Source organism: Acinetobacter sp. LT1, assembly GCF_059800965.1.
In genome coordinates this window covers 1-57671 of the sequence record NZ_JBBAXE010000012.1, presented here as the reverse complement: position 1 = coordinate 57671, position 57671 = coordinate 1, and the positions used below count along the sequence as shown (strand labels likewise).

Annotated in this window: 57 protein-coding genes and 1 pseudogene (1 of these 58 running past the window's edge); 19 read left to right on the top strand and 39 right to left on the bottom strand. The window is 36.8% G+C overall.

The features are described 5' to 3' along the window. On the bottom strand, positions 1-1287 hold the 5' portion of the coding sequence (locus tag WBW42_RS12930) for a non-contractile tail sheath protein (RefSeq protein ID WP_032057600.1). 585 nt of this gene lie to the left of the window's left edge; only the first 1287 of its 1872 coding nucleotides appear in the window; the start codon lies at positions 1285-1287; its stop codon lies beyond the left edge, outside the window. A gap of 183 nt (positions 1288-1470) precedes the next feature. Between WBW42_RS12930 and WBW42_RS12925 the strand changes: the two genes are divergently transcribed. Continuing rightward, complete coding sequence (locus WBW42_RS12925; protein WP_032057599.1) at positions 1471-2628, top strand: catalase family protein; 1158 nt, start codon at positions 1471-1473, stop codon at positions 2626-2628. Positions 2629-2698: 70 nt separating this feature from the next. On the opposite strand, the gene WBW42_RS12920 is transcribed toward WBW42_RS12925, so the two are convergent. The 3 genes from WBW42_RS12920 to WBW42_RS12910 form a co-directional block, all read right to left on the bottom strand. Further along, positions 2699-3004: a hypothetical protein gene (locus WBW42_RS12920; RefSeq protein ID WP_032057598.1), complete on the bottom strand. Its 306-nt coding sequence runs from the start codon at positions 3002-3004 to the stop codon at positions 2699-2701. An 832-nt stretch (positions 3005-3836) separates the two neighbouring features. Continuing rightward, positions 3837-4292 carry a hypothetical protein gene (locus WBW42_RS12915; protein WP_002113876.1) on the bottom strand — a complete coding sequence of 152 codons (456 nt, stop codon included), beginning with the start codon at positions 4290-4292 and terminating at the stop codon, positions 3837-3839. A gap of 187 nt (positions 4293-4479) precedes the next feature. After that, positions 4480-4914: a GFA family protein gene (locus tag WBW42_RS12910; RefSeq protein WP_078220818.1), complete on the bottom strand. Its 435-nt coding sequence runs from the start codon at positions 4912-4914 to the stop codon at positions 4480-4482. 188 nt (positions 4915-5102) lie between these two features. Between WBW42_RS12910 and WBW42_RS12905 the strand changes: the two genes are divergently transcribed. Then, positions 5103-6692, top strand: coding sequence for a phospholipase D family protein (locus WBW42_RS12905; protein ID WP_080777028.1), 1590 nt, complete (start codon positions 5103-5105; stop codon positions 6690-6692). A gap of 17 nt (positions 6693-6709) precedes the next feature. Here WBW42_RS12905 and WBW42_RS12900 read toward each other — a convergent pair whose 3' ends face one another. The 3 genes from WBW42_RS12900 to adeR form a co-directional block, all read right to left on the bottom strand. Beyond that, positions 6710-7297: a DNA glycosylase gene (locus WBW42_RS12900; RefSeq protein WP_032057594.1), complete on the bottom strand. Its 588-nt coding sequence runs from the start codon at positions 7295-7297 to the stop codon at positions 6710-6712. 119 nt (positions 7298-7416) lie between these two features. Next, positions 7417-8481, bottom strand: a complete 1065-nt coding sequence (gene adeS, locus WBW42_RS12895) for a two-component sensor histidine kinase AdeS (RefSeq protein WP_032057593.1) — start codon at positions 8479-8481, stop codon at positions 7417-7419. After that, positions 8471-9202: an efflux system response regulator transcription factor AdeR gene (adeR, locus tag WBW42_RS12890; protein WP_002113657.1), complete on the bottom strand. Its 732-nt coding sequence runs from the start codon at positions 9200-9202 to the stop codon at positions 8471-8473. The genes adeS and adeR overlap by 11 nt, the downstream gene beginning before the upstream one ends. A 143-nt stretch (positions 9203-9345) precedes the next feature. Between adeR and WBW42_RS12885 the strand changes: the two genes are divergently transcribed. After that, the gene (locus WBW42_RS12885; RefSeq protein ID WP_032057592.1) at positions 9346-10512 is read left to right on the top strand and encodes an efflux RND transporter periplasmic adaptor subunit; all 1167 of its coding nucleotides are present in this window, start codon (positions 9346-9348) and stop codon (positions 10510-10512) included. After that, positions 10509-13616 carry an AdeB/AdeJ family multidrug efflux RND transporter permease subunit gene (locus WBW42_RS12880; protein WP_032057591.1) on the top strand — a complete coding sequence of 1036 codons (3108 nt, stop codon included), beginning with the start codon at positions 10509-10511 and terminating at the stop codon, positions 13614-13616. Before WBW42_RS12885 ends, WBW42_RS12880 begins: the two co-directional genes overlap by 4 nt. Before the next feature lie 80 nt (positions 13617-13696). Here the strand turns inward: WBW42_RS12880 and WBW42_RS12875 are convergent, their stop codons facing one another. From WBW42_RS12875 to pqqA, 8 genes are all read right to left on the bottom strand, one after another. After that, entirely contained in the window at positions 13697-13933 is a 237-nt protein-coding gene (locus WBW42_RS12875; RefSeq protein WP_016806236.1) for a hypothetical protein, read from the bottom strand. A 252-nt stretch (positions 13934-14185) separates the two neighbouring features. After that, positions 14186-14362, bottom strand: a complete 177-nt coding sequence (locus WBW42_RS12870; protein WP_002113575.1) for a hypothetical protein — start codon at positions 14360-14362, stop codon at positions 14186-14188. Positions 14363-14938: 576 nt separating this feature from the next. Beyond that, positions 14939-15991: a dipeptidase gene (locus WBW42_RS12865; protein ID WP_032057589.1), complete on the bottom strand. Its 1053-nt coding sequence runs from the start codon at positions 15989-15991 to the stop codon at positions 14939-14941. A 15-nt stretch (positions 15992-16006) separates the two neighbouring features. Beyond that, positions 16007-17161, bottom strand: coding sequence for a pyrroloquinoline quinone biosynthesis protein PqqE (gene pqqE / locus WBW42_RS12860; protein WP_284105425.1), 1155 nt, complete (start codon positions 17159-17161; stop codon positions 16007-16009). Then, positions 17158-17442, bottom strand: coding sequence for a pyrroloquinoline quinone biosynthesis peptide chaperone PqqD (gene pqqD / locus WBW42_RS12855; protein WP_005069244.1), 285 nt, complete (start codon positions 17440-17442; stop codon positions 17158-17160). The genes pqqE and pqqD overlap by 4 nt, the downstream gene beginning before the upstream one ends. Further along, positions 17439-18197 carry a pyrroloquinoline-quinone synthase PqqC gene (pqqC, locus tag WBW42_RS12850; RefSeq protein WP_032057587.1) on the bottom strand — a complete coding sequence of 253 codons (759 nt, stop codon included), beginning with the start codon at positions 18195-18197 and terminating at the stop codon, positions 17439-17441. The genes pqqD and pqqC overlap by 4 nt, the downstream gene beginning before the upstream one ends. Before the next feature lie 8 nt (positions 18198-18205). After that, the gene (pqqB, locus tag WBW42_RS12845; RefSeq protein WP_032057585.1) at positions 18206-19117 is read right to left on the bottom strand and encodes a pyrroloquinoline quinone biosynthesis protein PqqB; all 912 of its coding nucleotides are present in this window, start codon (positions 19115-19117) and stop codon (positions 18206-18208) included. A 74-nt stretch (positions 19118-19191) separates the two neighbouring features. Continuing rightward, positions 19192-19266, bottom strand: coding sequence for a pyrroloquinoline quinone precursor peptide PqqA (gene pqqA, locus WBW42_RS12840; protein WP_001982218.1), 75 nt, complete (start codon positions 19264-19266; stop codon positions 19192-19194). Between the two features lie 249 nt (positions 19267-19515). Here pqqA and WBW42_RS12835 point away from each other — a divergent pair, with 249 nt between their 5' ends. Next, positions 19516-21306, top strand: coding sequence for a bifunctional metallophosphatase/5'-nucleotidase (locus WBW42_RS12835; protein WP_032057584.1), 1791 nt, complete (start codon positions 19516-19518; stop codon positions 21304-21306). A 68-nt stretch (positions 21307-21374) separates the two neighbouring features. On the opposite strand, the gene WBW42_RS12830 is transcribed toward WBW42_RS12835, so the two are convergent. The 7 genes from WBW42_RS12830 to WBW42_RS12800 form a co-directional block, all read right to left on the bottom strand. Then, a complete protein-coding gene (locus WBW42_RS12830) occupies positions 21375-21776 on the bottom strand; it encodes a transcriptional repressor (RefSeq protein ID WP_032057583.1) in 402 nt (133 codons plus the stop codon). A 471-nt stretch (positions 21777-22247) separates the two neighbouring features. Then, positions 22248-22910, bottom strand: coding sequence for an isochorismatase family protein (locus WBW42_RS12825; RefSeq protein ID WP_032003629.1), 663 nt, complete (start codon positions 22908-22910; stop codon positions 22248-22250). Positions 22911-22978: 68 nt separating this feature from the next. Continuing rightward, positions 22979-23749 (bottom strand): SDR family oxidoreductase, encoded by a 771-nt coding sequence (locus WBW42_RS12820; RefSeq protein ID WP_002113769.1) that lies wholly within the window; start codon positions 23747-23749, stop codon positions 22979-22981. A 359-nt stretch (positions 23750-24108) separates the two neighbouring features. Continuing rightward, positions 24109-24729 carry an ATP-binding cassette domain-containing protein gene (locus WBW42_RS12815; protein ID WP_032057581.1) on the bottom strand — a complete coding sequence of 207 codons (621 nt, stop codon included), beginning with the start codon at positions 24727-24729 and terminating at the stop codon, positions 24109-24111. A gap of 4 nt (positions 24730-24733) precedes the next feature. Beyond that, positions 24734-25426 carry a molybdate ABC transporter permease subunit gene (gene modB / locus WBW42_RS12810; RefSeq protein WP_032057579.1) on the bottom strand — a complete coding sequence of 231 codons (693 nt, stop codon included), beginning with the start codon at positions 25424-25426 and terminating at the stop codon, positions 24734-24736. After that, positions 25423-26208 carry a molybdate ABC transporter substrate-binding protein gene (modA, locus tag WBW42_RS12805; protein ID WP_032057578.1) on the bottom strand — a complete coding sequence of 262 codons (786 nt, stop codon included), beginning with the start codon at positions 26206-26208 and terminating at the stop codon, positions 25423-25425. The genes modB and modA overlap by 4 nt, the downstream gene beginning before the upstream one ends. Positions 26209-26395: 187 nt before the next feature. Continuing rightward, positions 26396-26746, bottom strand: a complete 351-nt coding sequence (locus tag WBW42_RS12800; protein ID WP_032057577.1) for a winged helix-turn-helix domain-containing protein — start codon at positions 26744-26746, stop codon at positions 26396-26398. Positions 26747-26964: 218 nt separating this feature from the next. Between WBW42_RS12800 and antA the strand changes: the two genes are divergently transcribed. The 4 genes from antA to WBW42_RS12780 all read left to right on the top strand — a co-directional run bounded on the left by antA (position 26965) and on the right by WBW42_RS12780 (position 31415). Next, the gene (gene antA / locus WBW42_RS12795) at positions 26965-28380 is read left to right on the top strand and encodes an anthranilate 1,2-dioxygenase large subunit (RefSeq protein WP_019459119.1); all 1416 of its coding nucleotides are present in this window, start codon (positions 26965-26967) and stop codon (positions 28378-28380) included. Positions 28381-28382: 2 nt separating this feature from the next. Then, complete coding sequence (gene antB, locus WBW42_RS12790) at positions 28383-28874, top strand: anthranilate 1,2-dioxygenase small subunit (protein WP_032057575.1); 492 nt, start codon at positions 28383-28385, stop codon at positions 28872-28874. 12 nt (positions 28875-28886) lie between these two features. After that, on the top strand, positions 28887-29915 hold the full coding sequence (gene antC, locus WBW42_RS12785) for an anthranilate 1,2-dioxygenase electron transfer component AntC (protein WP_032057574.1): 1029 nt from the start codon (positions 28887-28889) through the stop codon (positions 29913-29915). A gap of 447 nt (positions 29916-30362) precedes the next feature. Next, complete coding sequence (locus tag WBW42_RS12780) at positions 30363-31415, top strand: AraC family transcriptional regulator (protein ID WP_032057573.1); 1053 nt, start codon at positions 30363-30365, stop codon at positions 31413-31415. Between the two features lie 55 nt (positions 31416-31470). Here WBW42_RS12780 and WBW42_RS12775 read toward each other — a convergent pair whose 3' ends face one another. From WBW42_RS12775 to WBW42_RS12755, 5 genes are read right to left on the bottom strand one after another with little or no spacing between them, the layout of a single operon-like run. Then, positions 31471-32418 carry a SphA family protein gene (locus WBW42_RS12775; RefSeq protein ID WP_032057571.1) on the bottom strand — a complete coding sequence of 316 codons (948 nt, stop codon included), beginning with the start codon at positions 32416-32418 and terminating at the stop codon, positions 31471-31473. Between the two features lie 52 nt (positions 32419-32470). Further along, the gene (locus WBW42_RS12770) at positions 32471-33001 is read right to left on the bottom strand and encodes a flavin reductase family protein (RefSeq protein WP_032003622.1); all 531 of its coding nucleotides are present in this window, start codon (positions 32999-33001) and stop codon (positions 32471-32473) included. A gap of 28 nt (positions 33002-33029) precedes the next feature. Then, positions 33030-34268 (bottom strand): styrene monooxygenase/indole monooxygenase family protein, encoded by a 1239-nt coding sequence (locus WBW42_RS12765; RefSeq protein ID WP_032057570.1) that lies wholly within the window; start codon positions 34266-34268, stop codon positions 33030-33032. A 43-nt stretch (positions 34269-34311) separates the two neighbouring features. Continuing rightward, the gene (locus tag WBW42_RS12760) at positions 34312-35097 is read right to left on the bottom strand and encodes an SDR family oxidoreductase (RefSeq protein ID WP_284105442.1); all 786 of its coding nucleotides are present in this window, start codon (positions 35095-35097) and stop codon (positions 34312-34314) included. Positions 35098-35108: 11 nt separating this feature from the next. Next, on the bottom strand, positions 35109-36359 hold the full coding sequence (locus WBW42_RS12755; protein WP_032057566.1) for a dienelactone hydrolase family protein: 1251 nt from the start codon (positions 36357-36359) through the stop codon (positions 35109-35111). Between the two features lie 369 nt (positions 36360-36728). On the opposite strand from WBW42_RS12755, the gene WBW42_RS12750 reads away from it, so the two are divergent. Then, positions 36729-37940 (top strand): OprD family outer membrane porin, encoded by a 1212-nt coding sequence (locus WBW42_RS12750; protein WP_370510456.1) that lies wholly within the window; start codon positions 36729-36731, stop codon positions 37938-37940. Between the two features lie 16 nt (positions 37941-37956). Then, the gene (locus tag WBW42_RS12745; protein ID WP_032057563.1) at positions 37957-39300 is read left to right on the top strand and encodes an MFS transporter; all 1344 of its coding nucleotides are present in this window, start codon (positions 37957-37959) and stop codon (positions 39298-39300) included. Between the two features lie 69 nt (positions 39301-39369). On the opposite strand, the gene WBW42_RS12740 is transcribed toward WBW42_RS12745, so the two are convergent. The 4 genes from WBW42_RS12740 to WBW42_RS12725 all read right to left on the bottom strand — a co-directional run bounded on the left by WBW42_RS12740 (position 39370) and on the right by WBW42_RS12725 (position 43453). Then, entirely contained in the window at positions 39370-40356 is a 987-nt protein-coding gene (locus WBW42_RS12740) for an AraC family transcriptional regulator (RefSeq protein ID WP_005069281.1), read from the bottom strand. Positions 40357-40683: 327 nt separating this feature from the next. Continuing rightward, the gene (locus WBW42_RS12735; RefSeq protein WP_032057560.1) at positions 40684-41469 is read right to left on the bottom strand and encodes a 3-hydroxybutyrate dehydrogenase; all 786 of its coding nucleotides are present in this window, start codon (positions 41467-41469) and stop codon (positions 40684-40686) included. Positions 41470-41502: 33 nt separating this feature from the next. Beyond that, on the bottom strand, positions 41503-42924 hold the full coding sequence (locus WBW42_RS12730; protein ID WP_032057558.1) for a GntP family permease: 1422 nt from the start codon (positions 42922-42924) through the stop codon (positions 41503-41505). A 397-nt stretch (positions 42925-43321) separates the two neighbouring features. After that, complete coding sequence (locus WBW42_RS12725) at positions 43322-43453, bottom strand: hypothetical protein (protein WP_002113882.1); 132 nt, start codon at positions 43451-43453, stop codon at positions 43322-43324. Between the two features lie 81 nt (positions 43454-43534). Here WBW42_RS12725 and WBW42_RS12720 point away from each other — a divergent pair, with 81 nt between their 5' ends. Then, a complete protein-coding gene (locus tag WBW42_RS12720; RefSeq protein ID WP_032057455.1) occupies positions 43535-43963 on the top strand; it encodes a hypothetical protein in 429 nt (142 codons plus the stop codon). A gap of 268 nt (positions 43964-44231) precedes the next feature. Here WBW42_RS12720 and WBW42_RS12715 read toward each other — a convergent pair whose 3' ends face one another. From WBW42_RS12715 to WBW42_RS12705, 3 genes are all read right to left on the bottom strand, one after another. Continuing rightward, a complete protein-coding gene (locus WBW42_RS12715) occupies positions 44232-44633 on the bottom strand; it encodes a J517_1871 family lipoprotein (protein WP_032057456.1) in 402 nt (133 codons plus the stop codon). Positions 44634-44689: 56 nt separating this feature from the next. After that, on the bottom strand, positions 44690-44803 hold the full coding sequence (locus WBW42_RS12710) for a hypothetical protein (protein WP_128839948.1): 114 nt from the start codon (positions 44801-44803) through the stop codon (positions 44690-44692). 97 nt (positions 44804-44900) lie between these two features. Beyond that, the gene (locus WBW42_RS12705) at positions 44901-45254 is read right to left on the bottom strand and encodes a hypothetical protein (protein ID WP_078225433.1); all 354 of its coding nucleotides are present in this window, start codon (positions 45252-45254) and stop codon (positions 44901-44903) included. A 489-nt stretch (positions 45255-45743) separates the two neighbouring features. Here WBW42_RS12705 and WBW42_RS12700 point away from each other — a divergent pair, with 489 nt between their 5' ends. The 6 genes from WBW42_RS12700 (at position 45744) to WBW42_RS12675 (ending at position 51486) form a co-directional block, all read left to right on the top strand. Next, complete coding sequence (locus WBW42_RS12700) at positions 45744-46133, top strand: hypothetical protein (protein ID WP_025465552.1); 390 nt, start codon at positions 45744-45746, stop codon at positions 46131-46133. Positions 46134-46247: 114 nt separating this feature from the next. After that, on the top strand, positions 46248-47129 hold the full coding sequence (locus tag WBW42_RS12695; RefSeq protein ID WP_002113536.1) for a LysR family transcriptional regulator: 882 nt from the start codon (positions 46248-46250) through the stop codon (positions 47127-47129). 245 nt (positions 47130-47374) lie between these two features. Further along, positions 47375-48079 (top strand): CoA transferase subunit A, encoded by a 705-nt coding sequence (locus WBW42_RS12690; protein WP_032057457.1) that lies wholly within the window; start codon positions 47375-47377, stop codon positions 48077-48079. Position 48080: 1 nt separating this feature from the next. Further along, entirely contained in the window at positions 48081-48722 is a 642-nt protein-coding gene (locus tag WBW42_RS12685; RefSeq protein WP_014206696.1) for a 3-oxoacid CoA-transferase subunit B, read from the top strand. A gap of 116 nt (positions 48723-48838) precedes the next feature. Then, positions 48839-50248 carry a short-chain fatty acid transporter gene (locus tag WBW42_RS12680; RefSeq protein ID WP_032057458.1) on the top strand — a complete coding sequence of 470 codons (1410 nt, stop codon included), beginning with the start codon at positions 48839-48841 and terminating at the stop codon, positions 50246-50248. 65 nt (positions 50249-50313) lie between these two features. Then, positions 50314-51486 carry a thiolase family protein gene (locus tag WBW42_RS12675; RefSeq protein WP_284105459.1) on the top strand — a complete coding sequence of 391 codons (1173 nt, stop codon included), beginning with the start codon at positions 50314-50316 and terminating at the stop codon, positions 51484-51486. Positions 51487-51535: 49 nt separating this feature from the next. On the opposite strand, the gene WBW42_RS12670 is transcribed toward WBW42_RS12675, so the two are convergent. From WBW42_RS12670 to WBW42_RS12655, 4 genes are all read right to left on the bottom strand, one after another. Continuing rightward, complete coding sequence (locus WBW42_RS12670) at positions 51536-52429, bottom strand: LysR family transcriptional regulator (protein WP_003651675.1); 894 nt, start codon at positions 52427-52429, stop codon at positions 51536-51538. A gap of 233 nt (positions 52430-52662) precedes the next feature. Beyond that, positions 52663-53556: a LysR substrate-binding domain-containing protein gene (locus tag WBW42_RS12665; protein WP_032057462.1), complete on the bottom strand. Its 894-nt coding sequence runs from the start codon at positions 53554-53556 to the stop codon at positions 52663-52665. A 547-nt stretch (positions 53557-54103) separates the two neighbouring features. Further along, the gene (locus WBW42_RS12660) at positions 54104-54325 is read right to left on the bottom strand and encodes a hypothetical protein (RefSeq protein WP_014206692.1); all 222 of its coding nucleotides are present in this window, start codon (positions 54323-54325) and stop codon (positions 54104-54106) included. Between the two features lie 109 nt (positions 54326-54434). Further along, a complete protein-coding gene (locus WBW42_RS12655) occupies positions 54435-54617 on the bottom strand; it encodes a hypothetical protein (RefSeq protein ID WP_002113649.1) in 183 nt (60 codons plus the stop codon). A 415-nt stretch (positions 54618-55032) separates the two neighbouring features. Here WBW42_RS12655 and WBW42_RS12650 point away from each other — a divergent pair, with 415 nt between their 5' ends. Then, positions 55033-56451, top strand: a complete 1419-nt coding sequence (locus WBW42_RS12650) for an aspartate ammonia-lyase (protein ID WP_032062280.1) — start codon at positions 55033-55035, stop codon at positions 56449-56451. A gap of 54 nt (positions 56452-56505) precedes the next feature. Here WBW42_RS12650 and WBW42_RS12645 read toward each other — a convergent pair. Continuing rightward, positions 56506-57561, bottom strand: a pseudogene (locus tag WBW42_RS12645) (TonB-dependent receptor); the annotation flags it as partial. Positions 57562-57671 lie beyond the last annotated feature (110 nt).

Genomic DNA, 57671 nt, shown 5'->3' with positions numbered 1-57671 from the left:
ATATGGCGTTCCTGTTTTATTCATTGCCTCATAAATAGTACCCAAATCTGGTGCATATAATCCTGTATCCGCATTAAAAGCCAATTTTGTTGGGTAGTCATACACACAAGGTAGATTGGTGTCAGTGTTATACCACCACCAAGGTTCACCAATCTGCATATTTACATCGCATCCACCCCCTACCATTGTATCTGCAAACTCAATAAAGACTTTATGTAGATATGCCAAAGCATTCTGATGACTTAAACTAAAAAAATAGCTCGGTGGTTGGTAACCTGTTTTACCTAAATTACTGTTCCAGTCACGCTGTGCCCAATATTCATTTGCGCCCAAGGAATACATTTCAAAGCTTACCCCAAAAATGGGTTGCAAACTGGCGTTATGCAAAGCCTGAGCATATTTCTCATGCCATTTACGAGTGCATGAGTTAACGACCGCCTCGCCTGTCACCAACGTATCAGGTATCTGCCATTTATTAATATCACTTTTCCATGTCATTTCTGGATAATGCGACATCCCACAATAGTGGTTAACAAAACCCTGGTATCCCAAAGCGACCATATTGTTGACTAAGCGCTGAGGATTTAAGTCATAGTGGTCATCATAGCTGGTGCAGATGCCATAGTTGTGCTGTGGCACAACTACACGGCTCAAATTTAACTTTGCATTTGTTCCAGTTACAACGGAGTTAATGAGGCGAATGTAGCCATCTTTTGGTTGACTTAAAGGTATAGCGGTTTGACCATTATAGTCACTGGTAAAGCCAGAAAATGAGATTCGCTGAATATTGGTTACTGGAAAGCTATCTGTAGCAGAGAAGCCTGCTTTTACTGTATCCCAATTAATACGAATATGCGCCGTTCGCGAGGAAGGATTATTTGCGTAATTAAATAGAACAATATATGCAATTTTATTTACGCCATTTTCATTATAGTACACCGTTAAAGTGGGCGTTAAACTTGGATTGTTAAGCATTGGCATCGTGGCAGATAACTCAATATCGAAGTCCCAAACCACCCCTGCATAGCTATATTTGGTTTGATACGCTAAAAATTTATGATCTTTAGTGTCATAAGAATCCCAAGTAATTCCTACCAAATCATTTGTCATACGTGATCTAAAAGATGCTTCAAAACCATTTCCATAGTTCGTAATGGCGAAAGACATCGTTTGCGGGCCGTCTATTCTCCAATAAATAGGGCTAAACCGATCAATAAGTGTATTCTGAGTGATTGGGCGAGGTGATGTATTAGTATTATTTTGTACATTCTGTGAGTTATTTATCATGTCTACATTCTCTTAATGTATTAAGAGATTTTATATTAAATAATAATTCCTATGTTATTGTTCAGATAAGTAACAATGACGTTTAAATTATTTACAGTTTATATTTTTCATAAAGTTCAAAATAAAATTAAACATGAAATCTTAATATTATCCTAAAATATTTTTACACTGAGGAGTTAATAAATGGAAAATTTTATACAGCCTATAAATTTTAAAGGTTTGTTTTTATTTACTCCTCTTGTATTTGCATTATCAGGTTGTACTGAAACTTTATATTCCAACACAACGTCACCCGCAAAGACCTTTTCGGAAAGTAACTCTTATCCAGAGATCGACACAGCATTAGGAGAAAAGATACAGCCTAACGAAGAGTTGCTCGCTCAAAACATAGCTCAAGTCATTGAAAAGTCAATTCGGGAACAGTATACGGCTGGAAATGCTTTACGTGATGCACATCCTAAGGCGCATGGTTGTGTTCGTGCCGATTTTCATGTCTCAAAAAATCTACCTACCCAGTTTGCTAAAGGAATGTTTATTCCAGATCGAAGTTATCAAGCATGGATTCGATTTTCTAATGCTTCAAATGATGCCTCTAATGCCGACATTAAAAAAGATGCACGTGGCATCGCAATAAAAATTTTAGGTGTGTCTGGACAGAAAATTTTAGAAAGTGAAAAGCAAGCAACCACTCAAGATTTTATTATGATTAATCATCCAGTCTTTTTTGCGAATGATGCTAAACGATATCTTTCTTTTATGAATGACGTGAATAGCCATAATATGGTCAGAAAACTTCACATTCCATTTGCGTTAGGTTTTAAGGGAACAATGAATGCTCTTGGAGCACGTAATTCGCAAATCGCAAACCCATTATATGCACGGTACTGGTCTATGGTTCCCTATCAGTTAGGGCTGGATAATGATCGAAGAGCAGTTAAATATTCAGTTCGTGCCTGTTCAATGCCACCAAACAATTTACCTAAAAATCCTAGTCATAATTATTTAAGGGAAGCTTTAAAGAACACTTTACAAAGTACAGATGCTTGCATGGAATTTCTTATTCAGCCACGAACCTCAAGCAAAATGTCAGTGGAAGATTCAATGACAGAATGGGATGAAAAAGCAGCTCCTTTCTATCAAGTCGCAACTATTCATATTCCCAAGCAGAACTTTGACACACCAGAACAAAATAAGTTTTGTGAGAATCTGTCTTTTACACCGTGGCATGCCCTACCTGAGCATAAACCATTAGGTGCAGTAAACCGAATGCGTAAAGTCATTTATGAAAACATCAGCAGAGTTCGACATGATATGAATTCAGCTCCTAGACAAGAACCTTAAATACTTTATCCATTAAAGTTATAGATAATTGATTTCAAATACTCTTCTCTTGCCAGAGAGATAACGATCTTTAATGAATACCCTTGCTTGTATCTATAGTGATTCGATCAATGAAATCTGCCAACCATAAAATAAAGTCATCTTCGCTTTTATGCTTTGGAATCAAACTCATATCTAGCTTAATAGGAAGCTCATTTTTTACACTAATAACAACACCTTCGAAGTTCACAAAGTTATATAAAAACTTTAGTTCAGTGCCTGCAATAGCTTTTTTTATTTCTATAATAAGATTGTTTAAATTTCTAAAATGATTGTTTGAATAAGAACTTTTAATATTTTTATTAATTTTTTCTGCTAATAGTAAATATTTTGGCATTTCTATCTCCTTATTAATTATTTGTAAAATATAAGTATAAGTTGAAAGCTATAAAAATAAGTTTTTAATTTTTATTAAATTGTTTCCGTATTTTTAATTTTAATTGATAAGTTATGTGCAATATAACTGTTTTATTGATTTAAAATGTGATTTATTTGTGATTTTATTCTGATTAAATTGGTAGGTATTCTTTAATCTTATTTAAGGATAATTAATTAAGTTTTATATTAAATAGGCTCAATATTTAAAATGTTGAGCCTATTTAATTTTTAATATTCACTTAAGACTAAAAGTAAAAATTTACATCTTAAGTCAATTTTGGGAAACTCTTGATTTTATGAATTTTCCCACATTTTCTGCATTCTTTAACTTCGTCATGAGTAATATCAAAGTCATATTCCCAGACATGAATACAGAAAAGCTGTCTAAGGTTGTGGAGCATAGACACCTCCTTATAAAAAACCAACTCATTAGTAAGTTCTTTATGAATGTAGTTCGCTTATTTTGATGAGTTCTCCTCTTTAGCTTTATCCTCCTTGTGTTTACAGCAGTAACCGAAAACAGCCCCAGCACCAAAGAAAAACATAGCTTTGAACATACTTATCTCCAAACGATAGTTAAGTAAACTTAAAATTAACATTGAAGGTTGTATCTGTTTTTAGGCCAATGAGACTGATTCTGTGCGTTATGCAAACTTTTGTGAAAAGTTATAACAATATATTTTTTATGAATAAGGTGGGTAAAATTAAAAAACCGCCCCAGTAGGCGGTTGCTGAATTTACAGCGAGATATAGAAGTGTAGTGGACGATCACTTCTATATTTTTTATGTACTTATTTTTCTTGGCTTATAATTTTATTAAAGGCATCTGATTTGAAATAATTAATGATCATCTCTCCATCATCTTGTGTAGAAGATGATACTTTGGGTGGTTCCTCATAATTAAACTTAAAGTCTGGAGGAATAAATTTTGAGATCGGCGGAAGCTTCGCCTCACCTCCTGTCGTAATTCTTTCAATAAAACCCGCGAGCCAAAGTATATATTCGTCTTTATTTTTATATTTAGGCATAAGGCTCATGTCTAACTTAATGGCACATTCCTCTAAGGGCTTGGTTAGGCATTCCTCAAAATCTATAAAATTGTATTTAAGTTTAAATTTGGTGCCTTTAATTTCATTACGAATTACACCAACTAATTGATTTAAGTTTTCTGCCGAGCTTTCTGAAAATAAATTTTTGTCCTCAATCTTTTTATATACATTCTCAGCGATGATTAAATATTGTGGCATCTCTATTTTCTCCCTTTTATTATTAAGCTACTCACTCAGCCCTTTAAGGAAGTATGATAGATATCATGTTTTCTAATGTAATTGTTGTGCTGGCAATTGTAATTAGTGTGTTTTTGCGAAACCTGCAAGCATAACCATCCGAAAAAATTAAATTTAATGCAGACTAAGTCTCATTTTTAAAAATTCTTTAATCAAACAATATGTTTAGTTCATTTAAAGTTGGAAGTTCATCGTAAGATTCATCTGCATCTACTGTGTTTACCCAATTTGACTTTGAAACGATACAAAAATTAAGCTTTTTTAGCACAACAATATCTTTGTCTAATAAACCTAATGGAATCCACATAAAATCAGTAGTGCCTACCAAGTTAGGTACTGGTGAGCCACATTGACTGCAAAATGAAGATGTAAAGCCTGTTTCTTTTTTATAGGTACGGACAAGTTCTAAACCTGATAACCATTCAAATTTATCCTTATTTACTAATGTTGCTGCATTTGCCCCCGTTCCAGTTTGTTTACGGCAGAGACTACAGTGGCAGTGATAGACCGTGTTTATTTTCTTAGTAACTGAAAATTTGACTTCATTGCATAGACAAGAACCCACGTGACTCATCTCAAGCATCCTTAAAAAATAATGTTGAATATAGCATTAGGCATAAAAGGGTTAAATTTAACTTTATATTTTTAAATAGATATATCTCTATAAAAATAAAGAATTGCTAGCGTTGAGGCTTGGCAGAATGTATTTATAACGTTTAATATGAATTTTGACTTATAAATTGAATATAAAAATGCTGTGATGTGCTTATCTTGGATGCGACTTTAAAAGCTTACATGATTAATCAAATTTATCAGCAGTATAGTAGTATGGCATTAAATGCTTGGGGCTTTACACATACACCTTCGTATAACGGTACATACGACCCTGATGAGAATGATATAGTGACGAATAGCTTTAATTGGTTGAATGATGAGCAAGCTACAAAAAAAACAGAACAAGGACTGACTGCTTTTGTGGCATTAGATGATGCCTTTATCAGTATCGCTTCTCGTATGTATCTGATTAGAAATGCAAAAGAAAAAATCGATTTACAATATTATATTTGGACAAATGATTTTGTTGGAAACTTAATGCTGCACGAGTTACTAACGGCGGCAGATCGTGGCGTAAAAATCCGCTTACTTATTGATGATCAAAATGGAGTAAAGCTGGATGGAGTTCTTAGAAGCCTTCTCCACCACCCCAATTTTGAAATTCGATTGTTTAATCCATACAAGTTTAGATATTTAAGAATTTTAGACTATATTTTTCGGTTCAAAAAAGTAAACCATCGCATGCATAATAAGTTAATTATTGCAGATGGCGTGATTGCGGTAACAGGCGGTCGAAATATTAGTAGTGAATATTTTGACGCAAGTAGTAAGTTTCAGTTTACAGATCTAGATATTTTATTTTATGGACATACCGTACAACATGCACAGTCTGTCTTTAATGATTTTTGGCAAAGTGATTTAAGTCAAAATGCTACTGAACTGGTGGGAACATGTGCTGTTCACCATTTGCAAACACTAAGGCAGCACTACCATGATTTAATTCATGAAAGTGAAAATCATACTCAAACTGAAGATAAGCTTTACGATGCTCAAAGCTATTTAAAAGAACTTTTAGAGCACTATCCAATCCAGTGGTCAAAAGCATATTTTGTTGCTGATTCACCTAAAAAAATCTTAGGACTGGCCGCTAAAGAAGAAATGCTTTATGGGCAAGTTCTAAAGATTATGGGTGAACCAAAGCAGCATATCGAATTAGCTTCTGCTTATTTTGTTCCTACTCAACAAGGCACTTATTATTTAAAACAACTCAAGGTGCAAGGTGTTAAAGTTAGGGTTTTAACCAACTCTTTTGCTGCAAATGATGTAGCAATTGTGCATGCCTTTTATAGTCAATATCGAGTCGAGATGCTTAAAAGTGGTGTAGAACTATTTGAGTTTAAGCCCTTTTTAGAACGCAGACGCAGAACTTGGTATGAAGTGGTGACTGGAAGTGTGATTCCTGCTAAAGGTAAAAATAAATCGAGCTTACATGCCAAGTTTTTTGATGTAGACGGTAAAGTATTTATTGGTTCGTTTAACTTTGATCCTCGTTCGACTTACTTAAATACTGAGGTTGGTCTGGTTATTGAGTCGAGTCAATTACAAGCGCAAATTTCAGTCATGCTCGATCAGCACTTACCTCAAGTTGCTTACCAGCTTAAGTTAAATAGTGAAGGAAAGATCATTTGGTTAGATTATCAGTCGGATGGAAAGATTGTTGAATATGAAAAAGACCCAGATACGAGCCTTTTCCAACGTACCATGATTAAAGCTGTTTCATATCTACCAGTTGAATGGATGATGTAACAGCGTTTCAAGTTTATTTATAAAATGCCAATCTCGTTAAAGAATTTTTGATAAGCCTCTGCTTTCTTCTCTAGGGCTAATGGATATGCTCTAGAAGAAGATGGTAGACGGTATAAATTAATATTTCGACCTGCAAAGTAAGTCGAGGTAGACATTCCTATAAGCGGTTTTTCGGTGTGCTCTGGTAAAACTGATATTAAAGTATCAGTTGCTTTATCGCCTGTGGTCATAATAGTTTGACATAGAGGAATCTGCTGAAGTAAAACTGCAAGATCTGTTGGTGTTACTATTTCAAGAAATTTATCTGCGGCATTCCCTTTCAACCGCTTAATTTGATAAGCGGTATCAAAGATTGCAATACCAGTTTCAATCAAGAAGTTTCGAATACGTGCTTCATTAAAATTTTTTTGGCTTTCACTTAAAAAGTAAGTTTTGTCTTGGAAAAAAATCAAACCGAAAATACGCCACATATCATTTTGGAAATTGGGATAGTAAAAATCCATCTTCCATTTATTACGTGGCGGTGGAAAACTGCCCAACATTAATAAACGGGCATTCTCAGGTAAAAATGGCTCAAGTGGATGAGTTTCTATCTCAATTATCATAAAAAATCAGTATTTACTTAAAAATTTTATAAACAAATTAACCTATTTTTTAGTTAATCACGAGTCATGAAATGCAATTTCTCTTAATTAAAGCGTTAAAGGTTGTACAAAAGCGATCATTATTGAGGAATACTTATTCTAAAAATGCTATGTGAGTGTTGATTTAAATAATCGACTTGACCTTTATGGGCAATGACAAGAGCTTGTACAACCGAAAGACCTAACCCAGTGCCGCCTAACTCTTTATTTCTTGATTGTTCTAACCTGAAAAAAGGGTTAAATAAATCTTTGCGATGCTCAGCTGAAATGCCAGGTCCTTCATCTTCTATTTCAAGAATCCAGTTAGTTTGTTTTTGTCTCGTTGAAACAATTAACTTTCCCGGATTTGCATAACGTGTAGTGTTATCCAGTAAAGCAATTAAAATCTGTTCAATTCGCCGTTGATCACACTCAACTTTTGGCGCTTCAATATTGAAAATGACTTTAAGCTGAGCTTTTTCTAATTTTTCTTCAAACATGTGCACGACTTTGTGAGCAGTTTCATTAAAACAAATCGTTTCGAGGTTAAGTCTAAGCTGTTGGTTTTCAAAAAGACTCAATGTACGTAAATCTTCGACTAGGTTTGAAAGACCTTCTACTTGATTTAGTAAATTTTTAAATAAAATGGGGTCAGCTTCAAAAACACCATCAATAATCCCCTGCAACCTACCTTGCAAAATGGTGACTGGCGTTCTTAACTCATGTGCAATTGCGGCATTCCAGACATGAGCATTTTCAACTGAGGTCTCTAGTTTTTGAGCCATATCATTAAAATTATCCATAAGCTCACCAATTTCAGAAGAATGATGCATTGGTTTTTCAACTCGTGCGCTTAAATCCCCATGACTAATTTTCTTAGCTGCATCGGCTAATAGATTAATAGGCACAATAAAACGTTGAGCAAGCTTGATGCCTAAAATAATTGATAATGCTGTGCCAAATAGAAGCACGGCGAATAACCATATACCATCTAGATAGTGAAAAAACTCATCACTTTCTTTCAGCTTTTCGAGAGAAATAAGCCCTACTTCAATTGCAACATAGTAGGTGCCATAACCTAAAATTAGCGAACTCAGCGTAACACTTAGACTGGTAAAGCTCAGTGCAATAATCAGTTGTTTACTAATGCCCGTTTTATTTTTCATGTGGATGATCCAACCTGTAGCCTACACCGCGAACATTGATGAGCATATTTCGTAAACCCAGATCTTCTATTTTCTTTCGTAGCTTACTGACATGACTATCGACCGTACGTTCTAATGCATCTCGATCTGGTAGACACTGATTCATGAGCTCTGAACGAGTAAAGACTTTATGAGGATGCGGTAACATCAGTAATAAAATTTTGTACTCAGTTAGAGTTAAATTGAGTGTTTGTTTTTGATCGCCCGAATGGATGTAAGCAGTATGAATTTCGGTATTCACCTCAATATTTTTATAAATCAGATTTCGGTTAGGAGTTTGCTGGTTTTGTTGAGTACGTCTTAGTACTGCTTGTACACGTGCGACCACTTCATTTGGGTTAAAGGGTTTTACGACAAAGTCGTCTGCTCCAATTCTTAAAGCCATGACTTTATCAATTTCTTGATCTAAAGCCGTAAGCATAATGACTGGTGTTGCTGCTTTTTGCCGAATTTTATTCAGTACTTCCCACCCGCTCAGTTCCGGCATTTTTATATCGAGAATCACCAGATCAATAGGCTGCGCTGCGTGTATTTCAATTGCCTGCTTACCATTCATAGCCCGTACAACACGCATACCCTCACGCTTAAGATAATGTTCAATAATATCGCCAATATCATATTCATCTTCTACAACAAGAATAAGCTTATCCTGACAATTAAACGTAAAGGTTGACTCGAACATAGCAATAAGACGTGGGAAAAATTTGATTTATCATACGCGTATTTTTTGATAGATCTCCACACTTTTTCCACATATTCGTGATTTTGGTTACACACACATCAAAAATAATGCCAGCATCTAGAAGTCCATTAGGTGTTATAAAAGTGCAAAAGCATTTTTTAGTTCCATTCGTTTTATCTTTCGTTTTTGTGTTAAACGGCTGTGGCAATGAACAAGTAAGTGATCAAACACATGTATCTACGGCTAAGGTTACCGTTATTTCAATTCAACCGCAGTCTATTAACTTTAGTGAAAATCTACCGGCGCGCGTTCACGCTTTCAGAACTGCCGAAATTCGTCCTCAAGTTGGCGGTATTATCGAAAAAGTTTTATTCGCTCAAGGTAGTGAAGTTAAAGCTGGACAACCTCTATACAAAATAAACTCAGAAACATTTGAGGCTGATGTAAATAGTAATCGAGCGGGTTTAAATAAAGCTGAAGCAGAAGTAAACCGCTTAAAAATACAACTTGAGCGTTATCAGCAACTTTTACCAAGTAATGCGATTAGCAAGCAAGAAGTAAGTAATGTCGAAGCGCAATATCGACAAGCGATTGCAGATGTTGCTCAAATGAAAGCATTATTAGCTCGACAAAATCTTAATTTACAGTATGCGACAGTGCGAGCACCGATTTCCGGACGTATTGGTAAATCATTCGTAACAGAAGGCGCTTTGGTTAGTCAGGCTGATAGCAATACTATGGCGACCATTCAACAAATTGACCGCGTTTATGTCGATGTAAAGCAGTCTATTGGAGAATATGAGCGCCTACAGGCGGCTCTACAAAGTGGTGAGTTGTCTGCCAACAATCAAAAAGCTGTACAGATTTTGAATAGTTTGGGACAGCCCTATAATGTTACAGCAAAAATGCTGTTTGAAGATATTAATGTGGACCCTGAAACTGGGGATGTCACCATTCGTATTGAAGTGACCAATCCTGAAAGAAAATTACTGCCGGGTATGTATGTCCGCGTTAATATTGAGCGTGCTTCGGTTCCTCAGGCCTTACTCGTGCCAGAACAAGCTATTCAGCGCAATATGAATGGCGATCCTCAAGTTTATGTAGTGAATGCCAAAGGTGGCGCAGATGTTCGCTCAGTAGAGTTAGGGCAACAATATGAGCAGTTTTATCTCATCAATAAAGGGCTGAAAGCAGGCGAAAAAGTTGTCGTTGAAGGTATAGAGCGTATCCAGCCCAACCAAAAACTAGCAATTTCAGCATGGAAAGCGGCCTCAACAGAAAATACGGTGAAGCAAGGAGATGCTAAATGATGTCTCAATTCTTTATTCGCCGTCCTGTTTTTGCATGGGTAATTGCAATTTTTATCATTCTATTTGGTGTGCTGAGTATTCCAAAGTTACCCATTGCACGCTTTCCGAGTGTCGCTCCACCCGAAGTGAACATTACAGCAAGTTATCCTGGCGCTACTCCCAAAACGATTAATGATAGTGTGATTACCCTCATTGAACGGGAAATGTCAGGAGTAAAAAACTTACTCTACTATAGTGCTACAACGGATTCTTCAGGAACCGCTGAAATTACCGCGACATTTAAACCCGGTACCGATGTGGATATGGCACAAGTCGACGTACAAAACAAAATTAAAGCGGTTGAAGCACGCTTACCCCAAGTCGTCCGCCAACAAGGCTTAGCTGTAGAGGCATCGTCCTCAGGCTTTTTAATGCTTGTCGGTTTAAACTCACCTAACCATCGTTATTCAGAAGTCGATTTAAGCGATTATCTGGTTCGTAATGTGGTCGAAGAGCTTAAACGTGTTGACGGTGTCGGAAAAATTCAGTCCTTTGGTGCTGAAAAAGCGATGCGAATTTGGGTAGACCCAAATAAATTAGTTTCTTATGGTCTATCGATTAGTGATGTAAATAATGCGATTCGTAACAATAATATCGATATTGCACCAGGTAGACTTGGTGATCGTCCTCTAGTTAATGGTCAATTAATTACCATACCTTTATCCGCTCAAGGACAGCTTGAAAATGTAGAGCAGTTCAAAAATATTAGTCTAAAGAGCAATATTAGCGGCGCCAATATTAAGTTGTCGGATGTCGCCGATGTAGAAATGGGAGCTCAGTCATATAATTTTGCGATTTTAGAAAATGGTAAACCTGCAACAGCTGCGGCCATTCAGTTGAGCCCTGGTGCAAATGCAGTAAAAACAGCAGATGCGGTAAAACAGAAACTTGAAGAACTAAAAGTAAATTTACCTGAAGGCATGCAATTTAGCGTTCCTTACGATACTGCACCTTTTGTTAAAATTTCGATAGAAAAGGTCGTTCATACATTAATTGAAGCCATGGTTTTGGTCTTCATTGTGATGTATCTATTTCTTCATAATGTTCGCTATACCTTAATTCCTGCGATTGTCGCTCCAATTGCCCTGCTTGGCACCTTTACCATCATGCTTTTAACCGGTTACTCAATTAATGTGTTAACTATGTTCGGTATGGTGCTTGCGATCGGGATTATTGTCGATGACGCGATTGTAGTCGTTGAGAATGTAGAACGAATTATGGCAACCGAAGGTCTATCTCCTAAAGAAGCGACTTCTAAAGCCATGACAGAGATTACCAGTCCGATTATTGGTATTACCTTGGTGTTGGCAGCCGTATTTTTACCAATGGCTTTAGCAAGTGGTTCGGTCGGTATTATTTACCGCCAATTTACCATTACGATGTCAGTCTCAATTTTATTCTCGGCATTTTTAGCTTTAACACTCACCCCTGCACTTTGTGCAACCTTATTAAAACCTGTTGATGCAAATCATCAAAAGAAAGGTTTTTATGCATGGTTTGATCGTAGCTTTGATAAAGTCACAAAAAAATATGAAGCGATTTTACTTAAAGTCGTTAAACATACTATTCCGACTTTAATTATTTTTGTGGTGATTACAGGTTTAACTTTTGCAGGCATGAAATATTGGCCAACTGCTTTTATGCCAGAGGAAGATCAAGGCTGGTTTTTAACGTCGTTCCAATTACCTTCAGATGCGACTGCTGAACGTACAACAAAAATTGTGAAAGATTTTGAAAACCATTTAAATGAGCAGTCGGATGTTAAAAGCAATATTTCAATTATGGGTTGGGGATTTAGTGGCGCTGGCCAAAACGTTGCACTCGCTTTTACAACCTTAAAAGATTTTGGCGAGCGTGATAAATCTACTACTGACTATACCAACTTCATAAATGCAGAAATGGCAAACAGTAAAGAAGGTACAACTATGTCTGTACTTCCCCCTGCCATTGATGAATTGGGTACATCTTCAGGCTTTAGTTTGCGTTTACAAGACAAAGCAAATTTAGGAATGCCTGCTTTAATTTCGGCCCAAGAAAAGCTTATGGAAATGGCGGCCCAAAACAAAAAATTTTACATGGTTTACCCAGAAGGTTTACCTCAAGGTGACAATATTAGCTTGAAGATCGACCGCGAGAAATTAAACACTCTAGGAGTAAGCTTTGCTTCTGTTTCGGATATTATTTCGACCTCAATGGGATCGATGTATATCAATGATTTTCCAAATCAAGGCAGAATGCAGCAAGTTATTGTTCAAGCCAATGCAAAATCACGAATGCATTTAAAAGATATCTTGAGTTTAAAGGTTGCAGGCGCAAACGGACAACTGGTGTCTTTATCCGAGGTCGTGATTCCTCAGTGGAATAAGTTGCCGCAGCAATATAATCGCTACAATGGCCGACCATCATTAAGTATCGCTGGAGTGCCTAACATAGGGGTATCTTCAGGTGATGCGATGCGAGAAATGGAAAAGTTAATTGCTAAACTTCCTCAAGGTATTGGTTATGAGTGGACAGGCATTTCACTACAAGAAAAGCAATCTGAATCTCAAATGGTATTTCTTATTGCTTTATCAATGTTAGTCGTGTTTTTAGTTTTAGCTGCACTTTATGAAAGTTGGTCAATTCCGTTATCTGTCATGCTTGTTGTTCCTTTAGGAATCTTTGGTGCAATATTAGCCATTATGTTAAGAGGAATGCCAAACGATATTTTCTTCAAAATTGGTCTTATCACTATTATTGGTTTATCTGCCAAAAATGCGATCTTAATTGTTGAGTTTGCAAAGATGCTCAAAGAAGAAGGCATGACTTTAATTGAAGCAGCCGTTGCAGCAGCAAAGTTACGCCTACGCCCAATTTTGATGACTTCCCTTGCCTTTACCTGTGGTGTTATCCCATTGGTCATTGCAACTGGAGCAAGTTCGGAAACTCAGCATGCATTAGGTACAGGGGTATTTGGAGGTATGATATCTGCCACCATCTTGGCCATCTTTTTTGTTCCCGTGTTCTTTATTTTTGTGTTGGGAGCCGCAGAGAAACTATTTTCCAAAAAGAAAATTAATTCTTAGTTAAGTGGGTTGAGGCGAAACGTATCTATGTTTCGCCTCAATGACTTAGAAATATGAAAAGTCTACTGACAGGAAAACGATTAAGAATTAAGGACTTTAAAGACTTTACCTGTTCTAGGATGAGCAAAGCTATTATCTGGATCTAAATTGATGACTTTATCCGAAATCACAATTTTAGAAAGTGGTAACCAGCTCTGTTCCAATTCAACGTCTATAAAGTTTTTTTCATTGATATTTTCATAAATTTGTTCGACAACGATTTCCATACCACACATACTTTTAGCATTCACTTCTTTTAAGATATGGCGTTTTGACATACTAGTCTCCATTTTTTTATTATCCGCATCGACAATAATAAAGATTGCACTGATACAATATGTAAATTTTAATAATGAAAGTGTTTTCTTTGTTCTAATCATATTTTTGTAATAATTAAATGAATAGTTGAGTGATTATTTAATTTAAATATTATTTTTAAGTTAATCTATTCAATGTAAATATTACTTATTAAAAAATTTACTTTTAATCAAAATTAAAGGGTTCATTAACTGAACCCTTTTTATTTAATTCTAAACTTGTACTGCGTTATCCAGCGAACCATCATCTTTATTTTTAGCAGTGTCTTTACTAATCAATGAGTCTGTATCACTATCCGTGGTAAAGCTTTTGCTATTTTTTTGCTTTTTCTTGTACATACACATCCCAATCGCGATACCTGTTCCCAATACTATAATTGACTTTAACATTTTGCACCTCTTCGATTAACGGAGTAACTTTTGAGAAATTAGCTTAAATTAATAGCATAAAATTTGTTATTTAACGGCTTTGATTTGCTCCGCTTTTGTAAGGTGTTTATTTTTTATGTTAATTGAAGAGAAAAATAATCCCGAAAAATAAATTTTGATACAAAGCAAAAAGCCTATTCTAAAAAGAATAGGCTTTTCACTGTATTTCAGGATTAAGCAGTATTATGAATCGCTTTATGCAATCTTATTATCTTTAAAAATATATTACAAATGTATTTAATGCTGAACTTTTAGTCAAGATGGGATTGAGGGTTTTTACCAATAATTAGTGATTATTGTGATGACTGTCACGTTTATATAATTAGGATAAAAAAACCCATTTCTACTTCTCATAAAGAAATGGGTGATGTGAAAACCACAAAAGACCTGAAATACCAAATGTTCTTACATTCAGTAAGATTGAGTGTAGTGAATATACCGAATGGTTGACAATTAAACTGTTTGTATTTTTTTTAGTCATTTCGGCCAATAAAAAAATAGTTATGATTCTGTAGATTAACTCTGTTTAGACATTCATTATTGACCAAAAATTCTATTAAGCACCCTCACCCAATTATTAAGACATATATTTTCAATCAGTGTTTTAGAATAACCACGCTGTTGCATACGTTCAATTAAGCGATGTAGGCCTGTCACATCTTCAAGTTCAGTACCTATAAGTGCACCATCGAAGTCTGAACCAAAGCCCACATGTTCTTCGCCCAAATGATCCATTAAATATTCTAAATGTTCCAAAATTACATCAATCGATGTATCTGCATTTCGTTGTCCATCTGACCGTAAAAAAGCGACATCGAAATTTACGCCTACCATCCCTTTACTTTCCCTTATTGCTTTGAGTTGTGGGTCAGTTAAGTTGCGAGCTTGAGGACATAAAGCATGTGAATTAGAGTGTGTTGCTACAATTGGCTGCTGCAATATATCTACAGTATTCCAAAAAGCTTTCTCATTCATATGTGAAACATCAATCACCATCTTTTTATTGGCACAGCGTCTTATAAAATCTTTGCCATCGCTAGTAAGACCTGCTCCAGTGTCAGGTGAGTGAGGAAACTTAGCATTTAAACCATGTCCAAAACGACTAGGTCTATTCCAGAGGGGGCCAATACTACGTAAGCCTCTTTCATAAAATACATCGAGTAAATCAGGATTTTGTTGTAAAGCTTCTGCACCTTCCATATGCAATACAATTGCTAGCTTTTTCTCTGCTCTGCAATCTTGAATATCTTGAACCGAGGTGCAAATTTTAATATTTTTAGAATACTGAGCAAGTTGGTGAGCTAAATCGAGTTGTTCCAAGCAAATTTGTTCAATTTGCTGTTGCGTAAAATCAGAAGCATTCTGATCAAATAATTTATTGGAATGATGCTGTTGCACATAGCTATATGGTGGTAAAAAAATCGCAAACATTCCACCAATAAAACCAGCCTCTTGACAGCGTTTTAAATCAAGATGGCCTACTAAACGTTCATGAATAAAAGCATGTACAGGATCTGGATAGTCACTTAGCCATAAACGTGTTAATGCGTCATTATGTCCATCAAAAACTGGAATATGGCGAGGCTTCATGAGTATTCCTACTTGCTATATATCTGTAATAATGTGGACTGGAATATTTTGGGTGGTGCTTAAAGATTTAGAGTTTCTACTATTACGAAATACTAAATTTTGCAAAGGTGCAGCCAACTGACTTTCTGCCCGTGCTTGTTCAATCATTTGATGATACGGCGATTTCCCACATACAGGATCGGCATTAGCCGCATCTCCAGTCAACATATAGGCCTGACAACGACATCCGCCAAAGTCACGGTCTTTATCGGGACAGCTACGGCACCCTTCTGGCATCCATGCATCGCCACGGAAATGATTAAATCCAGTTGACTTGTACCATATATCTGACAATTTATGTTCGCGGACATTTGGAAACGAAATTGGCAATTGTCGTGCTGCATGGCAAGGTAGCGCCATACCGTCTGGAGCAACTGTAAAGAAGATTTTACCCCAACCATTCATACAGGCTTTTGGTCGCTCTTCATAATAATCAGGCACTACAAAAATGAGTTTGCAAGGATGATTTTGCGCTTTTAATTTTTCTCGATATTCATTGGTAATCCGTTCAGCTCGTGTCAGTTGTTCTTGGGTGGGTAATAAACCTTGGCGGTTTAGAAAAGCCCATCCATAAAACTGACAAATTGCCAACTCGACTGTATCTGCATTGAGCTCAAGGCAAAGTTCAATGATTTGTTCAATCTGGTCAATGTTATGTCGATGAATAACAAAGTTAAGCACCATTGGATAATTGTATTTCTTAACCAATCGGCACATTTCATACTTTTGTTCAAAAGCATGCTTTGAACCTGCCAAGGCATCGTTTACAACAGGATCACTCGCTTGGAAGCTCACTTGAATGTGGTCTAAACCCGCTTGTTTTAAATCAGCAATACGTTGTTCGGTAAGGCCCATGCCTGAGGTAATGAGGTTGGTATAAAACCCTTGTTGATGAGCATGTGCAACGAGTTGTTCTAAATCCTGACGTACTAGAGGTTCACCGCCAGAAAAACCAAGTTGAACAGCACCCATTTGACGTGCTTGATCAAAAACATCAAACCATTCTTGAGTGGTTAGCTCATTTTTATGCTGAGCGTAGTCCAAGGGGTTTGAGCAATATGGGCATTGTAGCGGACAACGATAAGTTAACTCCGCTAATAACCATAAAGGCAGGCCAACACCTTCTGTCATACTAAATCAATCCAGTGTTGCTGCTGTGCGACCAGCATGTAATCCACTACATCTTGATCTATCTCAGCAATATCACCAAATTTTTGCTTTAACTGAGCAATAATTGCAGAAACATTTTGCTGCCCATCAATATATTGTCCAATTGCCCCTGCACTTTCATTTAATTTGATCATGCCTTCAGGATATAAAATCACAAAACCATTTTGAGCTGGCTCGAACTGAAAACGGTAACCTTGTCGCCATGTTGGCACAAGGTTTAAATCAAACTGCTCTTTATTCATTTAAATAGTCCTTTGTGCCAAACTCGGTTGCTTGTCACGCTGTGATACGGTGCTTCATTGTGAACATGTGCAAGTGTTAAAGCATCTAAAATGCTCCATAAAATATCCAGCTTAAACTGCAATATTTCAAGCATTCGTTCTTGTTGCTCAAAAGTTGTAAATGAATCAAGCGTAATCGTTAGACCATGTTCAACGTCACGGCGTGCCTGACTCAAACGAGAACGAAAATACTCATAGCCTTTATCATCAATCCATGGGTAATGTTGTGGCCATGAATCAAGTCTTGATTGATGAATTTGTGGAGCAAAAAGTTCAGTTAAAGAGCTGCTTGCTGCTTCACGCCATGAAGCACGGCGTGCAAAGTTTACATAAGCATCTACCGCGAAGCGAACGCCCGGTAAAACTAACTCTTCAGAAATAACTTGTTCACGACTCAAGCCCACAGCTTCAGCTAACCGTAGCCATGCTTCCCGACCACCGCCATCTGGATATTCACCATCTTGATCGATCATGCGTTGAATCCATTCTTGACGGACTCGTTGATCGGGGCAATTTGCCATAATCGCCGCATCTTTAAGCGGAATATTAATTTGATAGTAATATCGGTTTGCAACCCAAGCCTGAATTTGTTGCTGGGTCGCTTTACCTTCATACATCATCACATGAAATGGATGATAGATATGATAATACTGGCCTTTATCGATAATGGCTTGTTTGAATTGTTCAGTCGTTAAAGCTTCAGGTGTTTGAGTCATGTTTCACCTTAGAGTTCAATCTGCATGCCGTCATAGGCAACTTCTACGCCATTTGCTTTAAGCTCAGCAAACTGACTAGAGTTTTCATTTAAAATTGGATTGGTATTGTTAATATGAATCAGCACTTTTTTAGGTGTACTCAGCTTGTTTAAATAAGACAGTGAACCACCTTCGCCACTAATATATAAATGCCCCATTTCGCGGCCAGTTTTAGTTCCAACCCCTGTTTGTTGCATTTCATCGTCTGTCCAAAGCGTACCATCAATCATGACACAGTCTGAACTCTGCATAATCTGCATGATTTGATCGTCAATTTTTCCAAGACCCGGAGCATAGAACAACTGTTTTTGTGTCTTATGATCTTTGATAATTAAAGCGATATTGTCGCCATCATGTGGGTCATTTCGATGCGGTGAATATGGTGGAGCTGCACTTTTAATAATTAAGGGTAAAAATTCTAAATTTTCGAAACCATTAATTTTAAAAGCTTGTTTAGGGTTAATCTCATGATATTGAAGACCACCATTCCAGTGTTTGAGCATATTAAATACTGGAAAGCCGTTCGTTAAATCTTGGTGGACCATTTCTGTACACCATACATTCATTGGGCAACCTTCACGTAAGGTTAAAAGCCCAGTGGTATGGTCTAACTGACTGTCCATTAAAATAACGCTTGTTATTCCTGTATCACGTAATTTACGCGCTGGTTGCGCTGCTTTAAATTCGAAGAGTTGCTGACGGATATCAGGTGACGCGTTTAATAAAACCCAGTCTGTTCCATTTTCAGAAACAGCAATCGATGATTGAGTACGGGCTTTGGCTTGGATTGTACCTGTGCGCACACCATGACAATTCGGGCAATTACAATTCCACTGCGGAAACCCGCCTCCGGCAGCTGAACCTAAAACATAAATATACATAAAATTAATATCTTATTAGAAAGAGATAAGCCCTAGAACAAGACTAGGGCTTATGACATATTTGATGAAACTGATTAACGTGCTTCAAAGTACATTGTAACTTCAAAACCAATGCGTAAATCAGTAAAAGCTGGTTTAGTCCATTGCATAAATTATCTCCGGTTCATATTAATCTTATGAAATGAATCACTTGATTAAGATTTATAAGGCAATTAAAAATTTATTCTAAATAAAAAAATTGGGTTTGTAGACCACCCTTAGCTAAGATATTGTTCGATAATTGTGTTTTTTGTCCAAATTTTAATATTTCGAACATATTTACTTATTGGGTCTTTCATCAAACATTCATACTAAAAGCGTATTTTTTTATCCGTCTTAATTGATCAAATGATAAAAAAATGAAAAATTTAACAATACTTTTTAAAGTAACAACACTTTCTCTGGCTGTAGCATTATTGGTGGGATGTAATGACGATGATGATAATGACACAGCATCACCTGCCCAAAGAAGCAATCAAACCGTAAATATTTTAGCTTTTAATGACTTTCATGGAAATCTTGAGCCACCTAAGCGTTATGTCGAGGCACCAAATCCAAATGATGCTGCTCAATCTGTTCGTATTCCTGTGGGAGGAGTGAGTTACTTTGCCGATGCAATTAAAAAACTTAAAGCAGAAAATCCAAATAATGCTGTGGTTTCGGCAGGCGATTTAATTAGCGCCTCTCCTCTCACCTCTTCTTTATTTTTAGATGAACCAACCATTGAAGTCATGAATGATATTCAAATTGACTTTAATGCTGTAGGTAACCATGAATTTGATCGGGGTACAGACGAATTACGCCGTTTAAAAAATGGTGGATGTCAGCAATATACCAGCACTGCACCTTGTCAAATTAATAAAAATTTTAGTGGTGCAAAATTTGATTTCCTTGCGGCTAACGTCGCAATGAAAAATGACACCAGTAAAACGATCTTCCCAGCCTATAAAGTTAAAACTTATGGTGGAATTCCAGTTGCATTTATTGGTTTAACTCTTAAAGCGACGCCAAGTATTGTTTCTGCGGCAGGTATTAAAGACGTTGAGTTCCGTGATGAAGCAGATACAGTAAATGCGTTGATTCCTGAATTAAAAAAACAAGGAATTGAAGCCATTGTAGTCGTTGTCCATGAAGGTGCGGCGCCAAGTACGAAGCTCAATCAAAAAACATGTGATGGTTTAAGTGGTCCGATTTTAGGAATTTTGGATAAGCTTAATCCAGCAGTTGATATTGTTGTTTCAGGTCACACACATCAATCTTATATTTGTGACTATGCAACAAAAAATCCAGCTAAACCATTCTTACTTACTTCAGCTGGACAATATGGCACGCTCATTACTGACATCAAGATTGAATTAGATGGTAAAACTGGTGATGTCATTAAAAAAGATGCTAAACAAGTTCCTATACAAAGTGAGGCCTATACGTCTGGCACAACCACGGTAAGCCTGACAGACCTCTATCAAAAATTTAACAAAACCCCAAGCATTGAAGCGATTTTAGATAAATACCGCCAAGCTGTGACCACCATTTCAAGTCGTGTGGTTGGTACATCTACTGCCGTTGTGAGCCGTACTCAAGTCGAAAGTGGTGAAAGTCCGCTAGGTATTATGATTGCCGATGCTCAGCAAGCGGCTGCCTTAAAAGCAAGTAATCAAGGCTCAGACTTTACACTAATGAATCCAGGCGGTGTGCGTGCGGATCTGCTCATTAATAGTAATAACCAGATTACCTTTGGCGATGTTTTTGCAGTTCAACCTTTCGGTAACTCTATTGTGACTTTGAGCTTAACCGGTAAACAGATTAGAGATGTGCTTGAACAGCAATGGTCTGGTGCAAATGCAAATTCACCTAGAATTTTACAGCCATCTAAAGAGTTGAGTTACCAATATGCGGCAAATACATCTGTTTCACCACGAGCAAGTAATATTATGATTGCAGGTTCACCGTTGGTTGACACTAAAGTGTATCGCGTGACGGTAAATAGCTTCTTGGCAGATGGTGGTGACAACTTTACGGTATTAAAAGAAGGCCAAAACCGTGTCGGTGGTGGTCAAGATATTGATGCGCTTGAAAACTATGTTGCTGAAAACTCTAAAGATTCACCTTTAACTATTCCAGCTACGACTCGAATTAAAGTTATCAAGTAACTGATTTAATGAGAATCAAAGGACAGTATGATGCTGTCCTTTATTTTTTATGGCACTTTAAAAGATTTTTATTCAGTATATAGATTGAGTTCAACACTACTGATATCGACTCCGGTATTTGCAAAAATAATATCAGTAACCTCATGAAGTAATTCTTTAACTTTGTCATGTTCAAAGTTCAAGGCTTCAGAGGTTTTGAGCGAAATGAGGTTACAACTCATCTTGTCTTTTCTAAGCTTATAAAAAATTTTGCTTTTTCCTAAAAACACCCTTTTGATGAGTTTACGGTTTTCAAATTCCGACAAGATTCGATAAATCGTTCCTAGCGTTATTTTATGTTCATTTTTAATTTGCGTATAAATACTCACAGCACTTAAGCCTTGTGGATTTTGATTTAAAATTTCAAAAACCTGTATTCTCGATTTTTTTATGGGTAGTCCATTTAATAATGATTTTGAAGTTGCTGTCATGATTAATTAACCTTAATGTTGAAAAAATATAGAAATTTTTTAAAATTATTTTGTCTATACTTACTTGAAAATTATGGAAATGATTTGATGTATAAATCAGAGCTTATTACCCTATAAATAAGCTTTGAGCTGATTATAAGTTTCTGAATAATTTAATATTATTCCTACCTCACTATCTACATGTACGCGCTTGGTGAATAAAAGAATTCTTGAGCTGAACCATATGGCGACCCTCTTCATTAAGTCATTTTCCGACCTTATTCTATATAATGATTAACATATGATAAATATTATCATTTGTGTTTAGCGGTGTATCATATACATATAAGTTTTGATATTCAATATTAATTAATTATCAAATACATAATGATAACCATTATATATTACTAAATAAGTATTCATTTCCACCCATATAAAAAGCAGATCGATGATCTGCTTTTTATATTTTAAATAGAATAAGTTAAATGACTATTATGCTAAAGATAGTACATCTTGTTCTTGCATCCATGCATGAATCACTTGTTGTGTTGTCATGACTTGAGCGCATCGTGTACTAGCATATTTTAACGCCATATCGTGCTCTTCTCGGCTAAAGTCAGCTAGTGCATCACCACATAAGAATGGCTGTATGTTTAGCATAAATGCTTCCGCAGCACTCATTAAACAACCAATATGTGCATATACACCACAGATAATGAGTTGATCGCGACCAGACTCCCGCATGAGTTGTTCGAGAGGTGAAAATTTAAAAACACTATATCTCCACTTGGTAAGAACCGTATCATTTTTTTGAGGTGAAATTTTTGGCAAAATCTGCGTAAAGCTCGGCTCGTTCTTTAAACCAGGTCCCCAAAAATCAGTTAATAATTGTCGATGTTCAGGTGATTGATTGCCGGGTTGTGCTGTATAAACAACGGGAATATTAGATTGATGAGCGGCGTCAATTAATGCTTTGGTGTTTTTAATGAGTTCTGGAATAGGTTCCTGAGTCAAGTCATAGAAATCTAAAAAATATTGCTGCATATCATGAACCAATAAAACAGCTCGATTGGTATGCAATGGCCAATTTGTTTTGTTGGGAGTAAATTCATGGGCTTGGGGCATACTATAACTTGCAATCTTTGGAATACTCATTAGTATTTTCCTTTTCTATTTTTCAAAATATTTTTTAATTTCAGATGGTTGTTGTGCTGAAGTAATCTTTAAACCCCAAGTGTCGCTCCCCCATCTACCACTATTTCTTGCATCGTAATTTGGGCAGCTTGGTCCGAAAGTAAAAAGATCACGGTATTGGCAATATCATCTGGTTGCGCGAGTTTTCTTAAGGGAATACCTGTTCGGTACTGACTCAAATCACCATCAATTACTGCAGGTGGAGGTGTATTATCAGTCCAGAGTTGTTGCTGCATTTGAGTGAGAGTAGATCCTGGTGAAACAATATTTAGCCTGACTTGATAAGGTGCAATTTCAAGTGCTAGATTGCGACAAAAATGACTCAGTGCGGCCTTAGTGGTGGCGTACATACCAAGTTGCATACGCGGCATGCGTGCACTATTTGAACTAATAGTGACAATACTGCCCTGCCTTTTTGCACAAAAATGTTTAGCAACTTGTTGGCTAATCGCAATAGGTGCCATGACATTGACCGCAAAAAGTGTTTCCCAATCTTCCGTTTTGGCTTCAAGCATGGAGCGCATAATTAATACTCCTGCTGCATTTACTAACCCCGTAATTTCGTATCTTTCTAAAAGCTCTGAAATTAAAGTTTGTGTTTCTTGTTGATGGGTAATGTCTTGTGAGATGCCTTGCCATTGTGAAGTTTGATCTGGCGTTATTGTTTTGCTGATATCCCATTGTTTAGGATTTTCTTGTCGGTCAATACCAATAACGTGATAGCCCTGATCTAGTAGTTGCTTGGCAATAGCCGCTCCTATCCCTCTTGCAGCACCTGTGACCACGATGGTAGAGCGCATGTGGATACTCCAATTTATATTATAAAGAAATCTATAAATATAATTGCAAATAATTATCATTCTTATCAATAGCAAATTAAGATAAAAGATTAATTTATGATCTCAGGTAAATGAGCTTTAGCTTAAAATTTTAAATTAAATTGTTGTTTTATATTAGTTTTATTAAATTAGAAGGTCAGAAATATTTTATTGTTAATAATCATTTTCAATAAAGCAGGTTTTGATTTATTCGGCTAAAATCAGATTTATGGTTTATCAAACCTAGTAACTTTTTAGGGTTCAATCTCCAGCAGGCTAAGAATGAGTTCTCTATAACTCCGACTCTCGTAAGTTTGGAAATGCATATAAAAAATGAAAAATTATAAAATCCACATAGTTTCGGTCAGATGTTTAATCTCTTGAATATCATGACTCACATAAATCATTGGAATTTTTATTTCCTCTTTTACTTTCTGAAAAAAAGGAATAATTTCGGCTTTATGATTCGCATCTAATGCTGATAAAGGCTCATCAAGCAGTAACAGCTTAGGTGAATATAACAATGCTCGACCCAGTGCTACGCGCTGTTTTTCCCCTCCTGAGAGTTTAATGGGCATGCGTTGTAATAAGTGCCCTAATTTTAATAACTCAATAATGTAATCTGTTTCGAAGTGACGTTCTTGTTGGGATAGACGCTTAAGACCAAATAATAAGTTTTGCTTTACCGTTTTATGCGGAAAAAGCTGAGCATCTTGAAAAACCAATCCAACATGCCGCTTTTGGGTACTCAAGTTAATTTTTTGATCTGAATCAAACCATGTTTGTTCCTGTATTTTAATGAGCCCACTACGCGGAGTGTTCAGGCCAGCAATGGCATGTAAAATCGATGTTTTACCTGAACCCGATGCACCGAATAAGCCAATAACAGAAGCATCTGACTGGAAACTAGGTTCAATATGAAATTGACCCATGTGTAGCTGAAAACGGCAATCAATTAACATATTTCTACCGCCCTAAGCGTTTCTTTTGATAACGATGAAACCACTGTGCAAACCATAGCGCTAAAAATGCCACGCTTAGCGATAAAACAATAAGTCGTTGAATAGCGGCCTCTGTATCGGGTTGTTGCATTAAGCTATACATGGCTAGAGGCAAAGTTCGTGTTTCATTAGAAATATTACCTACAAAGGTAATGGTGGCCCCAAACTCACCTAAACTACGGCAAAAACATAAAATAGCACCAATTAAAATGCCACTGCTGGCAAGAGGTAAAGTGACATGAAAAAATGCCCCTAAAGATGAAGCACCTAATGTCTTTGCTGCCATTTCTAAACGCTGATCGACCAGTTCAATCGCTAGACGAATAGATTGAACCAATAGCGGGAAACCCATCACTGCCGAGGCAAGAACGGCGCCTTTCCAGTTAAATGCAAAATCAATTCCAAGCGGTGCCAAATATTGCCCAATAACGCCGCGGCTACCAAAAACTTGTAAAAGCAAATAACCAGGTACAACAGGAGGTAACACCAAAGGTAAAAACACTAACGTTTCAATAAATGACTTACCCCAGAACTCTTTACGTGCCAAAAACCATCCCACACAAATTGCAGGAATAATACTGACCACAAGACAACTTGCTGCAACCTTACAAGAAAGTTGCAGAACGCTGAGCTCTTCTGGGGTTAAAGAGAACATCATGGTTTAACTGGGGTGAGCACACTAAAGCCATACTTTTTAAAGACAGCTTTGGCTTGGGTGCTTTGTAAAAATTGATAGAACTTTGCTGAGTTTGAGTTCTTTTTAATCATCCCTACAGGATAAATAATTGGCGAATGTGTATTTTCCGGAAATACACCCACTACTTTTACATCTTTACTAATTGCAGCATCAGTTGCATAGACAATACCGACTTGACATTCACCACGCGCAACAAAGTTTAGCGCTGCTCGAACATCTTCTGTTTCGACTAACTTTGGCTCAACACGACTCCACCAACCTAAGTTAGTAAAAGCTTGTTTAGCATATTTGCCTACAGGCACACTTTTAGTATCCCCTGTACAAATCTTGCCTGTAAACACTTTATTAGGATCGGTGGCTTTATCTAGTTTTATATTTAGTGAATGCCTTTTAGGGGTAATTAGAACCAAACGGTTACCTAGTAAATTTATACGGTCATTTGCTGCAACTCGTTTTTTGTTTTGCAGATAATCCATCCACTGGGTATCTGCTGAAATAAATACATCGGCTGGTGCTCCAGCTTCAATTTGTTTAGCTAATGTCGATGAGCCTGCATATGAAGTTTTGACTTCTACTTTATTCTGTTTTTCGTAAATTTTTTCTAAATCATTAATCGCATTCGTTAAGCTCGCTGCTGCATAAACGGTAACCGATTCAGCCTTGGCTGAGATATTAAAGAGCAATCCTATGCTGAGGACTGAACAGGCTAAAGCCAATTTTTTTATCTTCGTATCACTTACCATTATTTTTACCTTTTTGTCGTTTTTGCAGCGATATATACCCAAGAATATAGCGCTACACGAAGATTATGAAAAGTATAATTCGTTAAATATAGATGACTGTAATGCAGCAGTGCTTTTTCAGCATGTACTTTGGATTAAGCAAAAGCTATACCACATTAAAAAATTCAGTCGCTATGAAAGTTTTTATTTAGCCTTTTAAATAGCTACTCATGATTTGATAATCATGTTCTAAGGCTTGTCGAGCATTGATTTCCATTTGGCGGTAATGCTGTAAGACTTTCTGACCCAAAGCTGTAACGGCTGCCCCACCACCATGTGTTCCGCCTGTTTGAGTTTCAACTAAAGCTATTTCAAAGCACTGGTTCATCGTATCGACCAACTGCCATGCACGGCGGTAGCTCATATTCATAGATTTTGCAGCTTGTGAGATTGAACCAGTTCTCTCAATTGCTTCAAGTAAGTCTGCCTTACCCGGACCAAATGCAATGTTTTGCTCTAAAAGAATTCTAATTTGTAATTTTAAGTTTTGTTCTTTCATAGACTTAGTTCACAAAATTTCATTTTATGCTCTTTAACATTATAAGGAACTTTAATAGGTTAAAACACATACAAATTTAAGTCTCTACTCTTTCTTAAAAAGAGTTCAATTAAAAAAAATCAAAACTGCACAAAGTGGATAAAGATCTGGAAAAAACGGATAGAGGCTCAGGCTTAATCGCGGTTCAATCAGTTAAAAGCTGATTGGAGGATTGAGCAATGACCTCATCTAATTTAAAACAATGGAATGATTTTGTAGATGGATGTATCGACTTCCGTCCTAACGATGGCGTGTTTCGTATTGCACGTAATATGTTTACCGAGCCTGAACTATTTGACTTGGAAATGGAGCTTATTTTTGAAAAGGTTTGGATTTATGCATGTCACGAAAGTGAGATTCCAAACAATCATGATTTCCTAACAGTTCAAATTGGTCGTCAACCGATTATTGTGAGCCGTGATGGTAAAGGCGAATTACACGCGATGGTCAATGCTTGTGAACACCGCGGTGCGACCTTAACACGCGTTGCTAAAGGCAACCAGTCAACCTTTACATGTCCGTTCCACGCATGGTGCTATAAGTCAGATGGCCGTTTGGTTAAGGTAAAAGCGCCTGGTGAATATTGTGAAGATTTTGATAAATCAAGCCGTGGCTTAAAACAAGGCCGTATTGCCAGCTACCGTGGTTTCGTATTTGTAAGTCTTGATACTCAAGCAACAGATTCTTTAGAAGACTTTTTAGGCGATGCAAAACTGTTCCTTGATTTAATGGTTAACCAGTCGCCAACAGGTGAACTCGAAGTATTACAGGGCAAGTCATCTTATACCTTTGCAGGTAACTGGAAGCTACAAAATGAAAATGGCTTAGATGGTTACCATGTCAGTACCGTTCACTATAACTATGTCTCTACAGTCCAACACCGTCAACAAGTCAATGCATCAAAAGGTGAAGAACTCGATACGCTTGACTACAGCAAGTTAGGTGCCGGTGACTCAGAAACTGACGATGGTTGGTTTAGTTTTAAAAATGGCCATAGCGTATTGTTTAGTGACATGCCGAACCCAACAGTTCGTCCGGGTTACAGCACAGTTATGCCATATATGGTCGAAAAATATGGCGACAAATATGCTGAGTGGGCAATGCACCGTTTAAGAAACTTGAACTTGTACCCTAGCCTATTCTTTATGGACCAAATTAGTTCTCAGCTTCGTATTGTTCGCCCTGTGGCATGGAATAAAACTGAAGTCATTAGCCAATGTATTGGTGTTAAAGGTGAATCTGCTGAAGCACGCCGTAACCGTATTCGCCAGTTTGAAGATTTCTTTAACGTATCAGGCCTTGGTACACCAGACGATTTAGTTGAATTCCGTGAACAGCAAAAAGGTTTCCAAGCACGACTTGAACGTTGGAGCGATATTTCGCGTGGTTGTCAGTCTTGGGAATATGGTGCAACTAAAAACTCACAAGATTTAGGCATTCAACCTGTCATTACTGGCCGTGAGTTTACCCACGAGGGACTCTATGTAAATCAACATGGACACTGGCAACGCCTAATGCTCGACGGCTTAAATAAAAAAGCGCTGAAAATGCAGGATATTACTTTTGAAAACAATGCCGTAATGGATGAGGTGTAACCATGTCACAAGAACTACATTTTGCTGTATCTCAGTTTTTGTACAAAAAGGCAGAGCTTTGTGATGCTTATGACTGGGATGCCTATCTAGAGCTTTACGATGAAGATAGTGAATATCATATTCCACAGTGGATTGATGACCATAACTATGTTCAAGATCCAAATCAGGGCTTGTCTTATATTTATTATGCGGACCGTACTGGACTCGAAGACCGTGTATTCCGTATTCGTACAGGTAAAGCAGCATCTGCAACTCCGTTACCACGTACTTTGCATAGCATAAACAACATCCGAGTTAAAACATTGGATGATGGATTAATTGAAGCAAAAGTTGCATGGCAAACGCTTTATAACCGTCAAGGATTAGAAGGTTGTTTTTACGGACATGCCACTTATCTTTTACATCAAACAGCAGATGGTTTCCGCATTCGTCGTCAGCACAGCATTTTGTTGAATGACAAAATTGATTCCGTTTTAGACTTCTATCACGTTTAAGGGGAATGAAAAATGGGACATTCAGTTGCACTTAACTTTGCCGATGGCAAAACCTTTTTCATTTCGGTAAATAACGATGAATTGCTGCTTGATGCAGCAGTTCGCCAAGGAATTAACCTCCCGCTAGACTGCCGTGAAGGTGTTTGTGGTACCTGTCAGGGACAGTGTGAAACCGGTATTTATGAACAAGAATATGTTGATGAAGATGCATTAAGTGAACGTGATTTGGCTGAGCGTAAAATGTTAGCTTGCCAGACGCGTGTGAAATCAGATGCAGCTTTTTATTTCGATCATGATTCTGCTATTTGCAATGCTGGCGACACCTTAAAAATTGAAACCCAAGTGACTGCGGTTGAGCTTGTTTCTGAAACGACAGCAATCTTACATCTTGATGCAAGCAATCATGCTGAACAGCTTCAGTTTTTACCGGGTCAATATGCTCGTTTGCAAATTCCAGATACTGAAGACTGGCGCTCTTATTCTTTTGCAAATAGACCAAACGCAACCAATCAATTGCAATTCTTAATTCGTCTCTTGCCTGATGGTGTGATGAGTAATTATTTGCGTGATCGTTGTCAGGTTGGACAAACCCTACTTATTGAAGCACCACTTGGTAGTTTCTATTTACGTGAAGTACAGCGTCCACTGGTTTTTGTGGCAGGTGGAACAGGATTATCTGCTTTCTTGGGAATGCTTGATAACTTGGTTGAGCAGCCTAACTCACCTGCCGTTCAGTTGTACTACGGCGTAAATAATGAAACCGACTTGTGTGAACAACAGCGTTTACATGCCTACGCGGAGCAGCTACCAAACTTTAGTTATCACCCGATTGTGACTAAAGCAACCGAAGCTTGGCAAGGTAAAGCGGGCTATATTCATGAGCACTTGAATAAAGATCAATTGGCCGAGCAGGCTTTTGATATGTATTTATGTGGCCCACCACCGATGATTGAAGCCGTTAAAAATTGGTTAGATGAACAATCTTTGCAAAACTATCGTATTTATAGCGAGAAGTTTTTACAGAGCAATACATCACGTTGAAGTATAAATAATTTAAAAACCACTAAAACCTGAAATGATTCAATATACTCTTATAAGGGGTATATTGAATTTTTGCATTCAAATTAAAAGTTTTTATATATCAATAATATAAAACAATAAATTCCGACAAAATAAATTGACCAGCTCACTCGGATTTGCTATAAATTTTGATAGATCTTAAGGAATAAGATCATGATGAGATTAACTTATAGCACCTTTTATATCCCCCTATTCTATTTCTCGAATTTACTAAATTGATGGATAAAATCCGATGTAAAAATTTGAGAAAATCACATTAACTAGCGGTTAAATTGGTCTGTATTTTGCTTATATCTCATTGTAATTTACGAGTAACTTAATTTTTTAAGTGCCGTATTTACGTGTTGCAAAGCTAAGGTTTCACATATTTTGCACAGTAAATACAGGAGTGAGCCAAAAGGGATAAATATGAACCAAGCCAACTCCCCCGAACTCAGTGGACGTCATTTTCAAAATGAGTCGATCTTTACTGATCATAATTTGGTGTTTGATCACCACGATTTAAGTGAAACCTGCCGAAATGTAGGTCAAATTTTTAAACCACATGATCTTAAAATCTCTCATCAGAAGCGAGATTTCAGTGCAACCATGCACCATGTTAAAACAGGCGCATTGTCTATTAGTCGCTTGGAATATGGCGCGGATGTCATTATTGAACCAGATCACCTTGATAACTTTTACCTAATTCAAATTCCAACTCAAGGCTACGCAGAAATCGAGTTTGGTTCACAAAAGTTTATTTCTTATTCTCAAGTTGCATCTCTTATTTCACCTCAGCAATCTTTACGTATGCGCTGGCATGCGAACTCACCGCAGCTCATTCTAAAAGTTTCAAAGGATGATTTTACGTATCATTGCCGTCAGCATATTGCTGATTCAGAAAATAACTTACTCGTTTTCGACCCAAAATTAGACTTTTCTACACAAAGTGGAGCCTATTTTTTACAGCTCGTTAGAACCTTGATGGATGCTTTAGCCTGTGATCAACACCCGCTTCATCATCCTTTAGCCTTTAAACAATTTGAGTCAAATTTGTTTAATGCACTTATTTATGGTCAACCCAATAATGCGTTGCATAAAATAGACCAGCATAAAGAAAAAACAGTCTCTCCTTATTTCGTAAAGCGCACAGAAGCCTATATTAAAGAACATTTACATGAGCCGCTTAATGTCGAAATTTTGGCTGAACATGCAGGCGTGAGTGTGAGAACGCTATTTACCGGTTTTAAAAATTATTTGGGGACAACCCCAATGTCTTATTTAAAAGAGTTACGCTTTGAGCAAGCCCATTTAGAGCTGATGCACAATGAAAATCTATCGGTCACAGACGTTGCATTTAAATGGGGATTTAGCCATTTAGGCCGTTTTTCTCAAGAATATAAACGCCGTTATGGTGAGTTACCTTCGTCTACTCGCCGATCTGGTCACAGTGAAGGCTTAATTACTTCAACTTTTTCTTAAACTAAAATAGATAAAAGCCTTTTATATTTTTGATATAAAAGGCTTTTTTTATGAATTAAAAATGATGGACATAACGAACTTGTAGTCGTGTTCCCTCTGGTCGATTTTCAGCATCTTGCTCAAAATAAGCATTTGCAACCAAGTGATCATTTTTAGAAAAACTATACATCGCACCCAGACCAATCGCCCAGACTTGTTCACGTCGGCCTTTGACTTTTTCACCATCAACTTCGGTGTCCGTGACTTGTTTTAGCCAATAACCATTTAGTCCTAAGCGGAACTGTTCAGTAATGGCATAGTCTGTTGCGAAGTTTGCATGAATTGCTTGCCCTGCCTGCATATCATTTGCTCCAGCAAAAGCATAGCTTGGGTCATTATTCTTAAAGTTATAGAGATAATGAATACGTGTGGAAGCGGTCCATTTGGGATTAAACCAATATGTGGCAGCCCAATAAGGATCAAATGAAACAGCATTATTACTTGGGTTAATATCTTTTTGTTGATCGTATTCGCCCGTAGGTAAATTCACCTGAAATTCAAAACGATGTACAAATTTTGGCCCTTGTGCACGCATGACTGGATCAAACTGAATAAAAGGTCCAATCATAATGTCCCCAAAGCCACTTTGGGCTTTAATGGCAGCATTATTCAAGCCATCATCCATGTCCATTTTGCTGACAAAAGGAATTAAAAAATTTATACCTAAACTGGCTTTATCTTTTACTCGGACATTTGATAAATAACTAATCTGTTCAACCAGGACTTGATAATTTAAATCTGTTTTAGGTAAACCGAGTTTTTGTCCATTGGAATCGACCAGTTTATTGCTATCGTAATTTTGAAAATAGGTTTGAGCATACCAACCGGGCCCTGCGGGTAAACCACCATCGAGAAAGCTGGTCATACCTAAGTTTACGGTCGGTAAATCATAGGCATGTGTAATCAATGGCAAACCCAACAATATCCCTGCGAAAAATCCATGTTTAATTAAAGTGCTTTTCATCTTCTTATTTCCTATAAAAAATCACGACCGGATTGATCGTGATTATGGTGAATTAACCTGCTAATTCTGGATGCTCAGCGGCAATCCGATACTTTCCTGCGTGAAATACCAATGGTTCACCTTGGCGCTGTTGGTATTGTTCAATTTGACCAATAAAAATCAGGTGATCTCCGCCTTCATATTGATTTACATTGCGGCAAACCAAGGTTGCGAGTGCATCGGATAAAATTGGAACGCCAGCATTGCATTGTTGATGGGCAATGCCTGCAAATTTGTCTTCGGCACCTCGAGCAAAATGCCCCGAAAGCTGATGATGCTCTTGCGCCAACATGTGGATGGCAAAATATTCAGCTTCTACAAAATCAGACAAACTTGGCGCTGTTTTTGATAGACTCCACAAAATTAATGGCGGATCTAAAGACAGAGATGAAAACGAATTGGCTGTCATACCTATTTTCCGGCCATCTTTACCACGAGTGGTAATCACGGTAACGCCAGTTGCAAACTGACCAAGCAAATTACGAATTTCTCTTGGGTTTTCAGCATTAATCGCTTGTAAAGCTAAAGTTTCAATTGTGTCCATTTTTAATTCTCCCTTTGCTGTTTTGCCCTTAAGCCACTTTTGCTGTGGTTTTTGAGGCCAAGAATGCTTGAGCTTGATCTGCATCAAACCACCAAGGAGCAAATGCGCGTGGGTCATCAAAGTTATTGGCCATAATTGAAGCAATGCTCTGGTTTTGACTTGCAGCTGCTAGGAGTTCAACGACATGAGGCTCAGGTGGTAATAACAAGCTATTGGTCCAAGCCACGACTTTTTCTGCATAAGCCCAATAACGCTCAAAAGTTTGAACCATCCATTGTTCGCTAAAGCTTTGATTATCATTGGCTAAAATGGCATCGAAATAGATCTTGCTACACTTAGCCGCATTGTTTGAGCCTTGACCAGTAATTGGATCATTGACCACTAAGGCATCTGCCATGCCAAAAATCTTTTTGCCAGAGGGTAAGGTTAAAACGGGTTTGCGTACGGTCGGCGGGAAGCGCCCTGCCAAATATCCGCCTGCATCAGTCAACTCAACATTTGTGCAGCGTTCATATTCCCAAGGCACAAATTTCTTGAGTAAGTCCAAACTACATTGCAGATGTTGTTCAGGTGTTTTCACATCTTGCCAGCAATCCATCGGTCCATTTGGAATTCCTTCAAACACCATAATGTCGCAAGGACCATTGATGGTCAGTGCCGGAAATGAAAAGTATTCGCCGACTTCAGGAATAATGTTAAAAGTCACACGTGAATAAGGTGAAATTGGCTTCATGTTTTTGACGTAGGTCAAAGCCAAAGCGCGTTGAGGCTTATCAAAAACACTGCGCACATCATCACGTTCAAACTGTTTAACAACCTCACCTTTACCAGCAGCGAGTAATACAAGCTCATAGTCGTTTGCAAGTTGTTCTAACTCTTCTATTCCCACATCCTGAATCACCAATCGACCGCCACGGCGTTCAAATTCTTCCATCCAATATGGCATTTTGACGCGTTGATCGACCGATTGAGCGTAGCGCTCAAGACGAGCGCTCCATTCAAATGCTTTACTACCATTTTCAGGATTAACTAAAGCTAGCCCAATGCCTTCTACTGCTGGACATTGTTCTTCCCAGAAATTTAGTCCCAAGTCACGTTCAGTTTGTAAAGCGGTATGAAACATACACTGGCTTGACATGACTTTACCTTGACGGATTTCATCAGCAGTTCGGTTGGTAATCATGGTTACGTCGTAACCTGTATCTAATAACCCCAAACCAAGCTGTAAACCAGACTGTCCTGCTCCAACAATTGCAATACGGCGCATAATATTCTCCATAATTTTCTAAATGTGCTTTTAAAACGTTGTGCTATTCGGCTAAACGTGGAATAGCGGGCTGTGATCCTTCAGGGCCCATTACTGAATATCCACCGTCGACCGCATAATCTGCTCCGGTGACAAAACTCGCAGCGGGTGACAATAAAAACAAAACAACATTGGCAACTTCTTCGGGATGACCCAATCGGCCTAGCAAGTGATAATCGGCTGCCACGCTATCGGCTTTTTCACGGTTATCACCGCTGACTTCTGCAATGACTCGAGACCATGTCCAACCCGGAGAAACTGAATTGACGCGAATACCATCGGTAGCAAAATCCATTGCCATGCTTTGTGTGAGTTGACGTATTGCGGCTTTAGACACCGGGTATAACCAGCGCCCTGTTTGTGCCACTTTGGCCGAGATTGAAGTAAAATTAACGATTGAACCTTGCTGCTTTTTTAGGTCATGGTATAAAGCACGGCTCAGCTCAACTGTTGAGACCAAATTAATATCGAGTGCTTGTAACCAGTCCTGACGTGAAGATTTAAAACCATCATCTAAGTAAGTACATGCCAAATTCACCAAGTAACTCACTTCACCTAAATGTTGGTGAATATCTGCCACAGCTTGTTGAATAGCCACATCGCTGGTTAAATCGGTTTGAATAAACATCACATCATGGTTAAAGCTTTCTGCAATTGCCTTGCCTTTGGCATCAATATCTAAAATAGCGACATGAGCACCCGCACTCACCAAAGCTTGCACAACAGCTTTACCAATGAGTGTTGCGCCACCACTCACCACAGCGACTTTTCCTTTTAAATCTATATGCATTGCAATACTCCTTAATTGACTGGCTTGCCTTCACTACTTGACCAAGATGGCATCAAAGTATTGGAAGGAAGATCTTCATCAAGAAGTTTTCGCGCTGTCTCGACACCTGCAACTGGTAAGCCCGTTGGATCTAATAAACCAATTTGAACGAGTACCGACGCTTGATCCCAGTAAATATGCTCATGGCACAGTTTTGAGCCTCTGAACTGAATTACACCTAACATTGGAATTTCGACATATTTGCCAGTTGGCTTTACACCCGGTAATAACCAGTCAATTTCAGCATCGTGGGTAAAGCTCATAATGAACTCATCTACCACTTGCGTTGAGCCAACCGTACGAGAGATCGAAGTGATCTTCATATCTTTTGGATTTTGATGAACAAAGTGATATTGATAAAAACGGGCAAGCTGGCTTTGGCCTACACCACCAGTTAAGGTTGGAATATGGTTGACATAAGGTTCTGCAACCATTGTTGCCATGGTTGCGGGCACGTCACGCGTATCGAACTCATGACGAATATGCTCTTCCCATAGTGCAACTAAGTCATATTTCGGCCCAATCGTTTCATGTAGTGCTGTCACTGTACGCTCGTGGGCAAAACGAGCTGAAGGTTTGTGATAATGATTGCTTTTGGGGCGTGCAAAAGCATGATCAACACCTTCATAAATATAAGCTTGTACATTTGAATATTGGTTGGCTGCATCGACAATCGTTTGTCTCGCATCTGGCGGTGTAAATTGGTCCAGTTCTGCAATATGTAAAACCAAACGCCCCTTTACGTTGGCTAACTCATCTAAGGCTTTTTCAATGCCTACACCGTAATAACCTACGGCACATGCCACTTCAGAAAGTCGACAGCCTGAAAGATACGCAAGCTTTCCACCTAAACAATAGCCCACTACGCCGAGACCTGTAGAGGTATCACATTCTGGTTGTGTCTTTAAAAAAGCTAAGCTGTCCTCAATATCTTCAACACCGAGGTTTTCATCATATTGCTGATAAAGTTCAAAAGCTTTTTGAAAGTCATCTGGTGTATAACCGAGTTCAATATTAGGTGCTACACGCCAAAATAAATCAGGAACTAAAACGGTATAGCCTTCTTCTGCAAGAAATTCTGCTTTTTCTCGCATGGCTGCATTCACCCCAAAGATTTCCTGACAAAGCACAACTCCAGGTCCTTTTCCTGTTTTTGGTGTTGCTAGATATGCACTGAACTGCTTTCCAGATGCTGTTTTAATTTGAACGGTTTGACCAGCCATAGTGTCAACTCCTGACATTGTTATGGTTTTATCTTCTATCCGAATATTTTTTTAGGCTGTCCAAAAGCTGCAAGCACTATCCAATCTCTGCGCAATTATCAAAATCAATAAAAATGGATAAAACACAAAAAACAAGAAAACTAATAAATTTCATAACTTTAAATTAAAAAATTAAATTAATACTTTTTATCTAATTTGGAAAAAATGGATGAAGATTAGGACTTATTGGATAGTGACGATTGGCTAAAAATAGTTCAATCAAGTCATGTAATTCGTTTGATTACATAAAAAAAGCCCAGTCATTTTCTAAATTAAGGCGTTTTATTTATGCATCGACCATGGCCAATTTATGGACAACAAAAAACGTTAATGCTCATCAATATTTTATGTTGCAGTGCATTTTCTACTCAGGCTTATTCAGCGGATGAAGAATGGAAATTTACATCAAAAAATGCATATATAGACAGAAACTATGACAATCCAGATGTAAAAGATACAGGTAGCTGGTCACAATCCCTCTCTCTATTTTACAACTCAAATATGCATGATACGCCGTTAGAAATTGGTGGAACCCCGATTCAAATTGGCGCAAATGCTTCAGCACAATATGCGGTTCGATTAAGCCAAGATAAACATGTTGCAGATACGGTATTACCTTTTGATAAAGCCACGCAGTCACAAGCACCCGATTATCTAAAATATGGCGCGACCTTAAAGTTAGGCTATAACAAAACGCTACTCAGCATTGGCGAATTATGGCTGGATTTACCCGTAACCACTGTAGATGCAAGTCGGCAACTCCTGACATCTTATTGGGGAACTAACCTTAAGAGCCAACTAAACGATAAGCTTTTTGCAGAAATTGGCCGTATTGAAAAAGTATCACCGCGAAACGAAGAAGATTTCCATCGATTTTCTTTTACTTCAAAAGGTCTGACTGGCTACTCTGATGGCCTTAACTATATAGATCTTCGCTATCAATTTACGCCTACATTGAAGGGTGAATATTACTTTGGGAATATGGAGGATTTATATAACAAACATTATGTCGGCGTTGACCACCTATGGAAAAATTCTAATTTTTCAGTTAATTCAAAATTCAAATATTTCAATGCTAAAGATAATGGAAATCTATTTGACATCGACGCACAAAATATAGGGTTACTAGAAACGCTTAAAGTAAAAAATCACAGCTTTGGTGTGGGTTATCAGCAAATTATTGGTGAGTCTGCGTACCCGTTACCAGATGGTTTCTTGCCTGAAACTTATTTCATTAACTGGAACACGACTGGTTTCTTCAAACAAGATGAAAAGTCTTATCACTTCATCTATGGCTATGACTTTAAAGATTATGTGCCTGGTTTAAATACCACTTTCAAATATGTATATGGCGATCACTTCAAAACAGCAGATGGCTTAAAAAACAAAGAAAGTGAAGCAAACGTTATTGTCAATTATGCCCTTCAACAGCCACTCCTCAAAGGTTTAGCTCTTCAATACATCTTCATCAATTACGACGTTAAGCATGGAAACGATTTCTCTGAAAACCGTTTCTTCGTCAATTACAGCAAAAAATTTTAATGAATAAGGAATACATATGAAAACGATAGATGCAAACACGATTATCAATCGCGAAAAACTGTCTCCATTACAATGGATGGTTTTTATCCTAGGCTTTTTTGTCTTCTTCTGTGATGGTCTAGATACAGGGATTATCGGTTTTATTGCTCCAGCATTGCTCGATGATTGGGGAATTACCAAGCCTCAGCTTGCTCCAGTTTTAAGTGCTGCTTTAGTGGGCATGTCGATCGGTGCAATTATTTCTGGCCCTTTAGCCGATAAGTTTGGACGTAAAGGTGTCATTGTTTTTACAAGTCTTTTATTTTCCATATTTACGATTTTGTGTGGCTTTGCCAATTCAACCCAAGACTTAATGATTTATCGCTTTATTACAGGTGTTGGTTTAGGCGCAGCCATGCCAAACATCAGTACTATTGTCTCTGAATACATGCCTGTAAAACGTAAAGCATTCCTTACAGGTCTTGCTGGCTGTGGTTTTATGCTGGGTATTTCTTGTGGCGGTGTGTTGTCAGCTTATCTATTAGAAAGCTATGGCTGGGCTAAGGTTATTATTATTGGTGGAAGCATTCCCCTAATTTTAGTGGTTGCTTTATTGCTTAAATTACCTGAATCAACTCAATACTTAATTACACGTCATCAACAAGACAAAGCTCAGCGTATATTAGAAAATATTCAAGGCCATTCTTTTCAAGAGCCGGTAAAACTTGTTTTAACTCAAGCAGAAACTGTATCAGATGAAAATCCGGTTAAAGTAGTTTTAGGAAAATATCTTTGGGGTTCAAGCATGCTTTGGCTCTGCTGTTTTACTAGTCTTTTGGTGTTCTATCTTTTAACAAGCTGGATGCCAACGATTTTAAAAACAGCAGGTTTCAGTACCCAACAGTTTAGTTTAATTGCCGCGATTTTCCCTTTTGGTGGTGTAATTGGCGCAACCATTATGGGATGGTACATGGATAAGCTGAACCCAACCACAGTCATTAAATATTCATATCTAATTGCCTTCGCCCTATTCATTGTCGCAGGTCTAGTAAGCTCAAATATTTTCTTGTTAGGTCTTACTATTTTCTTAATTGGTGCCTTACTCGCTGGTGCTCAGTCCTCATTACTGCCACTTGCAGCTATGTTCTATCCAGCAGTGTGTCGCGCGGTTGGTGTTTCATGGATGCATGGTATTGGTCGTATCGGTGCAATTTTAGGTGCTTTCTTTGGCTCGCTCATTTTTACTTTTAACCTAAGCTTAAGCGGTATTTTCTTTATTCTAGCAATACCAACTTTCATCTCATTTATTGCACTTAGTCTCAAAGTGATTTATGAGAAATCTAAAAACAAACAAGTGTTAAAGCTCGAAGAAAGTTTATAAATATTAGGCAATAAATAAAAAACTGATTTAGTTGCCTAAATCAGTTTTTTTATTTGGAAAAATTAAACATTAGAAAATTTTGCCTTTAGTCTCACTTGGATTTTCTCCAAACTCTTCACGATATTCTTGAGAAAAACGGCTTAAATGGTTAAAGCCCCAGTCATACGCAAGCTTTGAAATAGAAACCTTTTTATCTGCTCCTGTAGTGCTCAAGATTTTGTAAATTTGTTGAAGACGATATTTTTTCAAATACGACATTGGGCTGGTGCCGTAGTATTGTTGAAATTCATCATACAATTTTGATTTTGAAACCCCAGCCAAACGCTGCAAGTCTTCTGCACAGATTTCTTCGTGAGCATGTTCAATAATAAAATTACGAACCTTTCGAATATAAGCTGGCTCATCTTGATGTGAGAGTGACTTTAAAGCTTCAGAGTAGTTGTTTTCTTGAGATAATAGTAAGGCTTTAATTACAAAATTTTCATAGTCTTCAGATAACATCTGTAAACCATAAAAATTACTATATTGCGATTTTAGCTGTAAAAAATTCTGAATATTCTTCCACCACGCTCCAATCAGTTGCTCAGAGTCTAAGTGCATTTCAGGGTTAAAAATGATAGGCGTTTCTATAGGTTTATTCAGTAGATCTGCAAGGACAATCTGCATACTCCGCTCAGGAATAACGACCTGAAATTTTCTACAGTCTTTATCGATAATCAAATCTTGCTGATCGTTATTTGAAACAATGAGGCCTCTGTTTTCATCAGATTGATAATGGGCACCACGAATGTTGAGAGCTTGTCGACCTTGTATAGGCAAACTAATGCTATACGCTTTTAAATTTGAGATGTTGATGGCAACATTTGCACCATAACTGATTGTTCCGATCGCCATTTTTTTATTGGGCAAACGCATTCCGTCATAGTGAAAATCGAGAGTGTCTTTGTAAATTGTATCTAGACGGTGTTCACCACAAATTGTGGACATCAAATTCTGCGCAAATTCAGCTTTGCGTGAATAATGATTGAGTTCCATCTGTTGGCTGAGTGATATCATATCCTTTTCACCTAGCTAAATAACTTATTGCTTAAAAAGCAACTTGTATGCCAATTAATATCCTTTAATTGACGAGTTTTCCTGAAAAATATCGAATCAAGAAAGAGAGTAAAGATTACTTTCTCATACTCTATTAAATTTTAAAAATGGAAATAAGTTAAATACCTTTAAAGTATAATTTCATACCTTAAAAAATTTATTTTATTAGATTTTTATAAGCAAATAGAGTAGAGATAAATCATTATTTTGAACAGCAGACTATCGTAAATTTTTAACGAATAAAAAAGCCGCCTATTTTAAATAAGCGGCTTTTATAAAATATTTAAATTATTGAGCGGTGTAACCACCATCCATAACAACAGCTTGGCCTGTTACCCCACCTGCTTTGCTACTCGCAAGGAAAATCGCATAGTCAGCAATTTCTTCAACAGATAGCAAACGCTTTTGAGGAACCATTGCCAAAATTACATCTTCAAGTGCGCTGTCTAAACTCACATTACGGGTTTTAGCCAAATCTGCAATTTGACCACGAACCAACGGTGTATCTACATAACCCGGGCATAGAGCATTTACCGTAATACCATCGCGTGCACATTCTAATGCCGCAACTTTTGTTAGGCCAATTACGCCGTGTTTAGCACTGTTATAACCTGCTTTTCCAGCGAAACCAATCAAGCCATTAATTGAGGCCATATTAATAATACGACCATATTTTTGAGCTTTCATAATTGGAAAAACATGTTTAATGCCAATAAACGCCCCAGTTAACATGACCTGAACCAACTTTTGAAAAACAGCCGTTGGAAACTCTTCAATAGATGAAACGTGTTGGAAACCAGCATTATTAATTAAGATATCAACCGTACCAAAAGTCTTTTGAGTAAGCTCAATGGCTTGTTTATAAGCATCTTCATCAGTCACATCGCATGGTGCAGATAATGCATCAAAACCTTGCTCTTTAAGTGAGTTCGCCGTTTCTTGACACTTTTCAGCATTCATATCAGAAATAGCAACTTTGGCACCTTCTTGAGCAAATTTCTTAGCAATCTCTAGACCGATACCACTTGCAGAACCTGTAATAAAAGCGACCTTACCTTCTAAAAGTTTCGTCATCTATTTACTCCTTAATACTTATAACGCGCTGATTTAAACAATACCCGTTACGGTAAAGACCGTAATGACCACAAATACCGCTAATGTTTTAATTACCGTAACTGCAAAAATATCTTTATACGATTGTTTATGGGTTAACCCAGTAACAGCCAGTAAAGTAATAACAGCACCATTATGCGGAAGTGTATCCATACCGCCTGACGCCATCGCAACCACACGGTGCATGACTTCTGGTGGAATACCCGCAGCTAAAATCGCGGCGTTATATTGTTCAGCCATCGCACTTAAAGCGATACTCATACCACCTGAAGCTGAACCGGTAATACCCGCTAAAACGGTTGTGGTCACAGCCCCATTGACTAATGGATTTGTAAAGGTACTGCTCATTGCATGGCTAATCAGAGCAAAACCCGGTAATGACGCAATAATTGCACCGAAACCATACTCAGAAGCCGTATTCATCACTGCTAAAAGTGAGCCACCAATACTGGCATTAATGCCCTCTTTAAAATTCGTCACTACACGCTGATAATCAAACAAAATTGCAGAAATAATCCCAACAATCAGCGCAAGGCCCACCGCCCAGATCGCACCAGTTTTCGCAACATCCACGGTGTAATCCGCTAGACCGACAGTGGCAAAATCAAAACCATTTGGATACCACTCTTTGATTGCTTTAGACAAATATTTGTTCATTACAGCAACAAGAATAAGAGGTACAAAAGCTAAAAACTGACGCGCCGTACTTCCGTTATTTTGTAAGTTCATATCGGCTTCAATTTCTTGAGACGGCGTATCGTCTACACCAAAACCAGAGTATCCCTCACCAGCTTTTACAGCTGCACGGCGACGCCATTCTAAGTAAGCCAAACCCATGCATAGAACAAAGATAGCACCGATAATTCCTAGAAATGGTGCAGCATAAATATTGGTGCCAAAGAATGTAGTTGGAATTACGTTTTGAATTTGTGGCGTACCTGGTAATGCATCCATGGTAAATGTAAATGCACCGAGCGCGATGGTTCCCGGAATTAAACGTTTTGGAATATTCGCTTGTCTAAAAAGCTGGTTTGCAAAAGGATAAATGGCAAATACAGCAACAAATAAACTTACACCGCTATATGTTAAAATTGCACCTAACAATACAACGGTTAAAATTGCTTTTTTTGCTCCAATCCATCTCACAATAGTTCGTGCAATAGACTCAGCAATTCCTGACATCTCAACGACTTTACCGAAAATTGCCCCGAGTAAAAATACAAGAAAGTAATCTTTAATAAAGTTCACCATTTTGGGCATAAATACACCCGAATAAAACGGTAAGACATTGGCAGGGTTAATGAGTAGAACAGCAAGTAAGGCACAAATTGGTGCCATGAGAATGACTGAAAAGCCCTTGTAAGCTGTATACATTAACAGCCCAAGCGAAAGTAGAATTACAAATAATTCCCACATATATTCTTTCTCCATAAAGAATAGATATTAGGTTCAATAAAATTACCAAAAGATATTTAGGTTATCCCAAACCTAAAATGATAAAATCACAGTATCTATAAGTGGTAATAGGTAAATGAGCTTAAAAATAAAATATCACTAAAATATTTAAAAACAATGTAATTTATTTAAATTTTAAAATATACATACAATACAAACATTTAAGTTAATTTGTTAGTAAAATTTTATTATTTAAAAGCTATTATTATTTGATAAAACTTATTAATTGTTGAGTAAATTAAATTAATACCAAACATATTATTTAATAAAGATAATTAAATAATATATTTTTTAAAATAATTTGATAAATATAATTCATCTTATTCTTTTGAAATATTGCGCAGATAATTTTTTATCTTTATTTGAATAAAGCAATTTGAAGCTTAATCATCAAAAGATTAGAACAGGAATATAGAGTCGTGTTTTTAATATTCTCATCTTTACTCGAAAACGGCGCTTGTTTATTAAAGATAACTTCTACTTCTGTCACTAGAGTTAGACAATGTAATGAATACTATTACATGTCTACTGATAGAATTTATAATTTAGACTTTTCACTAGTATATAAGTTATGAATAAAAGAAATATTTTGTTCACTCTTCAAACTGGATTGATCATCCTACTTAATGGATGTACCGATACTTCTCTGGCTCAAAATAAGGTTATTGTTCCAAAAATTGGTTACTCTGGTAATGCTGATAATGCAAGCTATAGTGAGGCACAAATCAAGATTGAAGGCTCTTGTGTTTATTTAATGAATACAAATGATCGAGTGATTCCTATTTTTGCAACTAAAGATGCTCATTGGAATAGCAATAAGTATCTTTTAATTGTTGACTCAAAAGAATATAAAGATGGTGACACGATTGCTTATGGGAGCGGAGAAGCTTATCCCGTTAATTTGAACAACTACAAATGGATAATTAAACCTGATACTACATGTGATTTAAGTAAAGGCGTTATTATCAATCAATTTATAGAACCTCTTACTAAAAACTAAAGAAAAAAGCCCCTATATGAAAATTCAAATCTTAGCCTCTTTAACTGCTTTTAGCCTAACATCTTGCATGGTAAAGCCTACTATAACTAACCATGAAGAGGTTTCTATTCAACCGATACTTATTACAAGCAATACGAAAAGTAATATTTCAATGATGGCTTCAGCACATGGAAAGCTTATAGCAGATAAAAATGGATGTATCAGACTGGGCGATGAAAAAGGTCCGTTGATTATTTGGCCTTATGGCAGCAAATTTATAAAGTGGTATCTATATTTCTTTAACACATTTTAGTGAAGCTGCCTTTAAGTCGTTATCAGCTTTATAAATCATATTTGAAGTAGAGGCACTTAAAATTGTTCTAGCTTCGAGTATATCTTTGTTAAGAAACTTAACTTCTAAAACCATACCATTTTGAAGATAAATTATATTATTAAAATACTTAACTTTATTGAATACTACATGTCCACTAGTATCGTCGCAAAGTATTCCATTACCATCTGCGTCAAGTTTTATGGTTGATATGCTTGGGCCGATTGAAATCGTCCATACCCCTGACACTAGAGGTATAGAAGGCTGTATTTCGCTAAATTTATTATTAGTAATTTGGGTAGTTGGGCTTACACATCCACTTAATGAAAAAATTAAGCTTAATGAAATTATCTTTTTCATGAAATTACTCCTTTTAATTATGACTAAAACTTAACAGTTCAGAAAATAAAAAACTATCAGTTCATATAGCGCCCTACCCCATACACACTAGACCTGATTGAACCAATATGAGATGTTTGATATGCATCAATACCTACAATAGAGACCACAAAAGATTTCACGACCCCCATAGTGATTTTCTTTACCTTATCTTCTACTTATTTAGCCACACCAAGACTAGAACTAATCGGCTTATCCTTTTCAAGCCCATATACATCTCTGCAAACTTTAATATTTAATTGATATCCATATTCCGGAAACAAAACTAAAAATTAGATAAATAAATGCAGCAATAATTATGGAAAAAAGGACTATGATGACTCCGTTAGTGATATGGTCTCCATTGGTACCATTCTCAGTGTTTTCCTTGGGATTAATTATCATTGGGGTATTTAAAGATTTTTTTGCCTCATAGAATCCCCAGCCTATACCCAGCAAAACAATTAGTACCGCAAAACCAACTCCAATATCATAAATAACTTCCTCAGCAGCATATTTATCATTTGAAGCTGAAACACACTTTTCAAAGTATTTTTTTTCAATTTCAGACAGTGTGGAGATTGATTTTTGATCTTTAAACATATCTTTAAAACGGATATTGCATGTCTCAATAAATTCTTCTTTATCGTCAGTTCCATCTCCCTCGTAATTACTTGGACGTGAAATATATATTGAACTATGTGTAGTTGTAGCCATCTAATTACAGTAATTTATATACAAAATGATAGTTTAATTGATAGTAAAAAATATTCAATTTAGGCCTTACTCAAATGAATCAAAAACCAATGACAATGACATGTTCAAACCTTTCATATGATTTTTATAAAGCCTTATCTCAAAATAGTAAAAATTAATATATTCTTTTGGATACTTACTAACTAAATTATAAAAGTGCCGTTCACTCATTAAGGATGCGCATTTAATTTTTTGACGTCTAATTTTTAGCTTTATTCATCTTTTTATCTTTATGGGGGTGGACAAATTTATACTCTTTATTTTTAAAAATAGCATTTATTTAATTTAGATTATTCAATAGAATAACAATATAAAATCTTGATAAGAAAACAAAATATGATATGGATTAAATTTATAATATACCCTTTGGGGATGTTTGTACTGTGGCAAATTATTTTCATAATTACGCAACTCTCTTTAACATACCTAAATACGCCACAAGTCATTGTAGCTATACTTTCATTGATCATAAATTGCGGTATGCAAATTTTGATTGGTTATAAAATCCCTCAATTAGCACCAAAATATAAATTTGTAGCGAGTGCTACATACATTATTCTCTTCACCTTTTTGTTAGCAATCTATTCAACAACTATTTTATTAGAAGGCTTAAAAGTTGCTCCTCAAGCAATTTGGCTAGGTTATTTGTTTTTCCATGTAGTTGGAATGGCTCTATACTTTGCTAATAACACAGATGAGTTTTGTTGGGAAAATTTACTGAAGTAGCTCAGCCTATTGTCCCCTGCTTTATTTTTATTTTTTTGTCAAAAAAACATCATATTAGACAAATTTTCGTATAAATTACCCTTCTAGATGAGTTGGGCAATCTAAAGGATAGAAATGACGCTTAAACAATTAAAAGCTTTTTTAGCCCTTGCGCGTACACTCAACTATGCTAATGCATCATTAGAGCTACATCTCAGCCAGTCTGCTTTAAGTCTTACTATCAAAAGCTTAGAAGAAGAATTAGGCGGAAAACTATTTAACCGTAATACTCGCCGTGTTGAGCTTACCCAAGAAGGTAAATCCCTTATTCCCTACGCTAAAAAATTACTCGCCAATTGGGATGAAATGGAAAACGATGTTAAACAACGTTTTAAGCTCAATCGTGGAACTTTAAGTATCGCTTCAATGCCCTTCGTGACTCATGCGATTCTGCCTGAAGTAATTCATCAATTTTTAGAACTTCATCCCAACTTGAACTTTTCAATTCAAGATATTCCAAATGAGACCATTATAGAAAAAGTACAAGACGGTATTTTTGAGCTTGGTATCTGCTTTGAACCTGATCTCACCGAAGGCCTAGAGTTCAAACCACTATTTGAAGAAGATTTCTTAGCTCTATTACCAAAGACTCACCCACTTGCTCAATCATCTTCTATTACATGGCAAGAGCTTTGTTCAAATCCATTCGTGACATTGCAAAAACCTTCAATTGTTCGATATTTGGTTGAGCAGAATTGTTTGCGAAATAATATAACGCTCGATTTGAAAGTTGAATGTCATCAAATTTCATCACTCTCAAGCTTTGTGGCTTATGGAATTGGGGTGAGTGCAATTCCAAGGCATTTTGCTAAACACATTGATAAAGAACATAACGTACTCATTGAGTTAAAGGATGAATCTATTCATAAGACTGTAGGAATTGTTTATAAAAAGAACTTTGAAATTTCAAATATTTCGACTCAATTTATTGAAGCTTTGATTCAATATAAATTTTAAAAAATTAAAGACTGCTTTTTAGGATGAGCTAAGCATACGCTTAAGCTAAAATTATTAATTATTATAATTTTCAATGATATGAGGTGATTTTTTAAAGTATTTTTCTTTATGTTCGTCTGATCTTTTGTAGACGATTTGAAACCATTCATTGATTATACTTATTAATCATTTAAAAAAATTAACTTCTATAACGCAAAATGTGATGCTAAAACTAAGATTACTAAGGGATATAGGATAACAATAGAATGAATAAAGTTTATGCCAATGCAGAGGCAGCACTAAAAGACGTTATTGCAGATAATCAAACACTTGCCGTAGGTGGTTTTGGTTTATGTGGAATTCCGGAAAAACTGATTGTTGCAGTTAAGCAAAGTGGTGTGACTGGTCTCACATGTATTTCAAATAACGCAGGTGTAGATGATTTCGGCTTAGGTATATTGCTTCAAACCAAACAGATCAAAAAAATGATCTCTTCTTATGTTGGTGAAAACAAAGAATTTGAGCGCCAATATTTAAATGGTGAACTTGATGTAGAACTTACTCCACAAGGTACTTTAGCTGAAAAGTTACGTGCTGGCGGTGCTGGAATTCCGGCGTTTTATACACAAACCGGCGTTGGTACACTCATTGCAGAAGGTAAAGAAGAACGTATCTTTAATGGCAAAAACTACATTTTAGAAGAATCTTTAACAGCAGATGTTGCCCTCGTTAAGGCCTATAAGGCAGACAAGGCTGGTAACTTAGTGTTCCGTAAAACTGCTCAGAATTTTAACCCTGAATGTGCGATGGCTGGAAAAATTACAATTGCCGAAGTTGAACAGGTTGTTGAAATTGGTGAATTAGATCCGGATGAGATCCATTTAGCGGGTATCTATGTAAACCGCATTGTACTTAATGCGTCACCTGAAAAACGTATTGAGCATAAAACTTTAAGCACGGAGGCAGTATAAAATGGCTTGGTCACGTAATGAAATGGCACAACGTGCTGCAAAAGAACTTGAAGACGGTTTTTATGTCAATTTAGGTATTGGCTTACCTACCCTAGTTGCTAATTATATTCCTGAAAATATTAATGTTTGGCTTCAATCTGAAAATGGTCTATTAGGCATTGGTGAATTCCCGACTGAAGAAACTGTCGATGCCGATTTAATTAACGCCGGTAAACAAACGGTTACTGCTCGCCCTGGTGCTGCTTTTTTCTCAAGCTCAGAATCTTTTGCCATGATCCGCGGTGGCCATGTCAACATTGCAATTTTAGGTGCAATGGAAGTTTCCGAAAATGGTGACTTAGCGAACTGGATGATTCCTGGCAAGAAAGTCAAAGGTATGGGCGGTGCAATGGACTTGGTTGTTGGTGTCCAAAAAGTTGTAGTGCTTATGGAACACTGTGCAAAAGATGGTACGCCAAAGATCGTTAAAAACTGTAGCCTACCTTTAACAGGTAAAGGTGTGGTTCATCGCGTCATTACTGACTTAGGTGTAATGGACATTACACCACAAGGCGTAGAGCTGATTGAACTTGCTAAAGATGTCACGCTTGAACAGATTCAAGCTGCTACAGGTGTTGAGTTTTATAAAACCTTAGTCGCGTAAATTTTAATTTTTAGTAAGCCAGATAAGACTTAAGTTAGAAAGTGAGCTTAAGTCTTAGCCCTTTTAAGCACCGGATGTGCTGTCTATAAATAAGAACGAGAAGGATTTTTTCAGCTATGGAAAAACAGCAAGGAATTTTTGAAAGATTTGCTCTTCGGATTAGTGACTGGTCTGAAAAATGGTTTCCTGATTCATATATTTTTGCATTACTTGGCGTCATTATTGTGTCTATTGCCGCTTTAGGTATTGGTGCGCCTATTCACGATGTCGCGACTTCCTTCGGTAACGGTTTCTGGAGTCTTATTCCCTTTACTCTGCAAATGACGATGCTCATCATTGTAGGTTATGTCGTTTCTGTATCTAAGCCCGTAAAATACCTCATTCAAAAAATGGCACGTATTCCAAATTCTGGACGTGGTGCTATTGTTTTAGTTGCAACCGTCAGCTTGTTAATTTCACTGGTCAATTGGGCAGTAAGCACGATTCTTACTGCACTTTTAGTGATCGCATTAGCGAAACGTAAAGAGCTGAATATGGATTACCGTGCAGCAGCAGCGGCGGCAATCATTGGTATGGGAGCAACATGGGCACTGGGAATTAGCTCTTCGGCAGCACAGCTTCAAGCGAATAAAACTAGTCTGCCTGAGTCAATTTACAACCTAACTGGCGTTATTCCATTTACTGAAACGATTTTCCTTTGGCAATCAATTGCGATGACCATTATTTTGGTGATTGTTTCAATTGCAATCGCCTATTGGTCAGCTCCAAAAGGTAATAATGTTAAAACGATTGATAGTTTTGATGTTCAATTTGAAGAAGACAAACCCCATGATGAAAAATCTAATCGTCCAGGTGACTGGTTAGAAAACTCACCTATCTTAACAATTATTGTGGTCGCATTAGGCTTAATCTGGATGTTTTTTGAATTTTCAAAAAGTAATCCAATCATTGCTATTTCAAGTTTAAACACCTACAACTTTGTGTTCTTAATGCTTGGTCTAGCCTTGCATGGCACACCACGAAACTTCTTAAATGCTGTTTCAAAGGCAGTTCCAGCTGTATCAGGAATCTTAATTCAGTTTCCACTTTACGGAAGCATCGCTTTTATTATGACGCAAGCTTTAAACAGTCAAGATTTATCGCTGTCGCATTATATAGCTGAGTTTTTCGTTTCAATCGCTTCAAAAGAAACCTTTGCAATTGTGATGGGAATTTACTCTGCCATCCTTGGGTTCTTTGTCCCATCTGGCGGTGGAAAATGGATTATTGAAGCCCCATATGTCATGCAAGCAGCAAATGATTTAAAAGTTCATTTAGGCTGGTCTGTACAAATTTATAATGCAGCCGAAGCTTTACCGAACTTAATCAATCCGTTCTTTATGCTTCCAATGTTAGGCATTCTAAAACTAAAAGCAAAAGATGTGATTGGTTTTACAGTCACTCAGCTCGTTGTGCATTTTCCGTTAGTTTTATTTTTATTATGGTTCTTTGGAAGAACTCTTAGCTACACCCCACCTACTTTTTAATTTACTGGCGCCTTTAGTTTCGGCTAAAGGAAAATTTAGCGAATACATCAATAAGAGATATTAAGATGAGTTCAATTGTTATAGTTTCAGGTAGCCGTACTGCAATGGGCGGTTTTCAAGGCAGCCTATCGGCTTTAACTGCACCAGAACTTGGCGCTGCTGTTATCCGTGAATCGATCCGACGTGCAGGTGTTTCCCCTGAACAAGTAGATGAAGTTATTTTTGGTTGTGTATTGAGTGCAGGTATTGGTCAAGGCCCTGCTCGTCAAGCCATGCGTAAAGCTGGCGTGCCTGACCTTGTGGGAGCTGTGACCATTAATAAACTTTGTGGCTCTGCCATGAAAGCGGTTTTAATGGCATCAGATACTCTAAAAGCAGGCAGTGCCAATATTATTGTAGCTGGCGGTATGGAATCTATGACCAATGCACCTTATATTTTACCGAAAGCTCGCGGTGGTTACCGTATGGGTCATGGTGAAATTAAGGACCATATGTTTTTAGATGGTCTTGAAGATGCAGAAACAGGCCGCTTAATGGGTTCTTTTGCTCAAGACATGGCAAATACCAAAGGCTTTACCCGTGAGCAAATGGATGACTTTGCAATTTCTTCACTTAAAAAAGCGCAAACTGCGATTACGGAAGGTTACTTCAAAGAAGAGATTGTTCCTGTTGAAGTAAAAACACGCAAAGGTGTTGAAATTATCGATCAAGATGAGCAACCACTAAAAGCGAATCTTGAGAAAATTCCAACTTTACGTCCTGCTTTTAGTAAAGACGGTACAATTACAGCAGCTAACTCAAGCTCAATTTCTGATGGTGCTGCTGCATTAGTACTCACCACTGAAGAATATGCTCAAAGCTATGGTTTAAATACTTTAGCAAAAATTGTTGCAACTTCTACTCACTCACAACATCCAAGCGAATTTACCATTGCTCCAATTAGTGCAATTCAAAAAGTACTTGAGCATGCTGGCTGGTCTGTTGATGAGGTAGATGCTTGGGAAATTAATGAAGCTTTTGCAATGGTAGCAATGGCGCCAATTCATGAACTCGGGATTGACGAAGCAAAAGTAAACGTCCATGGCGGTGCTTGTGCTTTAGGCCATCCAATTGGCGCAACTGGCTCAAGAATTATTCTTTCTCTTATCTATGCTTTAAAACGCCTTGGTAAGAAGAAAGGTGTTGCTGCATTATGTATTGGTGGTGGTGAAGCTACAGCTGTTGCAATTGAAATCTAAAAATTAAAGTGCCCGGAAGATGTAAGAATTTTTCTTACATCTTCTTTTTTTAGACTTTAAAAAGTTCATAACAGGTTTGACGGAACCATTTATGACTACTTTTATGATGGCAAGACATATGCCAATGTTGTTTAACATCATAAGTTGGAAAGTCTAGAGGTGCCGGTAAAATCTGTAAATTTTCTCTCACCAATAAGACTTGGCTTAAATAATACGGTACCGTTGCGATTGCATCTGTTTCTTGTACGACTAATCCCACTCCAAGATAGCTCGGTAATCGAATTAAAATATTTCGATCCAATCCTTTGTTCTGTAATTCATTTTTAATATGGTAATGCCCAATTCCCGCGTCAATATCGATATGATACTCGCGCATATAATCATCTAAAGTAAAATTATTTGGGTCTAAACGAGGATGGCTCTTAGAGCTAATCACAACATAATGTTGTTTAAAAAACTTTTGTTGATAAAAGCCTTCTTCTAATTGGGGTAAAAAACCAATTGCAAGATCAATCTCACCATTTGCCATTTGATAGCTGGTTTCTGGCGTAATCGGCCTAATATTCAAGCGAATTAAAGGGGCTTTCTCTTTTAAATAGTTTGTTAATTGTGGTAATAAAACTAGATGAGATACATCTGTCATCGCAATTGTAAAAAGCTGATCTGAAGTTAGCGGATCAAAATTCACACTAAAATTATTAATGCTTTCCACTTTATCAATAACTTCACTAATGAGTGGAAAAATCTCTTTTGCTAATTCGGTTGGGATCATCTCATTCCCAACACGAATAAAAAGTGGATCATTAAAATGCTGACGGATTTTGTTCAGTCCATTACTAACGCTCGGTTGTGTAAGGCCAATAGCATCAGCAGCCATTGAAACACTTTTAAACCGATAAATATGATAAAAAATATTTAGTAATCTACTATCTAGATCAAACAAAATTGTCTCCGTCTGGATCAAATAATCCATTCAAAAGGAATAAAATCAGGCACAACATATCTAAAAATGCTCACTAGATTTCTGAATTATTGATATATGGACTAAATTAACAAAGAATCTAGACCATGAGCAATGCTTTATAAAGCCTTTAATCACAAAGACAAAGGTATGAGCTCTTTGATTGATTACTTTGTATGTAAATATCTTGAGGACATTACATATCATTATAAATTTTAATCATGTTGAGTTTGGAAGCCCTTCCAGATTTGCTGAACTGATTTGTTATCACTCAAGTTATTTTTAAAAATATAAATATCTTGTGGCAGACAATATTCGTTATGGTCCAACATGACCAATTTTCCGGTAGCGAGATCTTCCTCTACATTAATTTTTGGAATCCATGCTACACCTAAACCTTGTAATACAAGCTCTTTCAAGTTGGTGGCATTGTCAGTTTCATATAAGGTTTTGTAGATCAGTTTACCTTCAATTAATTGATCGACCAATTTGCGCAAATAAGCATGTTTACTATAAGCAAGTAATGAAAAATTACTGTGAATTGTATGCTTAGGCGTATGATCTGCTTCGGTAGCTGAGACTGGAACAATCTCTGTTTCAGCGATCTTGATACCACTTAAAATATCATCGCCAACTCGATTAATATTAGATCGATCTGCATAGCAAATCATAAAATCGCAGGCACCTTCTTTTAAAAGAGATAAGCCTTCACCACTATTCGTTGCGACAATTTCAATTTTTAAATCACGCATAAACGTTGGGAATTTTTTTAAAAAAGTGGTTAAAAAACCTGAGGCTAATGAGTGTACAACACAGAAACGAATCGTAGATTCGGTTTCATTTTTGATGTTTTTAATCAGCTTTGCTGTTTCTTCTACCTGCTTTTCAATATTTTTAGACATCACCAGCATAATCCGCCCAATGTCTGTAAATTCAATATTATTTTTATTATTTCGAATAATAACTTCAGCTCCGATCATCTCTTCTATTTGCTGAATTCTACGCGTAAACGCAGATTGACTAATAAATCGTTTTTCGGCTGCTTTTGAAATAGAACGCTCACGCTCAAGTGTCAAAAGGTCTTCTACCCAACGTACTTCTAAGTTCATTTTATGCATTCCCTTTTTATATTTATGTCCTTAATCTGTCTGGTTGGGAAGCTGAATAAATAGCTGAATAGATGAATAAAAACTATAAAACATGGGAGTACCTGCAAAAATGCGATGGAGGGTTGGCAAAGCCAAACAATAAAAGTAAGTATTTAAATAATTTTGACATAGAAAAGAGCGTAAGAGAATAAAAGACTTTGATTTAACTCAATAACTCATACAAATATAAAATTATTACTCTAAAAATTATTTTAAATCAAAAAGTAAGGAGCATATAACGCAAGTAAATAACAAATTTTAAGGTAATAAAAAATAGAAATAATCCTATGCTTTACTCATGTTTTATTTTTTATAAAAAAAGTCCGCACCTTGGGGAAGAATACGGACTGTAAAACTGAAAATGACTATCTTGCTTATTTCAGGAATTAAACTCTCTGACTCAATAAATTCATTTAAATCAGAAGATATACTTGTAGTATAGCTCAGTCCATAAAACCTGACTATTCTACTAAAGTATTTAACTTAAGATTGAATAAAAACCGAATTTCTAATATTCACCAATGAGGTAATATAACTTTCTTGAAATTTCAACCATCATATTAGAAGTATATTGAGTAATTTCAAAAACTTGCTTTTTCTGGGGATTGAACACCATATTGTCATTTTCATCACTAAAAAAGATATAAGTGGTGTATTTATCCATGTGGTGAATATGCTCTTTTAAGCTTAATTTTTCCCCAGAATTGGGATCATAGGCGATAAACTTCATTCTCATGAATTTTGTCTCTATACATACAGTCTTTTACCTAAACCTTAAAAAAGTCTAAGTAAAACAATATTTTGATGAAAGATATAAAAGATTAACCTAAGAGCTGTAGCTACTTATAAGATATGGGTACAATACTATTGGCCTTATTTACAGAGGTTTCAGCAGAAGCGATAGATTGCTCTGCTTCTTTAAGCAGACGAGAAGTTTTAGACTCACTTTTCTCTTCACCATGGAAAAGTACATAGTATGTAAAACTTCCCAAGATAATTAATGCGGCTGTGACTTTTAACATAAACTTAAAACTAAGATTTTTTCATATTATAGTTGTTTTTATGTGAAATGCATCACGTTTTTATATAAATTTGTTAGATAAGCTACACTTTAAAAGCTAATAATAAAGATAATTAAGTTGATATTTCACTTAAATTAATCAGTCTTAAATTTTGTAATAAGTTGCTTTTCAAAAATTAGATGACATTTCAATGTATCAAGCAATTTTTTAATTAACCTTATTTTAATATTAAGATATTAATTTAAATAATAAAATTTAAGTTAAATTAATAGTTGTAAGTGAAATCTCCTCGTTAGTTCTCTATAAAATTAAAAATTTGATATGCAAAAAATGCATAATTAACTTGATAAATGCATTAGAAGTGAAGCATTTCGAAATCTAATATGAATTATCTTCTTTACTAATTCGAAGTTTAATGATGAACGCTGAAATTACCACCCGTATTGAGAAGGATCTTATTGGTTATAGAGAGATCAATAATAACGACTACTACGGAGTTCAAACATTACGTGCTTTAGAAAACTTTAATTTAACTCAAAGCAAGGTCGGAAATTTCCCTCACCTTATTAAAGCTTTAGCAATGGTAAAGCTTGCTTGCGCTGAAGCGAACTATAATCTTAAAAGCTTAGATCAGACTAAATTTGAAGCAATTGAATACAGCTGTAATCAGCTGATTCGCGGTAATTTTCATGATCAGTTTCCGATAGATATGATGCAAGGTGGTGCTGGTACTTCAACCAATATGAATGCAAATGAAGTATTAGCAAACGTCGCTTTAGAATATATGGGACATGCAAAAGGCCAATATCAGTATTTGCATCCTAATAACGACATTAACATGTCACAGTCAACAAATGACGTATACCCTACTGCGATTCGCTTAGGTTTGTTATTAAGCTTAGATGAACTAAATCTTCCTTTTAACAATTTAATCTTAAGTTTCCGCAATAAATCTCAAGAATTTGCTCACATCCTAAAAATGGGCCGTACGCAGTTACAAGATGCGGTTCCTATGACATTAGGTCAAGAGTTTGGTGCTTTTGCAGTAACTTTACAAAAAGACCTTGAGCAAATTAATACTCTTATTCCAAATGTTTTAGCGTATATGAACCTTGGTGGTACGGCGATTGGTACGGGAATTACTACTGAATATAGTTACCGTGAACTCGCTATTCAAGCACTTGCAAAAATTTCTGGTAAGAAAATTAAGTCTGCCCCTGATCTAATCGAAGCAACTTCAGATATGGGCGACTTTGTTCTTTTATCTGGTTTATTAAAGCGTACCGCGACTAAACTTTCAAAAATTGCCAATGACTTACGTTTACTTTCAAGTGGTCCACGTACTGGCATTAATGAAATTAATTTAGAAGCTCGCCAACCGGGTAGCTCGATCATGCCGGGTAAAGTAAACCCTGTTATTCCTGAAGCGATGAACCTTGCTTGCTTCCAAATTATTGCAAATGACTTGGCTGTAACTTTAGCTGCTGAGGCTGGTCAATTACAGTTAAATGCAATGGAACCACTTATTGCATTCAAACTATTTGAATCGATGGACTTGCTCGGTAAAGCAATGGCAATGTTCCAAACTAAGTGTATTGATACAATTACGGCGAACCCTGAGCATTGTAAAGCTTTGGTTGAAAACTCAATTGGTATCGTGACTGCACTTAACCCATATCTAGGTTATGAAACTACAACTCGTATTGCTAAAACTGCAAACGAAACTGGACAAAGCGTATTGGCTTTAGTTCAAAATGAAGGTTTATTATCGGCACAAGAGCTTGATGATATCTTGTCGATTAATAATATGGTTAAACCAAAAATGTCGGCTTAATTCCTGAAAATAAAAAAGGAGCTTTATAAGCTCCTTTTTTATTTGTTCTATATTTTAAAAACTGAAAGTTGTAGAGAACTGGGCTGTACGTGGATTACCTAAGAATAAATAGTCATCACCCATAAATGCCCCTACATCACGCCAATATTTCTTATTAAACAAGTTATCAATATTGAATCTAAAAGTTGTGTCATGCCCAGCAAAATTTGTTTTATAGGCAGCACCAATATTAAAGACGCTATAACCACCTACTTTTGCCGTTCCCTCTTTGTTTGCATATTTACTGCTACTGTATTGCATACCACTCAATAATCTTAATCCTTCAACTGAAGGTACTTTATAAGATAACTGCGCAGTTGCGCGGACTTTTGGTACATTTTGAGTTTGATGCCCTTTGTAGCTGTCATTATCAATATCAACAAGACGTGATTTCGTATAGGTAACCCCTGAACTTACGTCGAGTGTATCGGTTAGGGCACCAGTTAAACCTAACTCAATACCTTGATTGTGTTGTTCACCTTGCTCAACAAATTCTAATTTTCCTTCAGAATTTATAGTCGTATATTGATTATCTTGTTTTAAATCAAAAATAGCTGCTGTTAATAAAAAGTTGCGTATTTGTTGCTTAACACCAAGTTCATATTGTTCAGAATTTCTAGGTGATAGAACTTGATAAGCATTCGCTTCTGCATACCATGGAGCTTCGCCACCATCTGATAAACCTTTGGCATATGAAGCATAAAGATTAGTCGCGGAAGTTGGGCTATACATGAGTGCTAATTGTGGCAAGAACTTGTTTAAATCGGTATCTCGGCTTTGCTGGCCATCTGGCTTATAGGCTTGTTCGTCAAGATGAATAAGTTTTCCACCGAGTAAAGTTGACCATTGATCATTAAATTGAACTCGGTCAGATATAGTAAATGCAGTCTGATCACTTTCTAAGGCTTTATAACGATCACCTAAGCTTTCCGATGACGGACTATAGTCAATCGTATCTTCATAGATATTGCCTGTTCCTACCGCTACATTCAGTGGTGTATGGTGCTTTAAGGTTTTATATGTACGTTGTAATTCGAAAGCGATTTGATGCTGGATATTAGCAGTGTTGAATAGAGGTGGTCCCACATGTTTGAACAACTAAAAGCTTATTTATAAGTGATACTCTGCTCTAGTTAAGCTACCTTATTTTGTTGTGGTAGCTGGTCATAGTAAAACTCATC

Bases quoted from the DNA above. Each gene is read 5' to 3' on its own strand.
- WBW42_RS12925 (WP_032057599.1), top strand. From the start codon at position 1,471: ATGGAAAATTTTATACAGCCTATAAATTTTAAAGGTTTGTTTTTATTT.
- WBW42_RS12920 (WP_032057598.1), bottom strand. From the start codon at position 3,004: ATGCCAAAATATTTACTATTAGCAGAAAAAATTAATAAAAATATTAAA.
- WBW42_RS12915 (WP_002113876.1), bottom strand. From the start codon at position 4,292: ATGCCACAATATTTAATCATCGCTGAGAATGTATATAAAAAGATTGAG.
- WBW42_RS12910 (WP_078220818.1), bottom strand. From the start codon at position 4,914: ATGCTTGAGATGAGTCACGTGGGTTCTTGTCTATGCAATGAAGTCAAA.
- WBW42_RS12900 (WP_032057594.1), bottom strand. From the start codon at position 7,297: ATGATAATTGAGATAGAAACTCATCCACTTGAGCCATTTTTACCTGAG.
- adeS (WP_032057593.1), bottom strand. From the start codon at position 8,481: ATGAAAAATAAAACGGGCATTAGTAAACAACTGATTATTGCACTGAGC.
- adeR (WP_002113657.1), bottom strand. From the start codon at position 9,202: ATGTTCGAGTCAACCTTTACGTTTAATTGTCAGGATAAGCTTATTCTT.
- WBW42_RS12880 (WP_032057591.1), top strand. From the start codon at position 10,509: ATGATGTCTCAATTCTTTATTCGCCGTCCTGTTTTTGCATGGGTAATT.
- WBW42_RS12875 (WP_016806236.1), bottom strand. From the start codon at position 13,933: ATGTCAAAACGCCATATCTTAAAAGAAGTGAATGCTAAAAGTATGTGT.
- WBW42_RS12870 (WP_002113575.1), bottom strand. From the start codon at position 14,362: ATGTTAAAGTCAATTATAGTATTGGGAACAGGTATCGCGATTGGGATG.
- WBW42_RS12865 (WP_032057589.1), bottom strand. From the start codon at position 15,991: ATGAAGCCTCGCCATATTCCAGTTTTTGATGGACATAATGACGCATTA.
- pqqE (WP_284105425.1), bottom strand. From the start codon at position 17,161: ATGACAGAAGGTGTTGGCCTGCCTTTATGGTTATTAGCGGAGTTAACT.
- pqqD (WP_005069244.1), bottom strand. From the start codon at position 17,442: ATGAATAAAGAGCAGTTTGATTTAAACCTTGTGCCAACATGGCGACAA.
- pqqC (WP_032057587.1), bottom strand. From the start codon at position 18,197: ATGACTCAAACACCTGAAGCTTTAACGACTGAACAATTCAAACAAGCC.
- pqqB (WP_032057585.1), bottom strand. From the start codon at position 19,117: ATGTATATTTATGTTTTAGGTTCAGCTGCCGGAGGCGGGTTTCCGCAG.
- WBW42_RS12835 (WP_032057584.1), top strand. From the start codon at position 19,516: ATGAAAAATTTAACAATACTTTTTAAAGTAACAACACTTTCTCTGGCT.
- WBW42_RS12830 (WP_032057583.1), bottom strand. From the start codon at position 21,776: ATGACAGCAACTTCAAAATCATTATTAAATGGACTACCCATAAAAAAA.
- WBW42_RS12825 (WP_032003629.1), bottom strand. From the start codon at position 22,910: ATGAGTATTCCAAAGATTGCAAGTTATAGTATGCCCCAAGCCCATGAA.
- WBW42_RS12820 (WP_002113769.1), bottom strand. From the start codon at position 23,749: ATGCGCTCTACCATCGTGGTCACAGGTGCTGCAAGAGGGATAGGAGCG.
- WBW42_RS12815 (WP_032057581.1), bottom strand. From the start codon at position 24,729: ATGTTAATTGATTGCCGTTTTCAGCTACACATGGGTCAATTTCATATT.
- modB (WP_032057579.1), bottom strand. From the start codon at position 25,426: ATGATGTTCTCTTTAACCCCAGAAGAGCTCAGCGTTCTGCAACTTTCT.
- modA (WP_032057578.1), bottom strand. From the start codon at position 26,208: ATGGTAAGTGATACGAAGATAAAAAAATTGGCTTTAGCCTGTTCAGTC.
- WBW42_RS12800 (WP_032057577.1), bottom strand. From the start codon at position 26,746: ATGAAAGAACAAAACTTAAAATTACAAATTAGAATTCTTTTAGAGCAA.
- antA (WP_019459119.1), top strand. From the start codon at position 26,965: ATGACCTCATCTAATTTAAAACAATGGAATGATTTTGTAGATGGATGT.
- antB (WP_032057575.1), top strand. From the start codon at position 28,383: ATGTCACAAGAACTACATTTTGCTGTATCTCAGTTTTTGTACAAAAAG.
- antC (WP_032057574.1), top strand. From the start codon at position 28,887: ATGGGACATTCAGTTGCACTTAACTTTGCCGATGGCAAAACCTTTTTC.
- WBW42_RS12780 (WP_032057573.1), top strand. From the start codon at position 30,363: ATGAACCAAGCCAACTCCCCCGAACTCAGTGGACGTCATTTTCAAAAT.
- WBW42_RS12775 (WP_032057571.1), bottom strand. From the start codon at position 32,418: ATGAAAAGCACTTTAATTAAACATGGATTTTTCGCAGGGATATTGTTG.
- WBW42_RS12770 (WP_032003622.1), bottom strand. From the start codon at position 33,001: ATGGACACAATTGAAACTTTAGCTTTACAAGCGATTAATGCTGAAAAC.
- WBW42_RS12765 (WP_032057570.1), bottom strand. From the start codon at position 34,268: ATGCGCCGTATTGCAATTGTTGGAGCAGGACAGTCTGGTTTACAGCTT.
- WBW42_RS12760 (WP_284105442.1), bottom strand. From the start codon at position 35,097: ATGCATATAGATTTAAAAGGAAAAGTCGCTGTGGTGAGTGGTGGCGCA.
- WBW42_RS12755 (WP_032057566.1), bottom strand. From the start codon at position 36,359: ATGGCTGGTCAAACCGTTCAAATTAAAACAGCATCTGGAAAGCAGTTC.
- WBW42_RS12750 (WP_370510456.1), top strand. From the start codon at position 36,729: ATGCTCATCAATATTTTATGTTGCAGTGCATTTTCTACTCAGGCTTAT.
- WBW42_RS12745 (WP_032057563.1), top strand. From the start codon at position 37,957: ATGAAAACGATAGATGCAAACACGATTATCAATCGCGAAAAACTGTCT.
- WBW42_RS12740 (WP_005069281.1), bottom strand. From the start codon at position 40,356: ATGATATCACTCAGCCAACAGATGGAACTCAATCATTATTCACGCAAA.
- WBW42_RS12735 (WP_032057560.1), bottom strand. From the start codon at position 41,469: ATGACGAAACTTTTAGAAGGTAAGGTCGCTTTTATTACAGGTTCTGCA.
- WBW42_RS12730 (WP_032057558.1), bottom strand. From the start codon at position 42,924: ATGTGGGAATTATTTGTAATTCTACTTTCGCTTGGGCTGTTAATGTAT.
- WBW42_RS12720 (WP_032057455.1), top strand. From the start codon at position 43,535: ATGAATAAAAGAAATATTTTGTTCACTCTTCAAACTGGATTGATCATC.
- WBW42_RS12715 (WP_032057456.1), bottom strand. From the start codon at position 44,633: ATGAAAAAGATAATTTCATTAAGCTTAATTTTTTCATTAAGTGGATGT.
- WBW42_RS12710 (WP_128839948.1), bottom strand. From the start codon at position 44,803: ATGGGGGTCGTGAAATCTTTTGTGGTCTCTATTGTAGGTATTGATGCA.
- WBW42_RS12705 (WP_078225433.1), bottom strand. From the start codon at position 45,254: ATGTTTAAAGATCAAAAATCAATCTCCACACTGTCTGAAATTGAAAAA.
- WBW42_RS12700 (WP_025465552.1), top strand. From the start codon at position 45,744: ATGATATGGATTAAATTTATAATATACCCTTTGGGGATGTTTGTACTG.
- WBW42_RS12695 (WP_002113536.1), top strand. From the start codon at position 46,248: ATGACGCTTAAACAATTAAAAGCTTTTTTAGCCCTTGCGCGTACACTC.
- WBW42_RS12690 (WP_032057457.1), top strand. From the start codon at position 47,375: ATGAATAAAGTTTATGCCAATGCAGAGGCAGCACTAAAAGACGTTATT.
- WBW42_RS12685 (WP_014206696.1), top strand. From the start codon at position 48,081: ATGGCTTGGTCACGTAATGAAATGGCACAACGTGCTGCAAAAGAACTT.
- WBW42_RS12680 (WP_032057458.1), top strand. From the start codon at position 48,839: ATGGAAAAACAGCAAGGAATTTTTGAAAGATTTGCTCTTCGGATTAGT.
- WBW42_RS12675 (WP_284105459.1), top strand. From the start codon at position 50,314: ATGAGTTCAATTGTTATAGTTTCAGGTAGCCGTACTGCAATGGGCGGT.
- WBW42_RS12665 (WP_032057462.1), bottom strand. From the start codon at position 53,556: ATGAACTTAGAAGTACGTTGGGTAGAAGACCTTTTGACACTTGAGCGT.
- WBW42_RS12660 (WP_014206692.1), bottom strand. From the start codon at position 54,325: ATGAAGTTTATCGCCTATGATCCCAATTCTGGGGAAAAATTAAGCTTA.
- WBW42_RS12655 (WP_002113649.1), bottom strand. From the start codon at position 54,617: ATGTTAAAAGTCACAGCCGCATTAATTATCTTGGGAAGTTTTACATAC.
- WBW42_RS12650 (WP_032062280.1), top strand. From the start codon at position 55,033: ATGATGAACGCTGAAATTACCACCCGTATTGAGAAGGATCTTATTGGT.